Source organism: Ralstonia sp. TCR112 (assembly GCF_007997035.1).
Classification (GTDB): Bacteria; Pseudomonadota; Gammaproteobacteria; order Burkholderiales; family Burkholderiaceae; genus Ralstonia; species Ralstonia edaphi.
The window spans coordinates 1-52,073 of the sequence record NZ_VOSS01000100.1; the positions used below are offsets into that span (position 1 = coordinate 1).

A 52,073-nucleotide genomic window follows, 5' to 3' on the forward strand; every position below is an offset into this window, starting at 1 on the left:
AAGGCGCCATCTAGGGCAGGTAAGTCAAAGGCCACACCGGCGGCGTGCAAAGGGTGTTGCCAGTTTTGCGTCTTGCCGGTGTTCATTACGCCGCTTCCGCTTCGCAGAGCGCGCGGCCAAACAACAGGCGCTGGCGGATCGACGTGATGGGCACCTCGCGTTGGATCAGGTCGAAGTACCACGGGCCGTCGGCAACATCGCCGTACAGGACTGCGCCGACGATGCGGTCTTCCTTCAGCACCAGGCGCTTGTAGACGCCGCGGCGCGGGTCGCGCAGCACGATGTCTTCGGTGCCGTCGCCGCCGATGAAATCGCCTGCCGAATACAAGTCCACGCCGGTGACCTTCAGCTTGGTGGCCGTGGCCTGCTGGACATAGCGGCGGTGCCCGGCGCCGGCCAGGTGCGCGGCACACACGCGGGCCTGGTCCCAGATGGGAGCAACGAGGCCGAACGTGGCGCTGCGGTGCTGCACGCATTCGCCCACGGCGTAGATGCGCGGATCGTAGGTCTGCAGCGTGTCGTCGACGATGATGGCGCGTTCGCAATGCAGGCCGGCCGCCTTGGCAAGCTCGATGTTCGGGCGTACGCCGGCCGTCATGACGACGAGGTCGGCGGGGATCTCGGTGCCATCCTTGAAGCGCACGGCGGTCACGCGGTCGGTGCCCAGCAGCTCCGCCGTGTGCGCCCCCAGCAGGAAGCGCAGGCCCTTGGCTTCCAGCGCCTTCTGCAGCAGTTGTGCGGCGGGCTTGTCCAGCTGACGCTCCATCAGCGTGTCGGGCAGGTGCACGACCGTCACGTCCATGCCTTGGCGCATCAGCCCGTTGGCCGCTTCGAGCCCGAGCAGGCCGCCGCCGATGACGACCGCATGCCGATGGTTGCGCGCGGCTTCGAGCATCGTCTCCACGTCCTGGATGTCGCGGAAGGCAATCACGCCGGGCAGCAGATGCCCCGGCACCGGCAGGATGAACGGCCGCGAACCGGTGGCGATCAACAGGCGGTCGTAGCGCACCTCCACGCCGTCGCGCGAGCGCAGCGTGCGGCGCGGTCGGTCGATAGCCACCACCGGGTCGCCTGCATGCAGCGTGATGTGGTTCTGTTCGTACCACTCACGCGTGTTGAGCATGATGTCGTCAACCTGCTTTTCGCCCGCCAGCACAGGCGAGAGCAGGATGCGGTTGTAGTTGCCGTGCGGCTCTTCGCCAAACACGGTGATGTCGTACAGGTCCGGCGCGAGCTTGAGCAATTCTTCGACCGTGCGCATGCCGGCCATGCCGTTGCCGATGACGACCAGCTTGGGGCGTACGGTCTTGGCGTTCATGCTGCCCTCTCCTGAAGGTTGTCGGTCATTGGATTCACTCAGTGCCGGCGGCCATGGCCCCGGCTTCACTGCTTACGGCTTGCGGCTCATGCCGCTACCCACACCTTGCCGTCTTCCACCTTGGTCGCGTACGCGTGCACGGAGTTGGCCGGCGCTTCGAGGCACTCACCCGTGGTCAGGTCGAAGTGCTGCTTGTAGATCGGCGACGCCACGACGATGCGTTCGCCCAGGTTGCCGACCAGCCCGCGCGAGAGCACAGCGGCATCGGAGTTCGGATCGTAGTTGCCGATGGCGTACACGCCTTGCGACGTGCTGCCGGCCACACGGAACACGGCAACCTGGTCTCCGTCCACCAGCGCGCACACGCCGGTGTTGGGAACGATGTCGTCCAGGGCACAGACCGGAGTCCAACGGGATGCTTGCATGGGGTCCTCCTCTTCCTCTATCAGGCTCAAGCGGCTTCAGCAACAACGGGAATGCGCACGGGCCGTGTCTTGGCGCGCTCTTCCACCGTAGCCGGGCGAATCTGGCCGCGCTCCTCGACGAAGACGACATTCGCATCCTTCGCCTCGCTGTTGACGAAGTGGCGGAAGCGCTTGCGCACGTCGGGGTTGGTCACGGCCGTCTTCCATTCGTCCTGGTAGGTGTCGACCACATGCTGCATCTCGGCTTCGAGTTCGGCCACGATGCCCAGCTTGTCGTGGATGACCACGTCCTTCAGGTAGTCGAGGCCGCCCTCCAGGTTGTCGCGCCATGTGCTGGTGCGTTGCAGGCGATCGGCCGTGCGCACGTAGAACATCAGGAAGCGGTCGACATACTTGATGAGCGTTTCCTGGTCGAGGTCGGCCGCCAGCAGTTCGGCATGGCGGGGCTTCATGCCGCCGTTGCCGCACACGTACAGGTTCCAGCCCTTCTCGGTAGCGATGATGCCGACGTCCTTGCCTTGCGCCTCGGCGCATTCACGCGTGCAGCCCGACACGCCAAACTTCAGCTTGTGCGGCGAGCGCAGGCCCTTGTAGCGGTTCTCCAGCGCAATCGCAAAACCGACCGAATCGCCCACGCCATAGCGGCACCATGTGGAACCCACGCACGACTTCACCGTGCGCAGCGATTTGCCATACGCGTGGCCCGACTCGAAGCCTGCCGCGATCAACTCTTCCCAGATCAGCGGCAGTTGCTCCAGGCGCGCGCCGAACAGGTCGACACGCTGGCCGCCGGTGATCTTGGTGTACAGGCCGTATTTCTTGGCGACCTGGCCCACGGCGATCAGGCCGTCTGCCGTGACCTCGCCGCCGGGCATGCGCGGCACCACGGAGTACGTACCGTCCTTCTGGATGTTGGCGAGGAAGTAGTCGTTGGAATCCTGCAGGCTGGCGTGCTCCTTCTTGAGCACGAAGTCGTTCCAGCACGAAGCGAGGATGCTCGCCACAGCCGGCTTGCAGATGTCGCAGCCCATGCCGCTGCCGTGCGCTTCCAGCAGCGCTTCGAACGACTGGATGCGGCCCACGCGCACCAGGTGATACAGCTCCTGACGCGAATACGGAAAGTGCTCGCAGATGTGGTTGTTGACGGCCAGGCCCTGCTTCTTCATCTCGGCCTTCATCACCTGCGTCATGAGCGGCACGCAGCCGCCGCACGAGGTACCGGCCTTGGTCGCGTCCTTGAGCGCGCCTACCGACGTGGCGCCGGCACACACCGCTTGGCACAGCGCGCCCTTCGACACGTCGTTGCACGAGCAGATCTGCGCGCTGTCGGGCAGCGCGTCCACACCCAGCGCCGGCCGCGCATTGCCATCGGCCTGCGGCAGGATCAGGAATTCCGGTGCTTCGGGCAATTCGATGCGGTTGAGCATCATCTGAAGCAGCGTGCCGTATTCGGCCGCATCCCCCACCAGCACGCCGCCCAGCAGGTACTTGCCGTCTTCGGACAGCACCAGCTTTTTGTAGATCTGCTTGCGCTCATCTGTGAACAGCACGCTGCGGCTGCCCGGCGTCACACCCTGCGCATCGCCCAGGCTGGCGACGTCCACGCCCATCAGCTTGAGCTTGGTGCTCATGTCGGCGCCGCTGAACTCCGACGCGTCGTCCGCCGCCAGGATCTGCTTGGCGGTGATGCGGGCCATCTCGTAGCCGGGCGCAACCAGCCCGTAGACCTTGCCGCCCCACAGCGCGCATTCGCCAATCGCGTACACATCGGGCGCGGAGGTGCGGCACTCGGAGTCGATCACGATGCCGCCGCGCTCGCCCACTTCCAGCCCGCAGGCGCGCGCCAGTTCATCGCGCGGGCGGATGCCGGCCGAGAAGACGACCATGTCGGCCTCCAGGTGCGTGCCATCGGCAAAGTTCAGGCGGTGCGTCGCCGTTTCGCCGTCGACGATTTCCGACGTGTTCTTCTGCGTGTGGACGGTCACGCCCAGGTCTTCGATCTTCCGGCGCAGCATGCGGCCGCCGCCGTCGTCCACCTGCATCGCCATCAGGCGGCCGGCAAACTCGACCACGTGCGTTTGCAGGTTCATGTCGCGCAGCGCCTTGGCGCATTCCAGCCCCAGCAGGCCGCCGCCGATGACGACGCCGGTCTTGGCCCGTTGGCCGCACTCGGCCATCGCTTCGAGGTCTTCGATGGTGCGATAGACGAAGCAGTCCTTGCGATCGCGGCCCGGCACCGGCGGCACAAACGGCGAAGAGCCCGACGCGATGACGAGCTTGTCGTACGGCAGCACCTCGCCGGTGGAGGCCGTCACCGTTTTGGCGCTGGTGTCGATGGCCGTGGCGCGGGCGTTGAGCTTGAGCACCACGTCATCGCGGTCAAAGAAGCCCGGCGCCACGAGCGAGAGATCTTCCGCCGTCTTGCCCGTGAAGAATTCCGACAGGTGCACGCGGTCGTAGGCGGGGCGCGGCTCTTCGCACAGCACCGTCACCTCAAGGTGATGGCCCGGTGCATGCAGCAGGCTTTCCAGAAACTTGTGGCCCACCATTCCGTGGCCAATGACGACGATCTTCATGGTCATGGTGATGTCCTCTTTCAGGCGTTGCCGGCAGCGGCCAGCGTGTTGTCGTAGAGCGCTTGTTCACGCGCCTTGTGTTCCGGCGAAAAGCGCACGGCAATCGCACAGATGGCAGACAGCCCGACCAGCACGCCCAGCACCGACAGCGTGGCCTGCGTATCCGCCATGCCCTTGAGCAGGAAGCCCGCAGCCACCGCGCCGGCGTTGCCGCCCGCGCCGATGATGCCGGCCACACCGCCCAGCGCACGGCGATCGATAAACGGCACCAGCGCATACGTCGCGCCGCATGCCATGTGCGTGAACAGGCCGAAGCCGAGCATCGCCAGGATGGCGATCGGCACGCTGCCCGCATGGGCAAATCCGAACAGGCCCAGGCCCTCGCCCACCATCAGCACGCACAGCAGTTGGGTCCGTGCATCCAGGCCGCGCTTGGCGGCCACGCGATCCGAAACGATGCCGCCCAGTGCGCGGGCAAACAGCGCCAGCAGGCCGAAGCTCGCGGCAGCCATGCCCGCGGCCGACAGCGACAGGCCGAAGTGGTCGACGTAGTAGGTAGCGGCGATGTTGTGGATGAAGATCTCCACGCCAAAGCACGCGCCGTAGGTGATGAACAGCAGCCACACACGGTAGTTGCCGGCAGCGGACACAAAGCTGCCCCAGCCGCCCTTCTTGCCGCCGTCGATGGTCTTGCCGGCGGCGCGCAGCGCGCTGAAGTTGCCCTCCGGGCAGTCCTGCGTATAGCGCCAGTACAGCGCCGCGACGATCAGCATCGCCACGCCCGGCACCACCATGGCGAGGCGCCACCCCAGGCTCTGCGTCACGCCCATCATCACGATGGCGGTCAGCAGCAGCGGCATCGTGCCTTGCGCCACACCGCCGCCTGCGTTGCCCCAGCCTGCAGCCGCCGCGTTGGCCGTGCCGACCACGTTGGGCGCGAACATGACCGACGTGTGGTACTGCGTGATGACGAAGCTCGCGCCGATCGCGCCGATCGCCAGGCGGAAGAACAGGAAGGCCTCGTAGCTTTGCGCCAGCGCCACGCCCAGCACGGGGACGGCGCCGAGCAGCAGCAAGCCGGTATAGGTCTTGCGCGGGCCGAAGCGGTCGCACAGCGGGCCGACAATCAGCCGCACCAGGATCGTCACCGCCACGGCCGCGATGTTGATGTTGGCGATCTGGCCCGGCGTGAGGTGGAACTCGCCCTTGAGCACCGGCATGAGCGGCGCGCAGGCAAACCACGCGTAGAAACACACGAAGAACGCGAGCCACGTCAGATGGAAGGCGCGCATCTGCGGCGTGCGCAGGCTGAACAGGTCGATTCGGGTCGCTTTGCCGGTCATGTTGAATCCCATCAATCAGGGGCCAAAAAAAAGAAAGGCGTCCGAGAGCCCGGCTGCAGTAGCCGGGGTCTGGGACGCCGTTGTCCAAGTAGCCCTGAGCACCAGGGCCTTCACCACGAAGAGCACGAATCGCCTTTGACCCGCGCAATGGTGCTATGCAACAGGTATGCCAGGCGGGCAAAGCCTTGAGCTATCGCGGTTTGCGGGAGATTGACGAGAAATCGCCGCCCGCGCGTGCCTCATGCGGGAGCACCGCGCCGCACGGTTTCGGTGCAGATGCGGTTCGGGATGGTGCGGCACAGCAAATGCGTGGGCCGCCGCCAATGGCGACCGGCACATCACCTGCATGACGTGTGGAAGGAGAAGCTGCCGGATCCGTAACCGACGTCAGTAGCCGTGCGTCACGATCGACAGCACAGACAGATCCGGATGCGTGCCGTCGACGATGCTGCGCGCCACGTGCACGGCTTCTTCCATGGCTTCTTCGGGGCTGCGGAAGGTCTCGTCGCCATCGGCATGAAACGCCACGACGTGACCGGGCAACTGCGGATCGGCGCCGGGGTGGCACACGTAGCCGGTGTAGGTGTAGCGCGTGGAGTTTGCCCGAGTCGGGCTTGGCACAACGTGAATCTCGAACCCTTCGTAGAGTTCTTGCGGTGCGGTGGTGAGCTGGTCAGACATGGTGGCCTCGCCGGGTTAGCGTGTACCGGCCGCGCAGGCGCTTGTGGCGCGGCGCGGCTGCCCTTGGTTCAACCAGTCTAGGTGATGCGGTGCATGTTGAAATCCGGCGGTTGGATGACATCCGCATCCACCGCCGTTCTTGGGATTGGTGCTGCCTTGCGCTATGCGCGCTTGATCAGCCGGATGATGAACAGCAGGATCACCGCGCCGATGACCGCCGTGACGATCGAGCCGATCCACCCGCCGCCCAGCGAGATGCCCAGCACCCCCGCCAGCCATCCGCCGATGAACGCGCCGACGATGCCGACCACGATGTCGACGAAGATGCCGAAACCACCGCCCTTGACCAGGATGCCGGCCAGCCAACCCGCTACCGCGCCGATGATCAACCAGGCAATCAAACCGTGTGAGGCCATGTTCGCGCTCCAATGAATGTGCGTTTTGAGGGACGTTACCGCACAGGCATAGTAGGCGAAGACCGCACAATCGCGATGCGGCGCTCACACGGTTTTTGCAATTGCGTCGTGTTCAACGGAACACGTTCACCGCCTCCACCAAGCGTGTCGCCTGGATGCGCAGGCCCTCGGCCGCCGCCGCGCTCTGGCCGACCAGCGTGGCGTTCTCCTGCGTGACCTGATCCAGATGGTTGACCGCCTGGCTGACCTGCGTGATGCCTTCGGTCTGCTGCGCCGTCGCCAGGCTGATGTCGGCGATCATGGCCGAGACCTTCTTGACCTGCTCGACGATGTCGTCCATGGTCTTGCCGGCGTCGTCCACCAGCCGCGAGCCGGATTCCACCTTGTCGACACTGGTGCCGATCAGCTCCTTGATCTCCTTGGCTGCACCGGCGCTGCGCTGCGCAAGCGCACGCACCTCGCCCGCGACGACAGCAAAACCACGCCCCTGCTCGCCGGCACGCGCGGCTTCCACGGCCGCATTGAGCGCCAGGATGTTGGTCTGGAACGCGATGCTGTCGATCACGCCGATGATGTCGGCAATCTGCTTGGCGCTCTGCGTGATGGCGCTCATGGTGGAGACCACCTGTTCCATGGCACGGCCGCCGTTGACCGCCGCCTGCGTGGCCGCGCTCGACAACGTGTTGGCCTGCCCGGCCGTCTCGGCATTGCTGGCCACCGTGGCGGTCATCTGCGTCATCGAGCTGGAGGTTTCTTCCAGGCTGGCAGCGGCCTGCTCCGTGCGGATGTTGATGTCGCCGTTGCCCTTGGCGATCTCCTGGCTGGCCGATTGCACGTTGACGACCTGCTCGGCCACGTCGTCGATCAACCAGCGAAACATCAGCCCGAGCTGACTGATCGTGCGCAGCGTCATGCCGATCTCGTCCACGCGGTCTGCGATGGCGACTTTCCGGCTCTCACCCGAGGCCACGCTCAGTGCGAGCTCCTGCAGCTTTTCAAGCGGCGTGGCGATCTGCACCTTCAATGACCACGACGCCAGCGCCAGCGCCACGAGCAACGCGCCGGCAAAACCGCCGAGCGCCGCGCCGGAGAGCCCAAACGCCCACGCCACCGCCACCAGCGCGGGCAGCAATGTGAGAAACGTGAGCCGGATGCGCCAGCGCACCGGCATCACCTGAAACACCGAACGCCAGGCCATCAACCCGGTTCGCACGATCAGACCCTTGTGAAACTTCCGGCTGCCGGCTTGGCCGGTGCGGAAATCCTTGTAGAGCGCCTCGGCTGCAGCGATCTCCTCGCGCGTGGGCTTGGTGCGCACTGACATATAGCCGCTGGTCCGGCCGTTACGCACCACGGGCGTTGCATTGGCACGCACCCAATAATGGTCGCCATTCTTGCGGCGGTTCTTGACCAGCGCCGTCCATGGTTGCCCCGCCTTGAGCGTGGCCCACATGTCGGCAAATGCCTCGGTTGGCATATCCGGGTGACGCACGATGTTATGTGGCTGCCCTTCGATCTCTTCGCGGGAAAAACCGCTCACCTCCACAAACGCTGCGTTCGCATACGCGATGTAGCTCTGGGTATCGGTGGTCGACATGAGCGTGGCGTTGTCCGGGAACTCGTATTCGCGCTGGGTAACAGGTTCGTTGACACGCATGGGGAATCTCCTTTGATGATTTGCTTCGCAACGGATTATCGGCACATAACCGGATTTATTAAGGCCGGATAACCCCGCTTTGGCGCTCACCAAACGCGACTCATTCCCTTGCCCGAGCAGATAAACGCATTATGAAAAATGATTCGCATCTACCTTATCCGGAGCAGATTTCTCGGCTCGCGCGACGAGCGCATCGGATTACCGCCGCCAAGCACGTTCGTTAATACCCCATCTGCGTTAATTCTTGGCGCCTGAACTTGAGATAAAACATAAAAACGGTGCGCCACATGCGCCGTTGTGAGTAAACCTCACATATTGCGACGCGATAGCTCCCGAACCACAGCACACCCCCCCCGCGACAGCGCGCCACATTGCGAGGCCGGCCAAGACAGCTAAACTTTCACAAATTCCTAAAAATTGAGAAAGATCAAAACAATGCAACTCTCCCCCTTGAAACAGCGCTTCGTCCTGCATTTCGGCGAGATGGGCAGCCGCTGGGGCATCAACCGCACCGTCGGGCAGATCTACGCGCTGCTCTACGCCGCGCGCGAGCCGATCAACGCGGACGAGATCGCCGAGGCGCTGGGCTTCTCCCGCTCCAACGTGAGCATCGGGCTGAAAGAGCTGGAGTCGTGGAAGCTGGTCCGGCTCTCGCACAAGCCGGGCGACCGGCGCGAATATTTTTCCGCCCCCGACGACATCTGGACCATCTTCCGCACGCTGGCCGAAGAGCGCCGCAAGCGCGAGATCGACCCCACGCTTTCGCTGCTGCGCGACGTGATGCTCGAATCTCCCAACGATCCGGATGACCGCCACGCCCAGGCGCGCATGAAGGAGATGTACCAGCTCATCACGCTCATGACGAACTGGTTCGACGACGTGCAGAAGCTCGACGCCGAATCGCTGCAGCAGCTCATGAAGATGGGCGCCAAGGTGCACAAGCTGCTGGAAATGAAGAACAAGCTTGCCGTTGTCGTTGGCGGCAAATCGAAGTAGCCCGTATCAAGAAAAAACCATGTCGCTCGATCCCGTTGTCCTGGCGCGCATCCAGTTTGGCGCCAACATCACCTTCCACATCCTCTTTCCCACCATCAGCATCGCGCTTGCGTGGGTGCTGCTGTTCTTCAAGCTGCGCTATCGCAAGACCGGTGACGAAGCCTGGATGTCCGCCTATCGCCTTTGGGTGAAGGTCTTTGCACTGACGTTCGCGCTGGGCGTGGTGTCCGGCGTGACGATGAGCTTCCAGTTCGGCACGAACTGGCCGGGCTATATGAATACCGTCGGCAACATCGCCGGGCCGCTGCTGGCGTATGAAGTGCTGACGGCGTTCTTTCTGGAAGCCAGCTTTCTGGGGATCATGCTGTTCGGCACGGGCCGCGTAAGCCCGCGCATCCACACATTCGCGACGTTCCTGGTTGCCCTGGGCACGACCATCTCGGTGTTCTGGATCATCGCGCTCAACTCGTGGATGCAGACCCCCGCCGGCTACGTGATGATCGACGGCCGCGCGCATCCGCAAAGCTGGCTGGCGATCATCTTCAACCCGTCGTTCCCCTACCGGTTCACGCATATGCTGCTGGCCTCGGGGCTGACGGTGTCGTTCCTGCTGGCGGGGGTATCGGCCTACCGCTGGCTGCGCAACGACCGCGGCGGCGATGTGCGTGCGGCGCTCAAGACCGGCGTGGTGCTCGCAGCCATGCTGATCCCGCTGCAGATTGCCGCCGGCGATGCGCACGGCCTCAACACGCTGGAGCATCAACCGGCCAAGCTGGCCGCGATGGAAGGCATCTGGCAAACCGAACGCGGCGTGCCCGCCGTGCTGTTCGGCATTCCCGATGCGGCTTCGCACAGCAACCGCTACGAGATCGCGGTGCCGAAGCTGGCATCGCTGTATCTCACGCATTCGCTCGACGGCGAGGTACGCGGGCTCGATCAGTTTGACGAGCATCCGCCGGTACTGCCCGTGTTCTTCGCCTTCCGCTTGATGGTGGGCGTGGGGCTGCTGATGCTGGCGGTGTCGTGGACAAGCGCCTGGCGCCTTCGCCGCAACGGCAAGCTGCCGCGCTGGCTGGCGCGTGCCCTCGTCGCCATGACGTTCTCCGGCTGGGTCGCTGTGGTGGCCGGCTGGTACGTCACCGAGATCGGCCGTCAGCCGTGGCTCGTCTACGGCGTGCTGACCACCGCGCAGGCAGCGTCGTCCGTGCCCGCGCGCATGATTGGCAGCACGCTGGCGATGTATCTCGCGCTGTACGCGTTCCTCATCGCCTCGTATATCGGCGTGGTGTTCTATCTGGCCCGCAAGGCCGGTGGCGTGATCGACCCCACCGACCCCGATGCCACCGGCACACCCATCATCGAAACACCCAACCCGGTCTTCGCCCAACCCGCCCGGAGCCAAGCATGAGCACCATCCCCGACCTGACCCAACCCGCCGGCTGGCTGCCGGTGGTCTTCATGGCCCTGATGGGGATCTCCGTGCTGGCCTATGTCGTCCTCGACGGCTACGACCTCGGCGTCGGCATCCTGCTGCGCCGCGCCGACGACGCTGAGAAGGACACCATGATCGCCTCCATCGGCCCGTTCTGGGACGCCAACGAAACCTGGCTCGTGCTCGGTGTCGGGCTGTTGCTGGTGGCGTTTCCGGCCGCGCATGGCGAGATCCTGGGCGCCCTCTATTTGCCCGTGGCGCTGATGCTGTTCGGCCTCATCCTGCGCGGGGTTGCATTCGACTTTCGGGTCAAGGCACGCGCGCACCACAAGCCGTGGTGGAACCGCGCGTTCTATGCAGGCTCCGTCATCGCCACCGCTGCGCAGGGCCTGATGCTCGGGCTATACATCACCGGCTTTCAGTACGACGCGGCCAACGTCGTCTTTGCGATCTGCACGGCGGGCGGCCTGATTGCCGGCTACCTGCTGCTGGGCGCCACGTGGCTCATCATGAAGACGGAAGGTGCGCTGCAGCTGCGCGCGGTGCAGTGGGCACGCGGCAGCCTGTGGTTCACCGCGCTGGGCGTGGGTGCCGTGTCGCTGGCCACGCCATGGGTCAGCACACGCGTGTTCGACAAGTGGTTTGCGCTGCCGAACATCATCCTGCTGGCGCCCGTGCCGCTGGTGACCATCGTGCTGTTCCTGCTGATCGACTGGGTCCTGCGCCGCCTGCCGCAGCAGATTGCCAAGGGCGATGAACATCTGATCTGGGCGCCGTTCGTCGGTACCGGGGCCATCTTCCTGCTCGCCTTCAATGGCCTCGCCTACAGCCTCTTCCCGTATCTGGTGGTGGATCGGCTCGACATCTGGCAGGCCGCAAGCGCACCGGAATCGCTTGAATTCATGCTGGTGGGCGTGGCGATTGTGCTGCCGACCATCGTCGGCTACACGATCTACTCGTACAAGGTGTTCCACGGCAAGGCGACGGAGTTGCGCTACTACTGAGCACGCCGCCCGCATACGGCATTGACCGGACCGCGGGCGGACGTTTAGGCTGGTGCGCTTCCGACCTCACCACACGCGCCATGATCACCTGCTACCTCCGCTACATCATCAACCCGGCACGGCTTACCGAATTCGAAGCCTACGGAAAGATGTGGATTCCCCTGGTCGAAAAATTCGGCGGCCAGCACCACGGCTACTTTCTCCCATCGGAAGGGGCGAACAACGTCGCGCTGGCCTTGTTCTCGTTCCCGAGTCTGGCGACCTACGAGGTCTATCGCGAGCGCGCCAAGACCGACCCCGATTGCATGGCGGCCTTCCAGTACGCCGAAGACACCGGCTGCATCGTCAGCTACGAACGCAGCTTCTTCCGTCCGGTATTTTCCTGACAGCCGTCTAGCGTTGCGGCCTGCGCTGGGACAGCACCCACAGCATTGCGCCCACGGCCTCCGCCTGCGATCGCGTGCACGTCTTTTCAAAGATTGCCCGCAGCTGCGAACGCACGGTCGACATGGCGACGTTGGCGTTGGCCGCGTATTCGTCAGGCGTCTTGCCGGCGATCAGCGCTTCACCCACCGCCGCCTCCGCCGCTGACAAACCAAACGCCTGGCGCAGTTGCACGGCCGTCACCGGTGCGGCATCGCCCTTGCGGCGCGCCGTGACCAGCATGGCGGCATCGCCGAACGCGGCATGGGCGGCGTTGGCCGGCAATTGCGAAATACCGAGGAAGACTTCGTGCGGCGCCCCGAGTGCCGGCCGCACGGCAAGGCTCTCGCCCTTGCGTGACTTCGCCACCCGCGCCAGCGCGGCTTGCAGGCCATCGTTGTCGGCGGCAAACGCGGCAGCCAGCCGGCCGTGCTCCAGCCGCAGGCAAGTCGATGCGCGCAGCAACGCTTCGGCCTGCGCGTTGGCAAACAGCACACGCTGATCCCGCCCGAGTGCGAACACGGCCAGGCCAAGCTGCTCCATCAATTCTGCCCCGACGGCTGCATCGCGATGCAGCACGCGCGTGTCCTGCCAGAGATTGATGGTGCGCTGCAGGTGGCCCGTCATGCCGGCAGCCGTGGCGCGTTCCTCGTCGGAAAACGGAGCGCGGCCGTTCGCGCGCAGCATGCCCAGCAGGATGTCGCTGCCGCCGGGACGCGCCAGCCGCACGCCCATCAGGTAGCGAAATCCCGACGGAAGCTGAAAGTCCTGGTAGAACTCGCTGCGCTCGACGTAGGCATCGGACACGTAGTCCTGGCAGAAAGCAAACTCGCCCTGCGCGGCACGCTCGACATGTGCGCGCCGCGGATCAAGCGCGCCGTAGTACTGGTCGTAGCGGGCAATGGCATCGTCCCACCCCCTTCCTGGGGAGTAAGTCGAAAGATGGGGCGCGTTCCGAACGGGGTCCCAACTGAACATGTGGAACACGTTGGCGCCCAGCGCTTCCGTGACGTCGTGAAACACGTCCAGGAAACCGTCCTGCGTCACCGCAGCTTCGTACAGATCACCAATGAGCTGATCTTTAAGCACACTCCCCTCCCCCGAAGGATGGCTGTCTGGCCATGGCGCCCGCCGTGCTCACCCGGTGTAAACAAAGTGGCAGCGGACATGTTATGCGCGCAAACGTAGCACGCGCGTGCGCCAATCAACATCGTTCATTTGGCGACGCTTTCCTCCAAATGAATGATGCGCATGCCTGGGGCGTGCTTCGAGAATCTCCGTGCCGAATAACGGCGTCGCATGTACGGCGCACCCACGATCCAGGGAGGACTCCATGAAACTCACCCCCATTGCAATCGCTCTGGCCACGCTTGCCCTGTCGGCCTGCGGCGGTGGCGATTCCGGCAGCAACGCCAGCACGGCGCCAGGCACCAACGTTCCGGCAGCACAGACCGTCAGCGGGGTCGCTGCCACGGGTGCAGCCATGCAAGGCGCCACGGTCACGCTGATGGATGCGAGCGGCAAGTCGGTCGACTGCCCCGCTAACGCCACGACGGGCGCCTTCCAGTGCACGGTCACGGGTCTTACCGCGCCGTTCGTGCTGTCGGCAGCCGGCAACGTTGCCGATTCGCAGGCCACGCTGATTGCGCTGTCTGCCAGCGCCGGCACGCAGACGATCAACATCACGCCCATCACCAACGCCATTGCAGCCACCATCGTGGGCGACAACCCGAGCAAGCTCCTGGGCAACACGGGCCTGCTGCAGAGCAAGGTGACCGCGCAGACCGTCTCCAGCACCGTCGCCGCCTATGCCGCCGCGCTGGCCGACCTGCTGGCCGCCACCGGCAACACCGGGGTAGATCTGATCTCGGGCCCATTGACGGCCGGCGCCCCGGGGCTCGATCGTCTGCTCGATCAGGTGAAGGTGAACGTGCTGCCGGACGGCAGCGTGCAGATCAGCTCCGTGGCAGGCGCGTCGAGCGATACGCCTGCGCAGTTGCAGCTCTCGCCCGGCGTAGCGCCCCAGCCCAGCGACAAGGCCAGCCTGCCAAGCGTAGCGACCATCAATGGCAACCCCGTCTCGAACCTGCCGACCGCGTCCGATCTGGTGGCGCTGCAAACGGCGCTCAATCAGTGCTTTGCGGGTTCCACGGGCGCGGCGCGCACGGGCGGCAGCGTGCCCGTCTGCGGTCAGATCTTCGTGGACGACGTGGCCAGCGGCGCGCTCATCAACGGCGTGCCGTCGGCCTACCTGAACAACGGCCTGACTGCCGACAAGGAATTCGGCCCCGCATTGGGCGGCGGCGCGCCTGGCCTGTTTGCCGATGACGCGATGAACAACGCCAGCTTCAGCCTGCCGGAGATCATCCGCGTGACATCCAGCAGCGGTGACACGCTGTGGGTCAAGCTCGCCTGGACCCGCGCCGACGGCCTTCGCGACGGCATGCAGCAGCACGTGCAAGTGGCGGTGCAGCCCGCCGCCCGCGCCAGCGGCGACAACGGCTGGCGCATCGTCGGCAACCAACGCGCCGTGTTCACCAAGGTCAACGCCAACGCGCAGAAGTGGGACTGGTTGAACAGCGCCACCGCAATGACGGGCACCAATGCGTTTGTCGATTCGATCAACATGCAGGTCGGCATCGTCGACGCCGCCGGCACGCCGGTCGATTTCGCGATCGTGACCGGCCCGGGCCTGCGCAACGGCGTGTTCCTGCAACCGTCTTCCGGCACGTGCGACACGCTGAACATCCGCGCCCAGATTGGCGCAAGCCAAACCCCGGCGCAGCTTGCCGGGCTGACCAGGCAAAGCGCCTGCCGCAACAACTTCCGCCTGGCAGGCGTGGCGCAAGACCCGGCCAACCAGGGCAGCTTCACGTGGCCGGGCGATGCGCCGCGCAACAACACGGCCTGGGCCAAGCCGCAACTGACGGCAGCGGAGCTGGCGACCATCACGCCGTTCAGCGCCTACACGATCGCCATCTATCAGGGGGGCGTGACGAGCCAGCCGTCGAAGACGTACACGGTGCGCCTGCGCACGCCATCGCCTTCGCCCGATGCGCTGCGCCAGTACACGTGGCAGGACGTCTCACAGGCCACGCGCGACATCCTCACCCCGGGCACGGCATCGACGTTTGCGGGCGGCCCCACCCTGCCGGTCACGTGGACGACCAAGGCCGGCGTGCCGTTCGTGAAGCGCGTCAATGTGCAAATCCGTTCCACGATGTCGGGCCAGCCGACGGTGTTCGTCAACGGCGTGGGCCGCGCCTCACCGGCTGCGCCCGGGACCACGCTCACGCTGAACGTGGCGGGTGACCAGGGGACGGCCTTCCCGGCGGTGACGGGGTGGACGGGCACGCAGGACATGTCGTTCACCAACATGTCGTGGGCCGATCCGATGGATCTGAACTTCACGACGTCGGTCGAATACGACCGCTGATACACCGCTGACAAGCAGGGCACACGGGGAAGTGCGGTGATCGGGCCCGCAAGGTTTTGGCCGCCTTGCGGGCACCGATCAACCCACCGTCGCTTCGAACACGCGCCGGTAGTTGCCGCCCAGGATCTGGCCAACTTCCACTGCCGTGAATCCCGCCTTCAGCAATGCCGTGGCCAGCGCCGGCAACTGCGTATAGCTGGTGAACACCGGCGGCCGGATGAAACCCAACATGTCAGTACCCAGCCCCACGTGTGCCACGCCGACCACATCGGCCATGCGCTTGATGCCCAACGCCATGGCATCGAGGCTGGGAAAATCCGCCGCATTGGGCCACACGCCAATCACGCCGCCGGTGTCCGCCACCGCGCGTGCATGGTCGGCGGAAATCAACCGGCTGCGCGGCCTGGGCGACCCTGACAGCGCCGTATGCGACAGCACCAGCGGTTTGGTCGTCGTCGCCGCTGCACGCTTGACGAGGTCATACGTGCCGTGCGCTACGTCCACCACAATGCCCAGCGCATTGCAGCGGCGCACCACATCGGCGCCGAAATCCGTCAGGCCGCCATGCACGGGCGGCTCGGTCTGGATATCGCCCAGTTCATTCACGCGGTAATGCGTCAGCTGCAGGTGCCGCAGACGGTGCTGCGTGTAGGCCTCGTCCACGCGTTCGACGCGGCCCTCCAGAAAGTCCGCACCTTCCGACGCGATGATGACGCTCGGCCCCTGCGTGCCCATGGCGGCCAGCGATGCGGCGTCGGTCACCACATGCAGTTGCTCACGCTCGATCAGCCGCTGGGCACGCGCAAACTCTGTCATGCCGAGCTGGTACAGCTCCCCGGGCTCGGGCGTGCGGAACGCCTCGAAACGGTTGCCGCCAGCGCCCACGTGCACGGCCGTGGTGTCGGTCACGATGGCCAGGCAGATGACCTGCATGCCGCCGGCGCGCATCGGCTCCGCCACCGGCAAGAAGGGGCGGTTGGCGCCGATCTTGGGGTCGCGGGAGATGATGACGCGCCCGGCATGGGAATGCATGTCGATGGTGAGCGCACCGGGTGGAGGCGTCCACCGAATATCGCCGTCAGACGGGCCATCGGTGTAGTTGGCAAAGCGGCCCGGTGCACACGCCGCCAAGCCCATCGCGGCACCTGCGGCCAGGAACACGCGACGACTGACGCGCGGTGATCCGGCCACAGCGTGCCCGCGCGCAAGCGACGCATCCACCAATTGATAACGCCAGCCTGCGGGGTCGTCCTGCAAGCGCACCAGCCGGCCCCGCACGCGCGTCATGTCACCCACCGGAAGGGGCTGCACCGCAAGGACTTCGATGCTGGTGGCCGGGTTGCGCGACACGCAACCGCCGCAGCACGGCGTTTCGGCGCTCAGCAGGAAATAGTCGGCGGACTGGGCCGCGGCGTCCAGCGGCATCGCCCAGCCTTCCAGGTCGACGACCGTGTCGTGCAGCGCGTCAGCCTCGCGCGTGGCGATGAGGGACCAATCGATGAGCATGCTCACTCCGCAAAATTGAGCTGCGGTATTGTGCGCGCGATGGGCTCATCGCTCTATCGGCGTTGGTTACACGGTCCTACACCGCGAGACGCTCGCCGCAGCCGAAACGCGGGGCCCACCGGCGCCATTTGCGCTACGCTTACGGCCTTTCGCCCGACCGGGCCTTCATCGCCTCTTGCGTCACCTCATGCCCGCCCTGCAACACGTCGACCTCCGCACGGATCCCGCCGCCCGCCCCTTCGTCAAGGACGAGACTGTCCACGTCGACTTTGCCGCCGAAGCCGGCGAGCTGATGAGCCTGGAAGGCCCGAACCGCTACGCCCCCGGCGATGCGCTGATCACCGGCTCGACCGGAGACCGCTGGGTGGTCTCGCGCGAGCGCTTCGATGCGAAATACGCTCCCGCCGATGCATCGCTCGCGCATGGTCAGGCTGGCGCCTACCGCAACCGACCGAGCGTGGTGCTGGCCAAGCAGATGCGTGAAGCGTTCTCGATGGCGCGCTCCGAGGCCGGCGACGTGCTGCACGGCCAGGCCGGCGACTGGGTGCTCCAATACGCCCCCGGCGACTACGGCGTCGTGCAGGCGCAGCGCTTTGCCAAGGTCTACCGCCCGGCCTGAAGCGCTACTGCGCCGTCTGCTGGCGCTCGATTTCGTGGTGCTTCATCTGCAGGTAATCCTGCCGTTCCACTTCATGCAGCTGGCGCGGGTACTGCTCGGTGGCGTTGAACCACGTGTTCAGCCGCTGCTGCACGCGCTTGTCCGGCGGCGCAGACAGCGACTTCAGATAGGCGTCGATCGCGAGGTAGTAGCGCATCGTGTTGCGCTCGAGCAGGCCCCGCACGCCGCCCACATATTCGGGCTCCCCGCCCGATGAGGATTCCGCCGTCTTGGTAAAACCGACCTTGCCGCTGCCCACGGTGGCGAGGTACGTGCGCATCGCCAGTCGACCGGCCGTTCCATAGCCGTACGCGTAGGTCAGGTGCAGGAAAGTGTGGTTGCCGGCGCCAGGGGCGGGAATGGCCTCCAGCATGATGTGGTAGTCCCGGGTGCTGAGCGGGCCGGAAGCCGCGCTGAGTTCCACGCGGAAGTAATCCGCATTGCTGACGACAGGGTGGTAGCCGAACTCGAGGCGGTAGCTGCTGGAAAGCGAGTCCTCCACCTTGCGGCCCAAATTCACGTTCAACACGCTGCTCTCGGTGCCCTGCGTGGCATGGCAGTACTTGATGTTCAGATGCAGGATCAGCACGTCGCACCAGTTGGCAGCGCCGCGCTCGGGGTCGCCCAATGCGCTCCTGACGGTGGCGAACGGGTAGTCGAGCACGCTATAGATGTCGCTCTTGAGCCGTTCGGGCGCTTCGGTGGATTCCAGGACCAGCGGGCGGTGGAACGCGTTGTCAGCCAACTGCGGCGCCACGGTCTGGTATTTGTCGCGCAGCGCTTGCGCGTTGTCCGCCGCACGCGCGGGGACGCTGAGGCACAGGCCTGCCATCAAAGCACTCAGGGCAAGCAAACCTGACCAGGCGGAATGTCGATGGGGGGGTCATAGGCGTGGCGTTCTTGTGGAATCGTTCTTCATTCTAGGAGGCGCGGATGCACATGCCGTCGCAACAAATGGTCCTGCGCCGGCACATCGTCCATGCGGCGTTCTGTCATCACGGCTGCCAAGGCATGCGCCGATGCGGCTCGGTAAAATGAGTGCTTCTTCGCCTCGTGCTTCCCGGCACCTTCGGCACCATGCCCTCGCCACTCGACGCCATTCGCGAACGCATCGCCAATCAGGTCCGCGGCCTGACGCGCGCCACCGGCAGCCTCACCCTCGATATTGCCTCGCCGCCCGGCGACCCGGGTCTGTTCGGCCCCGACGCGGTCTGCTGGAAAGTGCACGCCGATTTCCCGGCGATGATGGCCGGCGGCATCAGCGCATTGTTGTTGCAGGCGCTGCACCCACGAGCGCTGGCCGGCGTGTGGGATCACTCCAACTTTCGTGAAGACCTGCAGGGGCGCCTGGGCCGCACCGCGCAGTTCGTGGCCGGCACCACGTATGGCAGCCGGCAAGATGCGCTGGCGCTCATCGAGCGGGTGAAGACCATCCACGACCGCGTGCAGGGCATCGCGCCCGATGGCCGGCCGTATTCCGCCAACGACCCCGACCTGCTCACCTGGGTGCACGTGGCCGAGATGTCGAGCTTCCTGGCGGGCTATCTGCGCTACGTGGATGGCAGCCTGAGCGGCGCGCAGCAGGATCGTTACTTTGAAGAGACCGCGCTGGTGGCCGAGATGCTCGGCGCGCGCGACGTGCCGAAATCGCGGGCGGCGGTCCAGACCTATCTGAATGCGATGCGTGCCGAGCTGGTGGCCAGCGATCGCACGCGCACGGTGGTGGAAGTCTTGATGACGTGGCAGGCGCCGCGCCCGGGGTTGCGCCCGGCGGTACGCCTCTTCCTGGATGCGGGCATCCAGTTGCTGCCGCCGTGGGCAATACAGACGCTCGATCTCAAGCGGCCGCCGCTGCAGGCGGCCTTTGCATCGGCGGCCATGCGCACCGTGGCGCCGACGCTGCGCTGGGCGTTGCATGACGGCAGCGTGGCGCGCCGCGCTCGAAGGCGGGCGCTGGCGCCTGCCGCCAGCTAGCGCGCCCTGCTTTTACTCGATGGCTTCGGCAAGCGACACCTTGCCGCGCAGCGCCTTCTCTTCCAGCCGCACGATCAGCAGCGGCGAAATCACCGACACCGCAGCGGCAAAGAAGAACAGATGCCGGAACGCGCTCTCGCCTGCGCGTTGCAACGCCTGGGCGTCGGCACCGCTGCTGGCAAGTGCCGCGTGGAAAAGGTCCATCAGCACGTCGCCGCCGGCGGCCACCTGTGCTTCGGGCGCAGCCTGACGCAGCAGCGCAATCAGCACGGACGTCAGCACCGCTACACCCACAGCGCCACCGAGCAGGCGCGAGAACGCCGTCAGCGCCGTGGCCAGGCCCACCGTCTGCGGCGGCACCGCGTTTTGCGTGGCGACCAGGCCGGTCGGGAATTGCACGCCAATCGCCAGGCCCAGCACGATCATCGCCAAGGTCAGCGCCAACACGCTGTGCGGGTCCAGCAAACCCAGCGATGCCACAGCAAACGGCACCACGCATGCGCCGCCCACCATCAGCGGCTTATAGCGGCCGCTGTGCGTCATCCACTTGCCGGCGATGAAGGCACCAAGCGGAATCGACAGCGTCAGCGGCACGAGGCGCAGCGCCGCGGCGTCGGGGCTGGCACCGGCCACCATCTGGAAACGCAGCGGCATCAGCACCGACGTGGCGATCAACTGGAAGAAGCACAGGAACAGCGCCAGGCAGCAGATCGTGACCGTGCGCACCCGGAACATCGACAGCGGAATGATGGGTTCGACGGCGCGGTTTTCCTGCCAGACGAACGCGCCCAGCAACACCACCGCGCCCGCCAGCAGGCCGAGGTTGTCGGGCTGCGTGAGCGGCGTGCCCTGCCCCACGCGGGTAATCATCAACAACAACGCGGTCAGGCCCGCGGCAAACAGGACCACGCCCGGCACGTCGATCGGGCGACGCTGATGCGCCACCGGCAGATGTCGCAGCGTGCGGCGCACGACGAGCAGCGCGACGATGCCCAACGGCAGGTTGATCCAGAAGATCCAGCGCCACGACAGGTAATGGGTGAGATAGCCGCCGATCACCGGCCCGGCGAGGCTAGCCATGGCCCACATGCCGCTCACGTAGCCCTGGTAGCGGCCGCGCTCGCGCAGCGGCACCACATCGGCGATCGTCGCCTGCGACACCGAGATCAGACCCCCGCCGCCCAGGCCCTGCAGCACGCGCGCAAACAGCAGCATCGGCATGCTGGTCGCCAGCGCACACGCCACCGATGCCAGCACAAACAGCACGATGGCCGTCGTCAGCATGGCGCGGCGGCCGTAGAGGTCGCTCAACTTGCCGTAGATGGGCGTGACGACGGTAGACGCCACCAGATACGCCGACACCAGCCACGCCATCAGCGCAAAGCCGTTGAATTCGCCGGCGATCACGGGCAGCGCCACCGCAACGATGGTCTGCTCCAGCGCGCCCAGCAAAATGGCGAGCATCAGCCCGCCCATCACCGCCATCACGGGAATGTCGGCCACCGGTAGCGCGTCCAGCGGGCTGGGTGCCGACGCGATGGGCGCAGTGGGCGTGTCTGGCTTGGGCGGTTCAATGCTGGGGCGGGAGGACATGGGAATGTGCGCGAATGCCGCTCGGAGCACGCGCGCCGATGGGAGGAGCGAAGCCGTTGATGATACTGCCGATTCGCATTCGTTGCAGAGTCAACGATCGGGTTGGCGGACGATGTCCTCGTAGCACCGGCTGACGTTTGCCGTCATGCCCGGTAGCTCCTCAGCCAGGAATTCGATGAACGCGCGCACGGCCGGCACCAGCCCGCGGCGTGACGGAAACACCGCGTGAAACTGGTGCACCGGCAAGCGGTATTCCGGCAGCAGCACGACGAGCCGGCCATCGCGCACCGGCTCCGCGCACAGGTTGAACGGAAGTTGTGCAACGCCAATGCCAGCCAGTGCCGTCTGCCCCATCAGGTAGAGGTCGTCCGTCACCAGCGCGGGGGTGTATTCGATATCGATCGCGCCGCCTTCAGGCGCGGTCAGGCGCCAGCGCGTCCGCTCTCCGGCCGCGCCGTCGACGCCCACGCCCACGCCCATCACGCCGCGCATCGATTCGGGTGTCTCGAACGGGCCATGCTCGGCGACAAACGACGGGCTGGCCACCAGCACCTGGTCGCTCACGCCAAAGCTGCGCACGACGAGGTTGGAATCGTCCAGGGTCGAGCGCACGCGCAGCGCCACGTCGTAGCCGTCGCCGATCACGTCGACACGGCGGTTCGTCACGTCCAGCTCCAGCCTCACATCGGGCTGCGCGCGCAGGAATTTGGACAGCACCGGCGCGATGAACACATGCGCCACGCCCACCGGGCAACTTACGCGCAGCCGGCCCGAAGGCTTTTCGCTAGCGTGCTCGGCCACTTCGAAGGCGGCACGCGCGGCATGCGTCATCGATTCGCAATGCGTGAAGAACGCCGAGCCCACGTCCGTGACATGCACCGCCCGCGTTGATCGCTGCAGCAGCCGCACCCCCAGGCGCGTTTCCAGATCGGCCACACGCCGGCTCACGCGCGATTTGGGAATCCCGAGCGCCCGGGCGCGCCGGAAAAACTGCCGTGTGTCACCACGCTGGCAAACAGGACGAGGTCGTTCAGGTCTTCCATGGCCGTTCTCCAAAGCACCGGCGCATTGTCTCACCCATAGAACGATGTGTGTCGATTCAACCCACTACTGGAACTCGCTGCATCGCACTATCTTTGCAGCAACCCACCTTTTTCTTGGAGAGACACCATGCAAGTCCTTCACATCGATTCGAGCATCCTCGGTGACGCCTCGGCTTCGCGCCTCCTGAGCGCCGCCATTGTTGACGAACTACGTCGCGAAAACCCCAGCGCCACCGTCGTCCACCGCGACCTGTCGGTCGAAGCCATTCCTCACCTGGACGGCGCCATTGCCGCCGGCTTCCGCGCCACGGGCGCCGCCGATTTTGACGACGCAACCCGCGCCGAGCATGCCCGCTCCGAAGCGCTCGTGAATGAACTGCTCGCCAGCGACGTGATCGTGGTCGGCGCGCCGATGTACAACTTCTCGGTGCCGAGCCAGCTCAAGGCCTGGATCGACCGCGTGGCGCAAGCCGGCCGTACGTTCAAGTACACCGAAAACGGCCCGGTTGGCCTGGCCGGTGGCAAGAAGGTGATCGTTGCATCGACGCGCGGCGGCATGTACTCCGCCGGCCCGGCCGCCGCCATGGATTTCCAGGAGGCGTATCTCAAGACCGTGTTCGGCTTCTTCGGCATCACAGATGTGCAATTCGTGCGCGCCGAACGCCTGGCGATGGGCCCGGACGCCCGCGCACAGGCCCTCGAAGCCGCTCACGCCGCCATGCGCGACGTTGTCAGCCAGGCCGTGGCAGCCTGAGCGAACACGGTTGCGGCGCAACGGAACGCGCCGCACTTTGCCTCGCAGAATGCCAAACGGGCGCCCACAGCAGTGCGGCGCCCGTTTTCGTTTTCAATCAGTGCGAGAAGCAGATGGGATCGGCGCAGCGGGCCGATCGGCTGATCACTCTTCGCGGTGTTCGCGCGCTTCGTGCATCGCTTCGAGCACACGGCGCGTGCGCAGCTTGCCCCACATGACCGGCACGACGATCGCGGTGGCGATCAGGCACGGTGCAGCCCAGGCGATGGTGGATTCCAGAATGTTGGCCATGATGCGTCCCCCCGATGTGTGTTGCCGACGCGCACGGTTGGGCGGTGCGCATCGCATGGTCCCCGCGGGGCTTTGCTGTCCCGGCTCGACCGAGACGCCCCGACATCTATATGAACGGCTATCGGCGCTGAGCGTTCAAACTTGAAGCCCAACGTTTGCCGTTTGTTGTATTTCCCGCCTATCTCGACGATCTGTCAATAGTGTGGCGATAAGTTCGTGGAACATTGTGGCGCTGTGCTGACAGTCGCTGAACAGGCCCGGGCCGCTCCACAGTCTGATCGCAAAGGTAACGGCAAATTACGGCCGCCCTGGCAGGAGCAATGTCAGCCCGAGACGGGCCGCCATTTACCGGCCTGGGCGCCACAGTTTTACTTACAAACGGTAAAGCGCGGTTGCGAAGCGTTTCCATACAGTGAGGCCAAGTCCAACGATCACCACGGAGCCTCATCATGAAACGCACCCTTGCCCTGCTCATCCTTGCCGCTGCCGCCACGTCTGCGCTGAGTGCGTGCGTGGTGGTGCCGGCAGGCGGCTATTACGACCGCCCGCATTACTACCACCCGTATTACCGCGGGTATTGATCCGCAAACCGGGCTCAGGCCTTGCGCGCTTGCAGCATGCGGATGCGCGCGACGGCCTGGTGGTCGGTCGTGGCGGCGTCGTATAAGCGCGCCAGGTCGGCCTTCAATGCCGTGCGCGAGCCGGCGTCCAGGTACACCATGTGCCCCGACGGATAGAACCCCGCCGAGAGGTTCTTGCGCACGCCCGCATCCAGCAACGGCATCGCCTTCAGGTCCAGCATGGTCTGGTAGAACGGCGTGACGAAGTCGTAATAGCCGTTGGCGGAAAACACCTTCAGATCCACGTTCAGGCTCATCGTCGCGGCGAGGTCGCCGGCGGTGTAAAGCGCGACGTTGCCGTTGGCATCGAGCCCCTTCTGCGCGCCGGTCGGGTCGGTATGGCGGAAGTCCCAATGACGGAAGGCTTGGTCGTTCAGATCCGTGAAGGCGGAGTTGGAGGTGAATTTCAGGTCGTCGTTCAGGTAGGTATTCCACATGGCCGTGTAGACGCCGGACACCGCCGTCATGGTCGGATCGTTGCCGCCGGAGTTCGGATCGACACTCGCTGCAATGCCGGTGTGGATGCCCGTGACGCGGCCGTCGTACGCTCCAAGCGACAAGCCCTTGTCGGCGAGCAGCGTGGTCAGGAACAGCGACGTGCCCGCCCCGTCATACGCGGCCACATCCAGCCGCCAGCCCTGCAGCGTTGCCGCATCGATGCCGGTATAGGCAGACAACGTTTTGAGCACCGCCGGATCGGCATGCGTGGGTTTAGCGAGCGCTTTTTCGTAATCGGTGCTCGCAAAGACGGCGGCGGCTTCGGCAAAGTCGCCCACGTCTGCGGGCAGCGAGCCGCCTTTGGGCGCAGTTGCTCGCTTGTGAAACCACGCGTCCGCCGCGCACGTCGGCAAGAGCCCCACGGGGTTGCCCGCCTGCGTGTAGTCGAGGATGGACGACTGCAGCGTGATGCCGTTCAGGTCGACCCCGTCTTCGTGCAGCACATACGACAGCACGCAGGAACGCGCCGTGCCGTAAGACTCGCCAAACAGAAACTTGGGCGAATTCCATCGATCATTGGCCGTCAGCCAGCGCTTGATGAACTGCGCGATGCTGCGCGCGTCCTGGTCCACGCCCCAGAAATCGAGGTTGCGCTTGGGCGCGATGGCCGTCGAATAGCCGGTGCCGACCGGGTTGATGAAGACAAGGTCGGAGCGATCGAGCAGGCTGTCGGGATTGTCTTCCATGCGATACGGCGCGGGCGGCGTGAAGGACGGCATCGCCGTCACGATGCGGCGCGGCGCAAACGACCCGAGCAGCACAAACACCGCCGAAGACCCCGGCCCGCCGTTATAGAAAAACGTTACGGGCCGCGCCTGCGCGCCGCCTTCCGGAGCATCGGCCACAAAGGCCACATGGAACATCTTGGCCACCGGCTGCGAACTGCTCGGGTCGACCGTGACGAGGTGGCCGGCGTGCGCGGTGTAGGCAATGTCGCGTCCGCCGATGCGCACGGTGTGGTGCGTGATCGCCATGCCCTCGCTGGTGTCGGTCACGCTGTCGTCGGGGCCGTTGCCGTAGGCGGTGGGGTCGAAGAACGGCTGGTCGGTGGTGGTCATGCGTGCCTCGCTGCTAGAAAAGGTTCGCGATCGCGTCGCCCTTGGGGCTGCCCAGGCCGGTGCAGGCGTCCCAACCGGGCGCGGCGGCAAAGGTGCCGTTGTTGCCCTGCTTGATGTCGTTGAACGCGCCGGGGTTTTGATACAGCCGCGCGTGCAGATACCCCGCCGGGCGGCGCTTGATGGCGTTGATGCGCGCGATGAGCGCAGCCCACAGCGGCGCCGCAGCGCTGGTGCCGCCCACGACGCCGGTCTCGCCATCCACGCGGACGACGTAGCCCGTCAGCGGGTCGGCATCGGCCGATACATCGGGCACGCCGCGCCGCGCCAGTGGCACACTCGCGCCCCGCGTCTGCTGGGCCGCCAAGCCTTGCTGCCAGCTGGGCAGCGCAAAGACGGCGCTCACCCCGCCGCCGCCCGCACCGCCCTGCGCGCCGTCGTTCCACACCGTTTCCTCGGCGATGCGGTTTCCGTTGGCGCGCACGCTGGTGCCGCCGCATGCGAGCGCGTACGGGCTGGAGGCAGGAAAGTCGACGTGGTCCGCGCGATCGGGCTGGCCGTCGCTGGAGCCGCTGTCGCCCGAGGCCACACACACCGTCACGCCCATCGTCGCGGCACTCTGCAGCGCGGCGTTCACGGCTTGCATGGCTTGCGGCGTCCAGGCGCTTTCGGGTGCGCCCCAACTGATTGACACCACCGATGGCCGCAGCTTGGTGTCATGGATGGCAGCATTGATGGCCTGCACGAAACCGGCATCGGTATTGACGGTGAAGTACACGGCCAGCGTGGCGCCCGGTGCCGCAGCGCCTGCCACCTCAAGATCGAGCATGACTTCGCCATCGGGACCGCTCGGGTCGCCCGTTGGCCGATTGGCGCCTTGCCCGACGGGCACGGCTGTCACCGTCGGCATCGGCACGCCCAGCTCCTGGAAGTACGCCCGCAGATCGTCTTCCCGATAGCCGCCGCCGAGTTCGATCAACGCAATGCACTGGCCCGCGCCGTCGCCCTCCGGAAAACCATAGAGCTGCGCGAGCTGCACCGGCGTGTACGACGCCGTAGGTGCTGCACGCGCGGGCCGGATGCCTCCGGGCTCGGTCGACCCGGTGGGCAGCGGCACGAAGCGGAAATGCGGCTCCGTCTGCGGGCGTGAGTCGAGCCCCAACACGGCAACGACCACGTCCTGCAAAGACTCCGGCAACCGCAGCGGGCCGGAACGCCCGCGGTATTCGCAATCGCCATGCGCGACCCGATGCAGATGCGTATCGAAGGCCTTGCAGAACTGTTCGACGGAGCCTTCGAGCGTGACGGTGGCGGCGGCCACATTCACCTCAGCCACCTGCAGTCCGTGTTCGCGGGCAAAGGCGCGGACGGCGTCGATGTCGTCCGTGGTTGCGCCAAACTGGGCGGCCCATTCTTCGCGGGTCAGCGGTGTGGGCGGCGGCGTCCCGGCAGCATGCGCGTGGGCAAATCCGGACAGGCGCGTATCCAGATCCGCCTCATTCGGGCGGCGCAATTGCACGAGCGCGTGGATCTGCTCCGCAGGGTGCGCATCGCCGAGGATGCGTGCGTCTTCAGGAATGGTGCGCTCGCTGCCGCGCAGGGGGTGCCGGACCATGGGCCATCTCCACGTAGGTAGGTGGCCCGTGCGTCGCAACCGGCGTGCCGAGGGTGCCCAGCGTGCCGACAGGGAGCGGCGCCACCTCCAACCACGTTAGGCGATGGCTTGCCCGCTTGATTTACAGGGCTCGTCAGTCGGCGAAATCCGCGCCGCCGGCCCCTTCTGCGGAATGCTGCGGCTTGCCTTCGGCAAAGGCACGGCGGATCAGTGCGCCGCATGCCGCGCTGCGCACATAGGCGCGGGGGCCCAGCGTCTCGCGTACGAGCATGCCGTAGTGCTGCTTGTCAGCCGTGATCCACGGATAGAAGCCAAAGGCGCCGGCCGAACTGAACGCGCCATCGCCGCCGGGCTGATCCTCGATCCAGTAGTTGAGCGCGTAATGCCACGGCAATGCGGCCGGCGTGCTGACGGCCGTGGGGCATGTCCCGGGCTCGGTGCAAACGGCATGCTGGCCGAGCATCTTGCCGAGCTTGTATTCGCCCCGGATGAGGCGGCGCAGGAACTGGCCGTAAGCCGCCGGCGTGGCGATCATTCCGCCGGCGGGTTCGGGGGCGAGATAGCGGATGCCGAGCGGCTGGCCAGCGTCGCGCAGACCCGGCGCGTTGGCGAGTTGGCGGTCGAGATCGTTGTTGAGCGCCTCGGCATCGGCGCGGCCCAGGCCAAGATCGATCAGCAGCTTCTGGTCATGGCCGCCGTTGTAGCTGAAACGCCCGACGTGCCCCGGCGTGAAGGTGGCGTTGCGACCGCGCTCGAAGCAGCTTTGCACGGTGTCATTGCGATTGCACAGCAGCGGATTGAGCCCGTCGTAGCCGGAGCGCATGGTGAGTGCGTCGATTTCTGCCGGTGTGGGCTTGCCGCGCGCCCGTTCGATCACGTAGGCGCCAAAGACCCATTTGGATGCCGACGCCAACCGGACCGTCTTGTTTGCGCCGATGCGTTGGCCCTGTTGCCCATGCATCAGCTCGCCGTGGGCATCGCCGATTTCCCAGTAGTAGTCGCCCAGACGCTGACAACTGGCGGCATGCGCCAAGGTGGATTCCACAGCGGCACGGCGTGTAGCCAGACTCGGTGGGGCGGCCTGCGCGGCGGCCGTTGCCACCAACGCCGCCCATACCGCCAAAGCGGCACGCCGCCCTTGCCCGAACCCCGCGAACGCCCTGTTCTTCCGGGCGCGTCTTGCTTGCGTCATGTCGATGTCCTGCTCTTTCTCTGATGCATTGCCAACCCGGCGGCACTGTACCGCAGCACGCGTGGCATTTCGCTGTTTTACGCTCGGGCGCCTCTTGCCGTGCAGTCTTGCAACACGTCGCCCCCGAACGCGCATGACTGTATCGGCCGCACCTTGCAGGCAGGTTGCGAGGGTGCCACGACATGCGTTTCAAACGTAAGCGTTTGCGTATCGATTAATCGTCTTGGAAAGTGATGAATATCACTTCATATTCGCACCCCCAATATGTCCTAAACCTCCCGTTTATGAGCCAAATGGACGATAAGAATCATGCCAAGGGGCGCTAGCGGTCTGCATAGCGTGTCCTAGAATGCAACCGAAGAATAGTAGATTTAAATAAAACTAAATACGCGGCAGCGGCGAGCTTTCGGGAGCGGCCATGGGAACAATCAAACGGGGAACAGCGAGCTTGACTGCTCGCCTGGGGTGGGAACGCCACCCTGCTAATTGGCAGGTGATTCCTACGCGTCGGCGCCTTTTTCAAACGCGGCTTCCGGCGACGCGCACTTCCACCGTCTTGCTGTGGCTGCTGGCCGTCTCGATTACCGTAGGTGTCGGACTGCTGCACCGGTTGTGGTAACCAAAAAAAGACATAACGGAATTTTGTACGGGGAAGGTCGCAGCGCGAGAGCGAACCCGCAGTCAACTACCGAATTGACAGACCGTATAACGGCACCGAGGGATAGTCCGACCCGCTTCACTGGGTCAAACGCATCCGGATGGATTCAACATCTGGAGCATCGTCATCCCTCCATTCGGCAACCACGCTCCTGCATGTGATCACTGCGCCGCGAAAGCGGCATGTGGGGCACGCCGCTCAATCGGCGCGTCTGATCAATGGGGGGAGCATCATGAACATTTCATTCACCGGCAAGACCTTCAGGTCCGTAGGCGACCTGTTCTTCCAAGCCATCGTCGACGGCAAGGTCGTGAGCTGTTTCGTCACGTCCGAAGCGCTGTCGCTCTGCGATTGCGCACATCAGAAGATCACGGCCGAAGAGGTCTATCGCAATTACCGCGACTGGATCGAACTGGCTGCATCGGACCTGATCCGCGCAGGCTCGCTCGCCCCGGTCATCGTGCGCGGCCGCGACCTGGCCGCCTCACGTGCCTCGCTGCCGCACGGCGGCGTGCCGGCCTACGATCTGGATCGCGCGCGTCAATTGCGCCTGGTCCCGCGCTCGTCGCGCTGATATCAGTCAGCGCTGGCGCAGCGGAACGTGCGGTCGGGGGGCCGCACGTTCCGTGGGTGCCAAAGCCCGACGCACGCATCAATCGGTCGGGAAATCCTCTTCCCAATATTCCAGCAGGTTGCGTACGCCAGCGGTGTTCTCGCTGCGCGCGGCTTCTCGCATGCGCAGTTCGACGCGCCGGATCTTGCCCGAGATGGTTTTGGGCAGATCGGCAAATTCGATCCGGCGCACGCGCTTGTAGGAAGCCAATCGGCTGCGGCAAAAGCGGAGGATGTCGCGCGCCAGTTCCGGCCCGGCTTCGTGCCCCGCGCGTAGCACCAGGAAAGCTTTCGGCACGGCCAGGCGCAGCGGGTCGGGGCTCGGCACAACGGCGGCTTCGGCGATGGCCGGGTGCTCGATCAGCACGCTCTCCAGCTCGAACGGGCTGACTCGGTAATCCGATGCCTTGAATACGTCGTCGGCGCGACCGACGTACGTCAGGTAGCCGCTGCCATCGCGCGCCGCAATGTCGGAGGTGTGATACACGCCGCCGCGCATCGCTTCGGCGGTTTTGTCGGCGTTGCCGGCGTAGCCTTCCATCAGGCCGGTCGGCCGTGCATTCAATTCGATGCAGATCTCTCCCTCTTCCGCCTCGTGGCCGTCAGGGTCGCGCAGCGTGATGCGGTAGCCCGGCAGCGGCCGCCCCATCGAGCCCGCCTTGACAGGCTGCCCCGGGCTGTTGCCGATCTGGCAGGTGGTTTCGGTCTGGCCATAGCCGTCGCGGATGGTGATGCCCCACGCGGCGCGCACCCGTTCGATCACCTCCGGGTTGAGCGGCTCGCCTGCGCCCACGAGTTCGCGCAGCGCCGGCTTCCACGCGGCCAGATCTTCCTGGATCAACATGCGCCATACCGTGGGCGGTGCGCACAGTGTCGTCACCTTGGCGCGGCAGAGGACGTCGAGCGCCGCCTTGGGTTCAAAACGCGCGTAGTTGTAGATGAAGACGGTGGCGCCGGCATTCCACGGCGCGAAGAAGCAGCTCCACGCGTGCTTGGCCCAGCCGGGCGAGCTGATATTCCAGTGCACATCACCGGGGCGCAGGCCGATCCAGTACAGCGTGGATAGATGCCCGACCGGATAGCTCGCATGCGTATGCATCACGAGTTTGGGTTTGGACGTGGTGCCGGACGTGAAATACAGCAGCAACGGATCGCTGGCCTGCGTGGGCGCATCCGGCGTGAATTCGGCGGAGGCATCGTAGGCGTCTTCAAAGCGGTGCCAGCCGGCGGGCGCCTTGTCCGTACCGACCGCGATGCGCGTGAAGGTGCCCGACACGGCGTCGAGCTTGGCGCAATCCGCCGCACCCACCACCACGTGGCTCACCTCGCCCATGGCGATGCGTTCGCGCAGGTCTTCGGCGGTGAGCAGCGTCGTGGCCGGGATGATGACCGCGCCGATCTTGATGCTGGCGAGCATCACATCCCAAAGCCCCGGCACGTTGCCGAGCATGAGCAGGATGCGGTCACCACGCTGCACACCCAGTGCCCGCAAATGGTTGGCGACGCGCGCCGAGCGCTCGGCCATCTGCGCGAACGACAGCCGCGTCTCGTTGCCCTGATCGTCGACGACCCAGAGGGCGATCGCGTCGTTGCCGCGCGCCATGGTGTCGAAATAATCGAGCGCCCAATTGAAGCGGTCCAACGTGGGCCACGCAAAATCGCGCACGGCGGTGTCGTAATCCTCACGGTGCGCGAGCAGAAAGTCGCGGCACCGCAGGAAGGCATCCAGCGATGTCATGCCTGTCTCCTGAGGTTCGGAGCGTGTGATGCACGCTCCAACAGCACGCCTCGTCCGGGCGCTACAGTCCGGGCGCTACAGAAACGCACCTGCAACCGACATCGCCACTTATAGGAGGAATTCCTTCGCCAGACCAGCCCGGATTGTCCCGAGCCATGCGCTCATTGCGAGCGCGGCGGAAAGCGCAACGAACGGCCACCGCCCAGGCTCAGCCACGCCCAGGCCGTCGCTGCCATCACCACGCCCAGCACGACGATCCATTGCGCGCTGACGAGCATCAGCTCGATCGTGCCGGCCATGTCCGGCAAAATCTGCGGCCACGCGGGGGCAAGCCAGCCGTCCGCGTCGAACCATGCGCCGCGTCCGGCACCCGTGGCGAGTTCCACCGCCAGCAGCGCCGCGTTGATGGCCGCGAATGCCATGCCGCTGTGTGCGAGCAATCGGCTGAACACCGGCAACTCATACAGCGGCTTCATATATTGGATGTGCCGCGTGAGCGACCACGCGCACACGATCAGCAGCGCCACGCTGATGGCCACCATGGGCGCCGGGCTACGCAGGCACACGCCCAGCGCGATCCACGCCAGCGCATTGATCTCGTGGCGCCGATAGATGCGCAGCGCACGCGCCGCGTGCAGCAGGCCGATCGGCGGAACACCTGGGGGAACACCGGCAGACGCCATGATGTGCTCCATGAGCGGAGGGTTGGTGCGGCGCCGCACGTTTGTAGCTGGGCAAACCGCAACTGCTTGCAGTGTACCGACGCGTTTTCAGCCGCGCGAGTTCAAACAGCATCTCTCCGCCAAATGACGGACGCGCACCCCGCTCAGGCCTCGCGCAAATGCTCGATCAACTGCCGTGCGAAGACGGGCAAGTCGTCGAAATGGCGCACGCAGATCCGCAGAAGGCGCGTCGCCCAGGCGTCGGTCAGGCGCACCCGGCGGATGCCCATGGAGCGCTGCAGCCGGATCGCCGCATGCTCGGGAATCACCCCCACGCCCACGTTCCGTTCCACCATGCGGCAGACGGCGTCGAAGCTGCGCAACCGCACGCGGTATTTGAGCCGATGACCTGCGCGGGCGGCGTGCCCCGCCAGATAGGCCTGCAATGCGTTGTCGCCCGTCAGGCCGACAAAATCTTCCTGCAAGGTTTCAACGAAGGCCAGCTCGCGGCGCTCGGCCAGCGGGTGGTCGCGCGCGGTCACCAGCACGAGGCGGTCGTGGCGGAACGGAAAGGTCTCCAGCCCCGACAAGTCGACCGCGTCGTTGACGATACCGATGTCGGCGCGCCCCTGCGCAATCGCTTCGACAATCTCGTGGCTGACCAGCTCTTCCAGATCGACGTCGACTTCCGGATGGGCGGCCAGAAAAGCGCTGAGCGTTTCCGGCAAAAACTCGGTCATGGCGGCCGTGTTGGAAAGCAGCCGCACGTAGCCTTTGAGGCCACGCGCGTATTCCCCCAGCTCACCGCGCATGCGGTCCATCTGTTGCAGGACGACGCGGGCGTGGTGGACCAGGGTTCGGCCGGCCGCGGTGGTTTCCACGCCGCGACGATTGCGCGTGAGCAGCGGCACGCCCAGCGTGTCTTCCATGCCGCGGATGCGGGCGCTGGCCGACGCCAATGTCAGGTGTGCACGCTCGGCGCCTGCAGTGATGCTGCCCGCCTCGGCGGTGTGGAGAAAGAGTCGAAGGTCTGTGAGGTCGAAGCGCACAATGCGTCTCAAAATTGGCGTGAGCCTCAGTCCTGCGCTGAGGCTCGGTCAATGTATCGCACATTGTGGAGGGGCCGCCAGTGCCCGAGACTGAGGCACCTAAAAACAAAACATCCCAGACATCGCCCCCAATGGAATCCGCCACGCTGCTGCTTTTTGGCGCGGGCCTGCTCGCCGGCATGATGAACGCGCTGGCCGGCGGCGGCTCGTTTGTCACCCTGCCCGCGCTCATGTTCGCGGGTGTGCCGTCCGTATTTGCCAATGCGTCGAGCACGGTCGCGCTCCTGCCCGGCGCGGCCACGTCGGCCTGGGCGTATCGCGCGGACTATCGCGGCTTCGGGCAGGTCTCGATGCGCGCCATGGTCGCGATCAGCCTGGTGGGCGGGCTGCTCGGCGCGCTGCTGCTGATGAACACGTCGTCTCGTGCGTTCGATTTCATCGTGCCGTGGCTGCTGCTGGTCGGCTCGCTGGCGTTCACCTTCGGCAAGCAGGCCGGTGCGTGGTTGCGCCGGCGCGTGCAGATCGGGCGGACAACGCTGCTGGTCGCGCAAGGCGCGCTCGCCATCTATGGCGGCTACTTTGGCGGCGCGGTGGGAATCATGATGATGGCGGTCTGGGCACTGTTCGGCCACGACGACATCAAAGCATTGAACGCCTCACGCACGCTGCTGGTGGGCGCGACCAACCTTGTGGCGGTGGCCTGTTTTGCGCTGGCGAGGATGGTGTGGTGGCCTCAGACGCTGGTCATGCTGGTGGCCGCCGCGCTGGGCGGTTATCTCGGCGCGCATGTCGGCAAGCGCTTGCCGGTATCCGTTGTGCGGGCGTTGATTTCCACCTTCGGCTTTTCGATGACGGCGCTGCTGTTCTGGCGCGCTTGGTCGCACGTTTGGGCATGAGGAGAACCGCCATGTCGCACATGCAGCCTCATTCGACGCGTCGCACGGCCGTGCCACGCGCCCATCGCGATCCTCTGGCCCACCGGGCAGCGCGCAGTGCCTGGCACGCCCACATTGCCGAAACCGCCTCTGCCGAGCCGGAAATGGCGGGCGCGCAAGCGGTGTTCTACATCGCGCGTGGTGTCGCGGTCTTGCTGGCCGCCCTATCGGTGGGCCTGGGAGCCCCATCCAATGACGCAGAGCCACGTTCCACGGCATACCCCTCTTCTTCGCAGGCGACAGCGCGCTGAGCGCGCGCTATCATCCGCCCCCGCCGCAGCACAGATCCGGTAGCCGGCCGGACAAAGAAAAAGCCCGCGGGCCGGGGGGCGGGCGGGCTTAACATCTTCAGCCTTTGACGACGAAAGATGGTCGGGTGTGCTTTGTGAACGAGCAATGCGCCGGAATTCACAAAGCGAGGCCATTATAAAAAGTGCGCGCCCCCCGCCATACCCCAACAACGAGGGGGGTCCGTGTCGTTTTCTGATTAATCCCTGAGCGCTGCTTCCAATACTTCGGGCGTCAGCAAGCCGCTCGATGCGTGGCGCTTGCCGTCCGGACGCAGGATGATCGTGCGCGGCATCTCGCCCTGCCAGCCAGGGTCGAGCGCGGCGCGCAGGCGTTCCGGCATATCTTCGGCATTGGCGTATTGCGGCACGCGGGCAATGTCGATCTTGCTGTCGCGGGCCAGCGGCGCCAGCGCGCGGTTCAGCATCTCGGCCTGGTCGGGGCCGTCCATCGAGACCATCACCACATCGACGTTCTTCTTGGCCGTGCGCCGCCATTGCGCGATACGGGCGATGTTCTCGCGGCAGTAGCTGCATTCCAGTGACCAGATTTCGACGATGAGCGGGCGCGCCTGTGGTGTCTGCAGCAGTGCCGGCACATCGCGCGCATGCAGCGGCTGGAATTGCAGCGTGCCGGCGGCCTGCGCTGTAAAAGCGGCGGCGGCCAGCGCCACGCCCATCGCAAACGATTTCCATCGTCCCTTCATTTCGATGCCTCCGTTGATGGATTGGACGGACTGACATTGCCGATATCCATCAGCCGATAGCCCTCGGCCTGCGTGCGCCACGACAGATAGACATGGCCATCGCGTGCGAGCAGTTGCGGGTGGTCGCTGCCGCCATTGGTGCTTGTCACGCTGGCGGGCGCTGTCCAGTGCGCGCCGCCGTCCGTGGACTTGCGCAGCAGGATCTGCATGCGGTCGTCGGCAAACTGTTTCCAGACCAGCCACAGCGCGCCGTCCGCGGCGAGCAATGCGGGGTGCGATGCCTGCGCGCCGGCTTGTGGCGAACCGGCAAAACCCCAAGCCTCGCCGATCGGTTTGCCGCCGGCCGAGAGCCGGCTGTAGAACAGGCCGGGCTTGTCCTGCTGCACGGAGAACCACGCCATGTGCCGCACGCCATCGGCCGTGACGGCCAACGCGGGGCCATGGTGCGGACACGCATCAACGCGCCAGTCCGAGAACGTCGCGCGCGTGACGGCAAGCGGCGCATTATCAATCGGTAATGTTGCCAACGCGTGATCGCGAATCTGCCCGGCAAACACGTTGCGCCACAGGGCGAGCATGTGGCCGTCGGCATCGGGCGCGAGCGCAATGCGGCAGCATTCGCAGGTCTGGTCGATGATCTTGCGCTCGGGCGCAAAGGTGGCGCCGCGGTCGGTCGAAACGGTGTAGTACACCGCCGCGCCGTCGTACGGCTGTTTGGCTGCCTGCGCGCGCAGCAGATCGCGCTTGTCGATCCACGTAACGAAGATGCGGCCGGCGCTGTCGACCGCAATCGAATCGAAGCGGTGCGTGATCGGCTGGCGATCGTGGTGGACAGTGACCGGCGCGCTCCACGTCTTGCCGCCGTCGAGCGAGCGCGAGAAACGCACGAAACCCGTATACGGCGCATCGAGCGGGCGCGACCAGCTCACATACAGCGCACCGTCCGGGCTGGCGATGACTTTCGGGCGGTTCTCGCCGTCGGTATAGATCGGTTCCGGTTGCGGGTTCACGCGCTGCGGCACGGACAGCGTCTTGCCCAGATCGTCGGACGACGCGACCACCACGTGCTGCCCTTCCGCCCACGTCACCCACAGGCGCCCTGCCTTGTCGAACGCGGCCGTCGTGGCGAGCTGCGGTTTGGCGGCCGGCTTGGCTGCCATGGCGCCGTGGTCGTGGCCTTCATGCGCTGGCGCCACCGTGGCCGCCAAGGCCAGCAGCGCACCGGCAAGGAATCGAGGAATCGACTGCATTACAGACGCCATTTCAGTTGTCCATAGAAGGTGCGCGACGGATACGGGTGGTACACGAAATACCGCCGGTCGGTCAGGTTATCGACGCCCAGCGCCAGCGTGATGTGCTTGTCGATACGGTAGCTGGCCTTGAGGTCCACGGTGAAGAAGCTGCTGGTGCCGCCGTAGACGTTCGGCAGCACATCGGTGTTGTCGAGCGTGCCGTATTGGCGGCCGGAGTAACGCATGCCCGCGCCGACCGTCCAGTCCGGCGTGGCATGCCAACTCGCAAAGAGATTGGCGCGCACGCGCGGCATGCGCGGCCAGGTCTTGTCGACGTAGGTCGGGTTGGCGGCATCGGCCAGCGTCTTCGACTGCGTGAAGGCGACGTTGGCCTCGACGTCCACGCCACGCAGGCCTGCGCCCTGCAAGACGTCCTGCCCGGAGTACGCCAGTTCAATGCCGCGCGTGCGCACGCGACCGACGTTCTGCACGTTCGTCACGTTGGGCGTGACGGTGATGTTGGTCTGCGTGTAGATGCTGTCGCGCACGTCGCTCTGGAACAGGCTGGTACGCAGCACGCCGTACGGCACGGCCTGCTCGACGGTGAAGTCGAAATCATTGGCGCGTTCAGGCTTGAGATTCGGATCGTTGTTGACGATCGTGTTGCCGCTGATCGTGCCCTGGAACAGCTCCGCCACCGTCGGAAAGCGCACGGCGCGGCCGTACGACAGGCGCAGCAGCGTGTCTTGCGTGGCCTGCCACTGAATGGCCGCCTTGGGCGAAAACGCGTCTTCGGTGCGGCTGGCGTAGCCCAACGTACTCGTGCCGTTGCCCAGCTGGCCGTTGTAGGCGCGCCAGCTTTCGTAGCGCAGGCCCAGCGTGGCGAGCCAGCGCGGCGCAAACGCCCAGGCATCCTGCAGGAAGACGGCCTGCGTTTGCGTGTCGCCCTGGTAGCTGGATTTGAGCGTGGAGAGCGTTTCCGTCGACCAGTTCGTCGCGTTGAAGGTCTGGTTGCGCAGGTGGTATTGGTCGTAGTGGTAACCGGTCGTGAAGGTATGGCCGGACACCGTGGGCGACGTCGCCTTGATGTCGAAGTTGGACCAGCCGGTGCCGTCGCCGTAGAACACCGTGCCGGGCCCATTGCCGGCCGCCGTGTTCGACGCGCGAAGGATGTCGCGCGAAACGTTGTAGGCCGACGCGTTGGTGTCGATCTTCCAGCCACCGATCTTGCCCTTCACACCCAGGCCGTAGAGCCAGTTTTCCTGGTCGCCGTTTTGCGGGGCGAAGGTGTTCGGGGCGATCGTGTACGGCGTGCCGTTGATCAGCACATTGCCGCCCGTGACGGTGTTGCCGGCCGCATCGCGCAGGAAGCTGAGCGCCTGGTCGTTGAAATGGTTTTCCCAATGGCCCAGCGTGAGCGATGCTTCCAGGCTGTCGCTGAACACGTAGCCGAGTCGCAACGTCTCCTGCAGCTGCTGCGTGCGCTCGAGCATCTGCGGCCCGAGAATCACGCGGGGCTGGCCGTTGGGACCAAGATCCTGCCGCGCACCCGTGACCGGCACCGGCGTGCCGCCCGCGGTGAACCTCGAGTTGGGCGTGGCGTATTGCATCGGCTGGCTGTCGTTCTCCAGCCGGTCGACCGACAGCGCATACCAGAACTTGCCGATGCGGTCGCCCAGCGATGCGCTTTCGTGGTTTCCGGTGACGTTGCGCGAAAAGCCGTAAGCATCGTTGTAATGCTGGCTCATCACCTGCGTCTGCGCGGCGGCCTCGAATTTTTCGGGGCGGCGCAATGTCATCGCGATGGTCGTGCCCATCGAGTTGCCGGGCAGCAGCGCCGAGAACGGCCCATACAAAATATCGACGCGCGCCAGGTCATCCGGCCCGACCATCGACCAGCGCGGCGGGAAGCTGTAGCTGGAGCCCAGCAGGTTCGAAAGCAGGATGCCGTCGGCATACAGCAGGCCGCGTGCACTTTGAATCTCGTTGAAGTCGCGGCCGGCAAAGATGGAGTTGCGGTCGCCAATGAAGCGGCGGCGCACCATCACGTTGGGCTGGTATTTGACGGCGTCTTCGGTGGTGACGACGTTGCGGTCGGCCAGTTGATCGGCTGTGACGCTTTGCACGACGGCTGGCGTATTGCGCGCGAATGGCGCAGGGTTGGCGTTGGCCCGTACCACGGTGGGCGCAAGTTCCTGCATGACGGGCACGGGCGCAGATGCCGCGTCCTCGGCAGCAAAAGCGGACAGCGGTGCCGCCGCGCTCAGCGCGAGCGCTGCACGGCACACCAGCGTGCGCTTAGGGGCGGCGGCCCCGGCGCGCTTGTGGAATGACATCGGAAAGGTCTCCGGATTGCGATGGCGCTGGCCCCAACGAGGGCCGAACGCAAAGGCGCCACGGCATTACGTCCGCGGGCGCGTCAGATCGACAACGACGGAGACACAGGAGGCGCGCGCGACTCGGCCACGCGCAGCGCACTGCGCGCGTACACGGGCGCCGGGGTGGCCGGCTGCCGCACGCGATAGACAAAATGGGCGGAAGGAACATCCAGCGCCGGCAACGAGGCGAGCGCCAACCCGGCGGCAAACCCCGGGCAATACAGACAGTGCGCCACGCTGTGGTGGGCGGCCGAATCGTCGGCAGAGCCATCGCCAGGCACATCGATGGCGACCTGCACAGTGCTGCCATGCGGTGCCGTTGCGCTGCACAGCTCGACGGCCAGCGTGCCCGTGGCCGCCGCACGAGCGGAAGCGAGCACCGGCGACAGTACGTTCAGTACGATCGCAAGCCAGACGAGGAAGAGCCAACGGCGATGGAGCATGGATGGACAACGTCAGAATGTGTGGAGTATAGCGCTGCACACAGTTCCCCGAATTGCCTGCGGCACAGTGCCGCGCAAGGGAAGATCGCCGAAGAACGACTGGCAATTCGATGGGAATTAGCCTTAATTATTGGATCAACTATAATTTATACCGATTTCCATAATCAGGTCTAAAACAGGGCTTTCCATGGATTCCCGACTCGATTCCGGCGATACCAGCCGCTTCAACTTCCACCGCCAGGACCTGGCCAATACGCTGTGCGACAGCCTGGAAGGCAAGGGGCTGGCCGACGCGCGCTCCGGGCTCTTCCTCGCGGCGCCCCGGCGCACGGGCAAAAGCACGTTCCTGCGCGAAGACCTGGTGCCGGAGGTCGAGCGCCGCAAGTGGATCGCCATCTACGTCGATTTATGGGCCGACCGCGCCCGCGACCCCGGCCTGCTGATCGCCGACGCCATCAAATCGAAGCTGGCCCAGTTCGACGGCCCGATCGCGAAGCTCGCCAAGCAGGCCGGCATGGAGAAGGTCGACGTGTTGCGTACGTTCACGTTCAACCTCGGCAAGATCGGGCTGCCGCCGGGCATCACCCTGGCCGACGCGCTGGATGTGCTGTACAAGGCGGTGCAGCGGCCCGTCGTGCTGATCATCGACGAGGCGCAGCACGCGTTGTCCACCGAGGCCGGCACCAATGCCATGTTCGCGCTCAAGGCCGCGCGCGACCAGATGAACCAGGGGGTGGAAGAACCGCGCCTCTTCCTCGTCTTTACGGGGTCGAACCGCGACAAGCTCGCCAACCTGCTGCTCAATCGGACGCAGCCGTTTTTCGGCTCGCGCGTGACCAACTTCCCGCTGCTGGGGCGGCCGTATGTGTCGGCGTACACGGCGTGGGTCAACCAGCACCTGCGCCGAACAACCAGTTCAAGGAAGACGACATGTTTGCCGCCTTCCAACTCGTCGGGCACCGGCCGGAGATGCTCAAGGGCATCGTCAGCGAGATCGCCCTGGAGCTGGGCGAAGCCGCCAGCCTGGGAGAGCTGCTCAAGCGGGGCGCGCAGGGTTTTCGGGACCGCATCTGGGGCGAGATCGAAAGCGATTACAGCGCGCTGACGGAAATCCAGCGCGCCGTGCTGGCGGTGCTGATCGAGCGCGGGCAAGGCTATTCGCCGTTTTCGGAAGACTCGATGAAAGCGTACGCGGCCAAGCTCGGTCACAGTGAGTTTTCTACCGCCACGGTGCAGGCCGCGCTGGACGCGCTGCGCGACAAGAACCTGATCTGGAAGGAATCCCGCGGCGCCTACGCGCTGGAAGACGAAAGCCTGGCGCTGTGGTTTCGCGAGACGCGTGGCGCGCATGCCGTGCCGCCGAAGCTGAGCAAATAGCGCGTCTGGGGCGATCATCCCGCGGCACGCAATGGCTTGTGCCAGCTACACTGGACAGACGACACAACAATATTCGGGGAGCAGCCAAATGGCACGCAATCACACCACGTGGCGCGCGCTCGCGGCCGCGTTTTTTCTGCTGACGGGCGCGGGCGCCGCTGTCGCGCAAGACGCAACGCCCGCACAGGCACAGGCCGCGGCACCGAACTGTCCGCCCCCCGCCTCCAGCTTCATCCCGAAGGACGGCTGGGTCGCCGCCGCGCAACGCGCGACCGACCACGGCCTGCTCTGGCGCATCGAAAAGAACGGTCACACCTCGTGGCTCTACGGCACGATCCACGTGGCGCGGGCCGACTGGATGCTGCCCGGCCCCACCGTGCGCAGCGCGCTTCAGCAGGTCGACAGCATCGCGCTCGAACTCGACCTGCTCGACAAGGACGCCGACCGCAAGCCGCTGACCGCGCACAACAGCGCAGAAGACCGCCGGCTCCTGACCGGCCGTCGCGGCGAACGCTTCAACAAACTGCTCTCCGCGGCGTGCCTGCCCGACACGGCCCTCATACAGATCCGCAAGTTCCAGCCGACCATGCAGCTGGCCTCGCTGGCGGTGCTGGGGGTGCGCACGGACGGGCTCTATCCGGATTTCGGCATCGACCTGTTTCTCACCACCTACGCCAAAAGCGTGCACCTGCCGATCGTGCCGCTCGAAACGCTGGCGCAGCAGGTGCGCGTGCTCAACGAGATCGTGCCGAAGAACGAGGTTGCGCAGCAGTTCGATACCGTGCTCGACGCGATTGAATCCGGCGAGGCGCGCACGCAGACGCTCACGCTCGCCAATGCGTGGGCCGACAGCGATATCAGCACGCTCGAGCACTACCCGCAGTGGTGCGATTGCCTGAAGACGGCGTCGGACAAACGCGCCTTCCGGCGTCTGGTGACGAACCGCAACCGCGCCATGGCCGAAAACATCGCGCGCGTGCACAACAGCGGCCAGCGCGTGTTTGGCGCCGTGGGGGCGCTGCACATGATCGGACCCAAAGGGATTCCCGCGCTGCTGGCGGCACGCGGGTACAAGGTCACGCCGGTGTTGCCGGCACCCGAGCCGCGCTAGGCGGCGCGCGTTTTCGCTATTCGGTCAGCGCTATTCCGTTAGCGCTTTGCTGGCGGTGTCGATCCAACGGCCGCCGCCAGTTCGGCATGCGCGGCCAAATCCGCCCGGCGATGCTTGACCGTCGTACTGGCCGGATACTTGCCCAGGAAGTTGCCGTTCTTCCAATCCTTCGACGGGCGGATCGGCCGCGCCGTAAAGCCGCCGCCGCAGTTCGGGCAGACATTGCCGAACACGCCGTCCGCGCACGTCGCGCAGAACGTGCATTCGAATGAGCAGATGCGCGCGTGCGTCGTGTCGGGCGGCAGTGCGGTGTTGCAGTGTTCGCAGGTCGGGCGGAGTTCGAGCATCGTATCTTCGGTGTGGTGAATCAGTTAATGGCAGCCAGGATGCGCTGCGCGCAGGCTTCGTCGGTCACAAGACCGGTCAGCCAGCCGCCCCGCAAGGCCGCCCCGATCGCGCCCGCCTTGGCCATGCCGCCAGCAATGGCGATGACAGGGCGAGACGGCATCGGCTTGAGCGGCAAGCTGGTGATGCGGGTCTGCAAGGGCACCTCCAGCAAGCGGCCCTGGGCGTCGATCGGCCGGCCGATCAGCTCGCCCGCCGCGCCGTGGGCGAGCAGATCGTCCACATCCTTCTCGCTGATGAAACCATCGACCTGCAATGGGCAACCCGGCCCGATCGTGCCGACACCGATGAAGGTGACATCCGCCTGCGCCGCCAGATCGGCCACCACGCCGTAGAGCCGGTGGTGGCACCACTGCCGCGTGTCTTCGGCGCTGTCGGCAACGAGCGGCGCGGGCAGCAGGTAGTAGCGGCTGCGGGTTTTCTCCGCCGCGGCGAGCGCAACGTCGTAGCGGTTGGAGGACCCATCCGCCGCAATCGCCCCGACCATCGAGACGATGCGGTGTTGCGGCCGGTCAAGGTCGGGCAGTTGGTCGATCGCGGCGCGCAGCGTGCGGCCCGAGCCGACGTTCACCACGCGCGGCGCGTCGGCCAGCAGGTGGCGCTCCATGATTTCCGCGGCGGCCACGGCAATCATGCGCTGGGCGGCGTCGGCATTGTCGGCATTGGCCGGCACCACGTGGCAGGTTTCCAGCCGGAAACGGCTGCGCAGGCTCTCGGCGAGCTCCAGACACGCCGACACCGGGTGCGTCACCCGCACCTTCACCAGCCCATGCTCCACCGCATAGGCGACCAGCCGCTGGGCGATCTGGCGCGACACGCCCAACTGCTCGGCGATGTCATGTTGCGTGTGGTTGCCCACGTAATAGAGCCACGCCGCGCGGGCGGCCTGGTCTCGTTTCTCTTGCTGCTTGGACACGCAGCGCCTCCTCTAGTACCTCGGCGATATGGGATGCATCGTAGCGTGCTTTTGCCCTTTCAACGAGCATTTGCTTGACAAGCGCAACATCGCATCCGATTATTTGCTCACAACACGGACAATTGCTCAAACCTCGAAGCAAGTCCAGGCGGTGCGCCCGCATCGCCACATTCCAAGAAAGGAGACGACTGCATGTTCCGCACGCTTCTGCGCGGGATGGCCCGCCCATCCCGGCTACTCAAGCTGACCGCCTTCGCTGCCCTCCCGGCCTTCACCGCCATTTCCGCGCACGCCGCGCCCACCACGCTCACCATCGCCACGATCAACAACCCAGACATGATCGTGCTGCAGAAACTGTCGAGCCAGTTCGAGCAGGCGCATCCCGATATCAAACTGCGCTGGGTCACGCTGGAAGAAGGCGTGCTGCGTCAGCGCGTGACCACCGACATCGCCACCGGCAGCGGCCAGTTCGACCTGATGACGATCGGCGGCTACGAAGCGCCGCTGTGGGCCAAGAAGGGCTGGCTCACGCCGCTGGACATGCCCGCCAGCTACGACATGGCCGATCTGTTGCCGACGGTGCGCGATGGTCTGTCGCAGGGCGGCAAGCTCTTCGCCGTGCCCTTCTATGCCGAAAGCTCGATGACGTACTACCGGCGCGATCTGTTCAGCGCAGCGGGCCTGAAGATGCCCGAGCAACCGACGTATGACGACATCGCCAAGTTCGCCGCCAAGCTCCACGACCCGGCCAAAGGGGTGTACGGCATCTGCTTGCGCGGCCGTGCGGGCTGGGGCGAAAACATGGCGCTAGTGTCGACGATGGTCAACACGTTCGGCGGCCGCTGGTTCGACGAGAAATGGCAGCCGACCATCGATACGCCGCAGTGGAAACAGGCGGTCAACACATATGTCGACCTGCTGAAGAAATACGGCCCGCCCGGTGCAAGCAGCAACGGCTTCAACGAAAACCTCGTGCTGTTTTCGGGCGGCAAGTGCGGCATGTGGATCGACGCCACCGTCGCGGCCGGCATGGTCAGCAGCGCGAAGGATTCCAAGGTGGCCGACAAGGTGGGCTTTGCGAATGCGCCCGTCGCGAGCACACCGAAGGGCTCGCACTGGCTGTGGATCTGGGCGCTCGCGGTGCCGAAGTCGTCGAAATCGCCGGAGGCTGCCAAGACGTTCGCGGCCTGGGCGACATCGAAGGACTACATCCGCGCCGTGGCCAAGGCGCAGGGCTGGGGCGAGGTGCCGCCGGGCACGCGCGCATCGACGTATGACGACCCGGCCTACCAGAAAGCCGCGCCGTTCTCGGGCTTCGTGCGCCACGCCATCGAAACGGCCAACCCGAACGATCCGTCCGCACAGAAAGTGCCCTACACCGGCGTGCAGTTCGTGACGATTCCGGAGTTCCAGTCGCTGGGCACGGTGGTCGGCCAGGCAATCGCCGGCGCGCTCACGGGCAAGACGACCGTGGACGACGCGCTGCGTGTCTCGCAATCGCAGGCACAGCGTGCGATGCGCCAAGGCGGCTATCTGAAGTGATGCAGCCGCGGCTGCGCCCGGAGGTGTCATGGAACATGTATTGGAGTCGCGGGTGAACGGCATGGGCGGCACGCCGTCACCCGCCCAGCCCGTACAACCACAAAACGGCGCGCGGCGCTGGCTGCCGACGCTGCTGGTGTCGCCGTCGGTGCTGGTGCTGCTGTTGTGGATGACGGTGCCGCTGGCGATGACGCTGTATTTCTCCGTCAGCCGCTACAACCTGCTCAACCCCGATCAGACCGGCCTGGCGGGGCTCGACAACTACCGCTTCCTCATCGAAGACCCAGCCTTCTGGCCGGCCATCGGCAACACGCTGGTGCTGATCGGCTCGGTGCTGGTGATCAGCGTCGTGGCCGGCACGCTGCTGGCGGTGCTGTTCGACCAGCCGTTTGCGGGGCGCGGCGTGGCACGCATCCTTGTCATCAGCCCGTTCTTTGTCATGCCGACGGTGGCCGCGCTCATCTGGAAGAACATGATGCTGCACCCCGTGTACGGCCTGGCCGCCTGGGTGGCGCGGCTGTTCGGGGCCGAGCCGGTGGACTGGCTGGCGACGCATCCGATGCTTTCCGTGATCATCATCGTGGCGTGGCAGTGGACGCCGTTTGCCTTCCTGATCCTGCTGACGGCGCTGCAATCGCTCGACCCCGAGCAGAAGGAAGCCGCGCAGCTCGACGGCGCGAGCCCCGTGCGCATCTTCTGGCACATCGTCCTACCGCACCTGAAGCGCGCGATTGCCGTGGTGGTGATGATCGAAACCATCTTCCTGCTCTCGATCTTTGCCGAGATCCACACCACCACCGCGGGCGGCCCCGGCACAGCCACGACCAACCTCGCCTACTTCGTCTACAGCCTCGGCCTGCAGCAGTTCGACATCGGCATTGCGTCGGCCGGCGGCATCGTGGCCGTGGTGCTGGCAAACGTGGTGGCGTTCTTCCTCGTCCGCATGCTGGCCCGCAACCTGAAGGGAGTGCACGAGCAATGAGCACCCTCACCTCAACCTGGCGCACGCGGCTGGCCGGTGTGCTGGCGTGGGCGATTGCCCTGGCGCTGTTCTTCCCCATCGCCTGGGCGGCGGTGACCGCCTTCAAGACCGAGCAGGACGCCTATACGCCCACGCTCCTGTTCACGCCGACGCTCGACAGCTTCCGCGAGGTGCTGGAGCGCGCGCACTACCCGAGCTTCCTCGGCAACTCGCTGGCGGTATCGATCATCTCCACGTTGCTGGCCCTGGCGATTGCCATTCCGGCGGGCTATGCGATGGCGTTCTTCCCGAACAAGCGCACGCAGCAGGTGCTGCTGTGGATGCTGTCGACGAAGATGATGCCGGCCGTGGGCGTGCTGCTGCCGGTGTACCTGCTGGCAAAAACGGCGGGGCTGCTGGATTCCATCACCGCGCTCGTCATCGTCTACACGCTCGCCAACCTGCCGATTGCCGTGTGGATGGTCTTCACCTACTGCAACGACGTGCCGCGCGAGATTCTGGAGGCCGCGCGCATGGACGGCGCCAACCTCTGGCAGGAACTCGTCTACGTGCTGCTGCCGACGATGCTGCCGGGGCTCGCCTCTACCGCGCTGCTCCTGCTGATCCTGTCGTGGAACGAAGCCTTCTGGAGCCTGAACCTGACGAGCATCGATGCCGCGCCGCTCACCGTCTTCATCGCGTCGTACTCGAACCCCGAGGGGCTGTTCTGGGCGAAGCTGTCTGCGGCCTCGGTCCTGGCCATTGCGCCGATCCTCGTGCTGGGCTGGCTGGCACAACGGCAACTCGTGCGCGGCCTGACGTTCGGGGCCGTGAAATGACGCCACATGCCAACGAATATGCCAACGCGCGCCCGCCCGCCTACCTGATCTGCGATTGCGACGGCGTGCTGATCGACAGCGAATCGGTGGCGCTGCGCGCGCTGATCCGCACGCTCGGTCCGCACGTGCCGCATCTCTCATCCGCCGCGCTGGAAGAAGTGCTCGAGCCGCGCCTGGGCATGAACACGATGGCGCTGCTGACGGAGCTGCAGAGCAGCATAGGCTTTCATCTGTCCGACACGCAACTGGCCGGCGTGCTGGCCGATGTCGAACACGACTGCGCCACGCAATCGCAGCCCGTGCCCGGCATTGCCAACCTGCTTGCCACGCTGCCGCAGCCCAAGGCCGTCGCCAGCAACAGCAGCCGCCCGCGCATTGAAGCAAGCCTGCGCAGAGCAGGCCTGCTCGACGTATTTGGCCCCCACATCTATAGCGCCTACGAAACACCGCGGCCCAAGCCGGCACCGGATGTGTATCTCGCCGCCTGCGCGGGCCTGGGCGCCAGCCCCGCGCAATGCCTCGTCATTGAAGACAGCGACACCGGCGTGCGCGCCGCCCGAGCCGCCGGCCTGACCGTATTCGGCTTTGCCGGCGTGGCACATGTGCCGGCAGTTGCCACACAGCGCCTGCTCGCAGCGGGCGCGCGCCACGTATTTACCGACATGCGGGCACTGGCCGACGCGCTGACGTCGACCCTTGCCACGCCCGCCTGATCCGCACACAGAACACGCCCAAGGAGACCTCGCCATGGCCAGCCTGACCCTGCGCAATCTGCAGAAGCGTTACGAGCAGAACACCGTCCTGCACGACATCAACCTCGACATTGCCGATGGCGAATTCGTCGTCTTCGTCGGCCCATCGGGCTGCGGCAAGTCGACATTGCTGCGCACGATTGCAGGCCTGGAGGGCATCGATGGCGGCGATCTGCTGATCGGCGATACGCGCGTGAACGACGTGGTACCCGCCAAGCGCGGCATTGCAATGGTGTTCCAGTCGTACGCGCTATACCCGCACATGAGCGTGTACGACAACATGGCCTTCGGGCTGAAGCTCTCGGGCATGAAGCGCGAAGCCATCGACGCTGCCGTACGCCGCGCTGCCGAAGTGCTGCACATCGACGCGTTGCTCGATCGCAAGCCGCGCCAGCTCTCCGGCGGCCAACGCCAGCGCGTGGCCATCGGCCGTGCCATCACCCGCGAGCCCAAGGTCTTCCTGTTTGACGAGCCGCTCTCCAACCTCGATGCCGCGCTGCGCGTGAAGATGCGCCTGGAGTTTGCCCGCCTGCACGACGCACTGAAGACCACCATGATCTACGTCACGCACGATCAGGTGGAAGCCATGACGCTGGCCGACAAGATCGTCGTGCTGCGTGACGGACGCATCGAACAGGTCGGCTCTCCGCAGACGCTGTATCACCATCCGGCCAGCCAGTTTGTGGCCGGCTTCATCGGCTCGCCCAAGATGAACTTCCTGCGTGGCGTCGTCGATCGTGCCGATGCGTCGGGCGTCTCCGTGGCGCTCGGGGGCGGCCAACAGCCGGTGGCCGTGTCCCCGGGCGAGCTGCGCGCGGGGGATGCCGTCACGCTCGGCATCCGCCCGGAGCATCTGCATCTCGACGCGGCGGGCACCCTGCGGGGCACCGTCACGCATATCGAGTCCCTGGGCGACGTGGCTTATCTGCATGCCGACTGCGAAGCCGCACCCGACGGCCTTGTGCTGCGCGTGCCGGAATCGACCCGGCTCGCGCACGGCAGCGCCATCACGTTGTCTGCCGACGCCGCGCACTGCCATCTGTTCGACGCCGAAGGCCGCGCGCTGCCGCGCCTGCAAGCCCAACAGTCCCAACAGGCCGCCTGAGTTTCACACCGCAACGTTGCACGCCCCGACCATGCCTTCCCCCAACGCTTCTTCCACCTGGCTGCACCTGGGTGCCGGCTCTTTCCACCGCGCGCACCAGGCGTGGTATCTGCATCGCCTTCGCGAGACCGGCGACACATCGTGGCGCCTGGCGCTTGCCAATATCCGCGACGATGCCGGCACGCTGCTGCATGACCTCGCTGCCCAGCACGGCGCCTACACACTGGAGACGGTCGACACCGCCGGTCGTCGCCAATACACGCGCATCCAATCGATTGATGCGGTCGTGCCGTGGGATGCCGAACTTGCGGCACTGTGCGAGATCGGCGCGGCACCCGACACGCGCGTGATCTCGTTCACCGTGACGGAAGGCGGCTACTACCTCGACCAGCAGCACCAGCTCGACGCCACGCAGCCGGACATCGCGGCCGACCTGCGCGGCAGTGCCTGCACGCTCTACGGCGCACTGGCGCGCCTGCTGCGCCTGCGTTGGCAGCGCGGCGACGCTCCGCTCACGCTGCTCAATTGCGACAACCTGCGCCACAACGGCGAGCGCTTCCGAAGCGGCCTCCGCCAGTTCCTCACGCTGCGGGGCGAGCCCGGCGACAGCGACCTCATCGCATGGCTGGACGCGCACGCCAGCACGCCCAACACGATGGTCGACCGCATCACGCCGCGCCCCACCGACGCCTTGCGCCAACGCGTGGCCGCACAAACCGGCTGGCCAGACCGCTGCCCCGTGATGGCCGAAACCTTTGCGCAATGGGTGGTAGAAGACGACTTCCGCGCCGGGCGGCCCGCGCTCGAACGCGTGGGCGTGGACTTCGTCGCCTCGGTGCTGCCGTACGAGGAAGCGAAGATCCGCGTGCTCAACGCCAGCCATAGCTGCATCGCGTGGGCCGGCACGCTCCTCGGGCTGCACACCATCGATGAAAGCGTGGCCGTGCCGTCCATCCACCGCATGGCGAGCGCCTATGTGACCGACGATGTCATCCCGTGTCTCACGGCCAACCAGCCCTGCCCCATCGACCTGGCCGCCTACCGCGACACCGTGCTCGACCGTTTCGCCAATCCGCACATCCGTGACACCAACCAGCGCGTGGCGGCAGACGGCTTTTCGAAGATTCCCGGCTTCATCACGCCCACGTTAGCGGAGTCCTTTGCGCGCGGGCATGTGCCCCTTGCCACGGCGATGCTGCCGGCGCTGTTCTTCGTCTTCCTGGAGCGCTGGCAAGCGGGCACGCTGCCGTATGCCTACCAGGATGGCCAGTTCGATCCGGTTGCCGCGCACGCCATGCTGGAGGCCGACGACCCGGTTGCCGTGTACTGCCGGAACACTGCCCTGTGGGGCAGCCTTGCGGGCACGGAAGCGCTCACGGCGCTCGTCCGCAACGCCGTCGCGCGTGTGCGGGCGTGGCTGGCAGTCGAACAAGCCGCCACTGCCGGCTAGTCATCAGCAAACGCAACGGCGGATTCGCGCGACAATCCACGGTTCAAGCAACCGGACCCGGCGGCCTCATGTACCTCGGCATCGATCTCGGAACCTCGGGAGTCAAAGTGCTGTTGCTGGACGCGGCGGGCACCATCGTCGGCACGGCTGGCGAGCCGCTCACCGTATCGCGGCCGCATCCGGGTTGGGCCGAGCAAGAGCCCGAAGACTGGTGGCAGGCCACCAGCGCCGCCATCGGCAAACTGCGCGATGCGGCGCCCCAAGCCTTCGCCGCCACCCGCGCCATCGGCCTGTCGGGCCAGATGCACGGCGCGGTGCTGCTCGACGCGCGCAACCGCGTGCTGCGTCCTGCCATGCTGTGGAATGACACGCGCAGCACCGCTGAATGCCTTGAACTCACCCGCCGCGTGCCCGACCTGCACGCCGTTGCCGGCAACCTGGCGATGCCGGGTTTTACCGCGCCAAAGCTGCTGTGGAGCGCACGTCATGAACGCGACGTGTTCAACGCCATCGATTGCGTGCTGCTGCCCAAGGACTACCTGCGCCTGCGCCTGACAGGTGAACGCGCGTCCGACCCGTCGGATGCGGGCGGCACGCTGTGGCTCGACGTGGCACGACGCACCTGGTCTGACGAACTGCTCGCCGCGACGGGCCTGTCACGCAGCCAGATGCCGCGCCTGGTGGAAGGCAGCGCGCCCAGCGGCACCTTGCTGCCGAGGTGGCCGATGCATGGGGCCTGGCGCGCGGCGTCGTCGTCGCTGGCGGCGGTGGCGATGGCGCGGCCAGCGCCGTGGGCATCGGCGCGACCCAGCCGGGCGATGGCTTTCTGTCGCTCGGCACGTCGGGCGTGATCTTTGTCGTCAATGACCGCTTCCGCCCAAACCCAGCTCAAGCCGTGCACGCGTTCTGCCACGCGCTGCCGGGGCGCTGGCACCAGATGAGCGTGATGCTGTCCGCCGCGAGCTGCCTGCGTTGGTTCTGCCGGCTGACGAGCGTGCCGGAAGCCACGCTGCTGCCTGAAATTGCTGCGCTGGCTGAATCCGAACGCCAGTCAGCGCCGTTCTTCCTGCCCTACCTCAGCGGCGAGCGCACGCCGCACAACGATGCGTTTGCGCAAGGGCATTTTCACAACCTCACGCATGCCAGCGACCGCGCCGCGCTCGGTTACGCCGTGCTCGAAGGCGTCGCCTTTGGCATGGCGGATGGGCTGGACGCCTTGCGCGCAGCCGGCACGCAGGTGGCCTCGCTCTCGTTTGTGGGCGGCGGCTCGCGCAGCCCGTTCTGGGCGCAATTGCTGGCTGACACGCTCAACACCGAACTGACGACCCATGTCGGCAGCGAAGCCGGCGGCGCGCTCGGTGCCGCGCGCCTGGGCTGGATGGCCGATGGCGGCATCGAAGCGGCCGTCTGCGCCAAGCCGCCCGTGCAAGCCACGTATCGGCCCGATGCCGCACGCCACGCGCGCCTTGCCGAACGGCTGTCGACATTCCGTGCGCTGTATCGGCGCGCTTCGCCGCTGCCAGTCGCGCCTTCTGCCCAAACTTCCGATCTCCCCTTGCCTGCATGACCGACGCCCTGCCCTTGCCCCGCCTCGTCGTCTTTGGCGAAGCGTTGACCGATTTCCTGCACCAAGGCAACGGCCAATGGCTCGCCCGGCCAGGCGGCGCATGCTGGAACGTGGCGCGCGTGGCGGCGCGCTTGGGCGTGCCCACGGGTTACGCGGGCGCCATCAGCAACGACGTGTTCGGCGACGCGCTCTTCGCCGATTCCCAGGCCGCCGGGCTCGACCTGCGCTATCTGCAGCGCGTGGATCGCTCGCCCTTGCTGGCGATGGTCACGTCGACCCAGCCGCCGCACTATTTCTTCGTGGGCGATGACAGCGCCGACCTGCATTTCGATGCGCAAGCCCTGCCCGCCGGCTGGCAAACCGCCGTGGAGATCGCCCACTTCGGCTGCATCAGCCTGGCGCGCGAGCCGTTGGGCAGCCGCCTCGTGGCGCTGGCCGAAACGCTGGCCGCGCAAGGTACCCGCATCACCTTCGACCCGAACTGGCGCACGGCGATGGACGCACCGCACTACGCGCCACTGCTGCTGCGCATGGCCGCCATCGCATCGGTCATCAAGGTGTCGGATGAAGACTTGCGCCACCTGTTTCCCGGCGATGCCGATCCGCTGACCACGCTGCGCGCCCTCGCGCCGCAAGCCGACATCCTGCTCACGCTCGGGGCGGAGGGCATGGAATGGCTGGCAGCGGCGCACGGCGGGCAAGACGATGCGCGTATCGCGCAGCCGGCCTTTGCCGTGCCGGTGGCGGACACCGTCGGCTGCGGCGATGCCGCGATGGGCGCCTGGCTGGCGAGCCAGCTGCAGTCGCCCGAGGCGCCACCGCAGGCACATCTGCGCCAAGC

Annotated in this window: 44 protein-coding genes and 3 pseudogenes; 22 read left to right on the forward strand and 25 right to left on the reverse strand. The window is 65.9% G+C overall.

Annotation, left to right across the window (positions count from 1 at the left end; all coding sequences use genetic code 11):
• Positions 1 to 85 precede the first annotated feature (85 nt).
• The 7 genes from FUT88_RS21645 to FUT88_RS21675 all read right to left on the reverse strand — a co-directional run bounded on the left by FUT88_RS21645 (position 86) and on the right by FUT88_RS21675 (position 8,416).
• The gene (locus FUT88_RS21645) at positions 86 to 1,318 is read right to left on the reverse strand and encodes an NAD(P)/FAD-dependent oxidoreductase (RefSeq protein WP_147218264.1); all 1,233 of its coding nucleotides are present in this window, start codon (positions 1,316 to 1,318) and stop codon (positions 86 to 88) included.
• 86 nt (positions 1,319 to 1,404) lie between these two features.
• Positions 1,405 to 1,743: a nitrite reductase small subunit NirD gene (gene nirD / locus FUT88_RS21650; protein ID WP_147218266.1), complete on the reverse strand. Its 339-nt coding sequence runs from the start codon at positions 1,741 to 1,743 to the stop codon at positions 1,405 to 1,407.
• A gap of 26 nt (positions 1,744 to 1,769) precedes the next feature.
• The gene (gene nirB, locus FUT88_RS21655) at positions 1,770 to 4,325 is read right to left on the reverse strand and encodes a nitrite reductase large subunit NirB (RefSeq protein ID WP_147218268.1); all 2,556 of its coding nucleotides are present in this window, start codon (positions 4,323 to 4,325) and stop codon (positions 1,770 to 1,772) included.
• A 14-nt stretch (positions 4,326 to 4,339) separates the two neighbouring features.
• A complete protein-coding gene (locus FUT88_RS21660; protein ID WP_147218270.1) occupies positions 4,340 to 5,662 on the reverse strand; it encodes an MFS transporter in 1,323 nt (440 codons plus the stop codon).
• 387 nt (positions 5,663 to 6,049) lie between these two features.
• Positions 6,050 to 6,343: a hypothetical protein gene (locus tag FUT88_RS21665; protein ID WP_147218272.1), complete on the reverse strand. Its 294-nt coding sequence runs from the start codon at positions 6,341 to 6,343 to the stop codon at positions 6,050 to 6,052.
• 161 nt (positions 6,344 to 6,504) lie between these two features.
• Positions 6,505 to 6,759 (reverse strand): GlsB/YeaQ/YmgE family stress response membrane protein, encoded by a 255-nt coding sequence (locus tag FUT88_RS21670; protein WP_147218274.1) that lies wholly within the window; start codon positions 6,757 to 6,759, stop codon positions 6,505 to 6,507.
• Positions 6,760 to 6,871: 112 nt separating this feature from the next.
• Positions 6,872 to 8,416, reverse strand: coding sequence for a PAS domain-containing methyl-accepting chemotaxis protein (locus tag FUT88_RS21675; RefSeq protein WP_147218276.1), 1,545 nt, complete (start codon positions 8,414 to 8,416; stop codon positions 6,872 to 6,874).
• 435 nt (positions 8,417 to 8,851) lie between these two features.
• Here FUT88_RS21675 and FUT88_RS21680 point away from each other — a divergent pair, with 435 nt between their 5' ends.
• From FUT88_RS21680 to FUT88_RS21695, 4 genes are all read left to right on the forward strand, one after another.
• On the forward strand, positions 8,852 to 9,412 hold the full coding sequence (locus FUT88_RS21680) for a GbsR/MarR family transcriptional regulator (protein WP_147218278.1): 561 nt from the start codon (positions 8,852 to 8,854) through the stop codon (positions 9,410 to 9,412).
• Positions 9,413 to 9,431: 19 nt separating this feature from the next.
• Positions 9,432 to 10,820, forward strand: a complete 1,389-nt coding sequence (locus tag FUT88_RS21685; RefSeq protein WP_147218280.1) for a cytochrome ubiquinol oxidase subunit I — start codon at positions 9,432 to 9,434, stop codon at positions 10,818 to 10,820.
• Entirely contained in the window at positions 10,817 to 11,848 is a 1,032-nt protein-coding gene (locus FUT88_RS21690) for a cytochrome d ubiquinol oxidase subunit II (protein WP_147218282.1), read from the forward strand. The genes FUT88_RS21685 and FUT88_RS21690 overlap by 4 nt, the downstream gene beginning before the upstream one ends.
• Positions 11,849 to 11,928: 80 nt before the next feature.
• Positions 11,929 to 12,234, forward strand: coding sequence for an NIPSNAP family protein (locus FUT88_RS21695; protein WP_147218284.1), 306 nt, complete (start codon positions 11,929 to 11,931; stop codon positions 12,232 to 12,234).
• Between the two features lie 7 nt (positions 12,235 to 12,241).
• Here the strand turns inward: FUT88_RS21695 and FUT88_RS21700 are convergent, their stop codons facing one another.
• Positions 12,242 to 13,360 carry a helix-turn-helix transcriptional regulator gene (locus FUT88_RS21700; RefSeq protein ID WP_147218286.1) on the reverse strand — a complete coding sequence of 373 codons (1,119 nt, stop codon included), beginning with the start codon at positions 13,358 to 13,360 and terminating at the stop codon, positions 12,242 to 12,244.
• A 244-nt stretch (positions 13,361 to 13,604) separates the two neighbouring features.
• On the opposite strand from FUT88_RS21700, the gene FUT88_RS21705 reads away from it, so the two are divergent.
• Complete coding sequence (locus FUT88_RS21705) at positions 13,605 to 15,707, forward strand: hypothetical protein (RefSeq protein WP_102066186.1); 2,103 nt, start codon at positions 13,605 to 13,607, stop codon at positions 15,705 to 15,707.
• 78 nt (positions 15,708 to 15,785) lie between these two features.
• Here FUT88_RS21705 and FUT88_RS21710 read toward each other — a convergent pair whose 3' ends face one another.
• Positions 15,786 to 17,213: a dipeptidase gene (locus FUT88_RS21710; RefSeq protein ID WP_261797248.1), complete on the reverse strand. Its 1,428-nt coding sequence runs from the start codon at positions 17,211 to 17,213 to the stop codon at positions 15,786 to 15,788.
• Positions 17,214 to 17,400: 187 nt separating this feature from the next.
• Here FUT88_RS21710 and FUT88_RS21715 point away from each other — a divergent pair, with 187 nt between their 5' ends.
• On the forward strand, positions 17,401 to 17,832 hold the full coding sequence (locus FUT88_RS21715; RefSeq protein WP_147218288.1) for a PGDYG domain-containing protein: 432 nt from the start codon (positions 17,401 to 17,403) through the stop codon (positions 17,830 to 17,832).
• A gap of 4 nt (positions 17,833 to 17,836) precedes the next feature.
• On the opposite strand, the gene FUT88_RS21720 is transcribed toward FUT88_RS21715, so the two are convergent.
• A complete protein-coding gene (locus tag FUT88_RS21720) occupies positions 17,837 to 18,703 on the reverse strand; it encodes a hypothetical protein (RefSeq protein ID WP_147218290.1) in 867 nt (288 codons plus the stop codon).
• A gap of 245 nt (positions 18,704 to 18,948) precedes the next feature.
• Between FUT88_RS21720 and FUT88_RS21725 the strand changes: the two genes are divergently transcribed.
• Entirely contained in the window at positions 18,949 to 19,845 is an 897-nt protein-coding gene (locus tag FUT88_RS21725) for an oxygenase MpaB family protein (protein WP_147218292.1), read from the forward strand.
• Between the two features lie 12 nt (positions 19,846 to 19,857).
• On the opposite strand, the gene FUT88_RS21730 is transcribed toward FUT88_RS21725, so the two are convergent.
• Both FUT88_RS21730 and FUT88_RS21735 read right to left on the reverse strand, forming a co-directional pair.
• On the reverse strand, positions 19,858 to 21,438 hold the full coding sequence (locus tag FUT88_RS21730) for an MDR family MFS transporter (RefSeq protein ID WP_147218294.1): 1,581 nt from the start codon (positions 21,436 to 21,438) through the stop codon (positions 19,858 to 19,860).
• 90 nt (positions 21,439 to 21,528) lie between these two features.
• Positions 21,529 to 22,481 (reverse strand): annotated as a pseudogene (locus FUT88_RS21735) (LysR family transcriptional regulator).
• A 127-nt stretch (positions 22,482 to 22,608) separates the two neighbouring features.
• Here FUT88_RS21735 and FUT88_RS21740 point away from each other — a divergent pair.
• A complete protein-coding gene (locus tag FUT88_RS21740) occupies positions 22,609 to 23,235 on the forward strand; it encodes an FMN-dependent NADH-azoreductase (protein ID WP_147218296.1) in 627 nt (208 codons plus the stop codon).
• 144 nt (positions 23,236 to 23,379) lie between these two features.
• Here FUT88_RS21740 and FUT88_RS26285 read toward each other — a convergent pair whose 3' ends face one another.
• Entirely contained in the window at positions 23,380 to 23,526 is a 147-nt protein-coding gene (locus FUT88_RS26285) for a hypothetical protein (protein WP_186829360.1), read from the reverse strand.
• 449 nt (positions 23,527 to 23,975) lie between these two features.
• Here FUT88_RS26285 and FUT88_RS26910 point away from each other — a divergent pair, with 449 nt between their 5' ends.
• Positions 23,976 to 24,107 carry a hypothetical protein gene (locus FUT88_RS26910; protein WP_261797250.1) on the forward strand — a complete coding sequence of 44 codons (132 nt, stop codon included), beginning with the start codon at positions 23,976 to 23,978 and terminating at the stop codon, positions 24,105 to 24,107.
• A gap of 14 nt (positions 24,108 to 24,121) precedes the next feature.
• On the opposite strand, the gene FUT88_RS21745 is transcribed toward FUT88_RS26910, so the two are convergent.
• The 3 genes from FUT88_RS21745 to FUT88_RS21755 all read right to left on the reverse strand — a co-directional run bounded on the left by FUT88_RS21745 (position 24,122) and on the right by FUT88_RS21755 (position 28,506).
• The gene (locus FUT88_RS21745) at positions 24,122 to 25,792 is read right to left on the reverse strand and encodes a S10 family peptidase (protein WP_261797251.1); all 1,671 of its coding nucleotides are present in this window, start codon (positions 25,790 to 25,792) and stop codon (positions 24,122 to 24,124) included.
• Positions 25,716 to 27,314: a protease pro-enzyme activation domain-containing protein gene (locus tag FUT88_RS21750; RefSeq protein WP_261797252.1), complete on the reverse strand. Its 1,599-nt coding sequence runs from the start codon at positions 27,312 to 27,314 to the stop codon at positions 25,716 to 25,718. The genes FUT88_RS21745 and FUT88_RS21750 overlap by 77 nt, the downstream gene beginning before the upstream one ends.
• A 133-nt stretch (positions 27,315 to 27,447) precedes the next feature.
• Positions 27,448 to 28,506 carry a beta-lactamase family protein gene (locus tag FUT88_RS21755; protein WP_147218300.1) on the reverse strand — a complete coding sequence of 353 codons (1,059 nt, stop codon included), beginning with the start codon at positions 28,504 to 28,506 and terminating at the stop codon, positions 27,448 to 27,450.
• Between the two features lie 890 nt (positions 28,507 to 29,396).
• Here FUT88_RS21755 and FUT88_RS21765 point away from each other — a divergent pair.
• Positions 29,397 to 29,738 carry a DUF1488 family protein gene (locus FUT88_RS21765; RefSeq protein WP_004627574.1) on the forward strand — a complete coding sequence of 114 codons (342 nt, stop codon included), beginning with the start codon at positions 29,397 to 29,399 and terminating at the stop codon, positions 29,736 to 29,738.
• Between the two features lie 78 nt (positions 29,739 to 29,816).
• Here the strand turns inward: FUT88_RS21765 and FUT88_RS21770 are convergent, their stop codons facing one another.
• The 3 genes from FUT88_RS21770 to FUT88_RS21780 all read right to left on the reverse strand — a co-directional run bounded on the left by FUT88_RS21770 (position 29,817) and on the right by FUT88_RS21780 (position 33,225).
• Positions 29,817 to 31,514 (reverse strand): AMP-binding protein, encoded by a 1,698-nt coding sequence (locus tag FUT88_RS21770; RefSeq protein WP_147218304.1) that lies wholly within the window; start codon positions 31,512 to 31,514, stop codon positions 29,817 to 29,819.
• Between the two features lie 161 nt (positions 31,515 to 31,675).
• Entirely contained in the window at positions 31,676 to 32,197 is a 522-nt protein-coding gene (locus FUT88_RS21775; RefSeq protein ID WP_102066175.1) for a hypothetical protein, read from the reverse strand.
• Positions 32,198 to 32,340: 143 nt separating this feature from the next.
• Complete coding sequence (locus tag FUT88_RS21780; RefSeq protein WP_147218306.1) at positions 32,341 to 33,225, reverse strand: LysR substrate-binding domain-containing protein; 885 nt, start codon at positions 33,223 to 33,225, stop codon at positions 32,341 to 32,343.
• Between the two features lie 131 nt (positions 33,226 to 33,356).
• On the opposite strand from FUT88_RS21780, the gene FUT88_RS21785 reads away from it, so the two are divergent.
• Positions 33,357 to 34,121, forward strand: coding sequence for a sulfite exporter TauE/SafE family protein (locus tag FUT88_RS21785; protein WP_147218308.1), 765 nt, complete (start codon positions 33,357 to 33,359; stop codon positions 34,119 to 34,121).
• A gap of 11 nt (positions 34,122 to 34,132) precedes the next feature.
• A complete protein-coding gene (locus tag FUT88_RS21790) occupies positions 34,133 to 34,411 on the forward strand; it encodes a hypothetical protein (protein WP_147218310.1) in 279 nt (92 codons plus the stop codon).
• A gap of 236 nt (positions 34,412 to 34,647) precedes the next feature.
• On the opposite strand, the gene FUT88_RS21795 is transcribed toward FUT88_RS21790, so the two are convergent.
• From FUT88_RS21795 to FUT88_RS21810, 4 genes are all read right to left on the reverse strand, one after another.
• Positions 34,648 to 35,154 (reverse strand): redoxin domain-containing protein, encoded by a 507-nt coding sequence (locus FUT88_RS21795; RefSeq protein WP_147218312.1) that lies wholly within the window; start codon positions 35,152 to 35,154, stop codon positions 34,648 to 34,650.
• Positions 35,151 to 36,404, reverse strand: coding sequence for a sialidase family protein (locus FUT88_RS21800; protein WP_147218337.1), 1,254 nt, complete (start codon positions 36,402 to 36,404; stop codon positions 35,151 to 35,153). The genes FUT88_RS21795 and FUT88_RS21800 overlap by 4 nt, the downstream gene beginning before the upstream one ends.
• Entirely contained in the window at positions 36,404 to 38,722 is a 2,319-nt protein-coding gene (locus tag FUT88_RS21805; RefSeq protein ID WP_147218314.1) for a TonB-dependent receptor, read from the reverse strand. The genes FUT88_RS21800 and FUT88_RS21805 overlap by 1 nt, the downstream gene beginning before the upstream one ends.
• A gap of 83 nt (positions 38,723 to 38,805) precedes the next feature.
• Positions 38,806 to 39,207, reverse strand: a complete 402-nt coding sequence (locus FUT88_RS21810) for a DUF2946 domain-containing protein (protein WP_147218316.1) — start codon at positions 39,205 to 39,207, stop codon at positions 38,806 to 38,808.
• 187 nt (positions 39,208 to 39,394) lie between these two features.
• Between FUT88_RS21810 and FUT88_RS21815 the strand changes: the two are divergent.
• Positions 39,395 to 40,584, forward strand: a pseudogene (locus FUT88_RS21815) (hypothetical protein).
• A gap of 88 nt (positions 40,585 to 40,672) precedes the next feature.
• Positions 40,673 to 41,695, forward strand: coding sequence for a TraB/GumN family protein (locus FUT88_RS21820; RefSeq protein ID WP_147218318.1), 1,023 nt, complete (start codon positions 40,673 to 40,675; stop codon positions 41,693 to 41,695).
• 38 nt (positions 41,696 to 41,733) lie between these two features.
• On the opposite strand, the gene FUT88_RS21825 is transcribed toward FUT88_RS21820, so the two are convergent.
• Both FUT88_RS21825 and FUT88_RS21830 read right to left on the reverse strand, forming a co-directional pair.
• A complete protein-coding gene (locus FUT88_RS21825) occupies positions 41,734 to 42,042 on the reverse strand; it encodes a DUF1272 domain-containing protein (protein WP_147218320.1) in 309 nt (102 codons plus the stop codon).
• Between the two features lie 20 nt (positions 42,043 to 42,062).
• Complete coding sequence (locus FUT88_RS21830; RefSeq protein ID WP_147218322.1) at positions 42,063 to 43,016, reverse strand: sugar-binding transcriptional regulator; 954 nt, start codon at positions 43,014 to 43,016, stop codon at positions 42,063 to 42,065.
• A 216-nt stretch (positions 43,017 to 43,232) separates the two neighbouring features.
• On the opposite strand from FUT88_RS21830, the gene FUT88_RS21835 reads away from it, so the two are divergent.
• From FUT88_RS21835 to FUT88_RS21870, 8 genes and pseudogenes are all read left to right on the forward strand, one after another.
• Complete coding sequence (locus tag FUT88_RS21835; protein ID WP_410003895.1) at positions 43,233 to 44,558, forward strand: ABC transporter substrate-binding protein; 1,326 nt, start codon at positions 43,233 to 43,235, stop codon at positions 44,556 to 44,558.
• A 28-nt stretch (positions 44,559 to 44,586) separates the two neighbouring features.
• Entirely contained in the window at positions 44,587 to 45,540 is a 954-nt protein-coding gene (locus tag FUT88_RS21840) for a carbohydrate ABC transporter permease (RefSeq protein ID WP_410003894.1), read from the forward strand.
• On the forward strand, positions 45,537 to 46,358 hold the full coding sequence (locus FUT88_RS21845) for a carbohydrate ABC transporter permease (protein WP_147218326.1): 822 nt from the start codon (positions 45,537 to 45,539) through the stop codon (positions 46,356 to 46,358). Before FUT88_RS21840 ends, FUT88_RS21845 begins: the two co-directional genes overlap by 4 nt.
• A complete protein-coding gene (locus FUT88_RS21850) occupies positions 46,355 to 47,071 on the forward strand; it encodes an HAD family hydrolase (protein WP_147218327.1) in 717 nt (238 codons plus the stop codon). The genes FUT88_RS21845 and FUT88_RS21850 overlap by 4 nt, the downstream gene beginning before the upstream one ends.
• Positions 47,072 to 47,105: 34 nt before the next feature.
• Positions 47,106 to 48,215, forward strand: coding sequence for an ABC transporter ATP-binding protein (locus FUT88_RS21855; RefSeq protein WP_147218329.1), 1,110 nt, complete (start codon positions 47,106 to 47,108; stop codon positions 48,213 to 48,215).
• A 31-nt stretch (positions 48,216 to 48,246) separates the two neighbouring features.
• Positions 48,247 to 49,665, forward strand: coding sequence for a D-arabinitol 4-dehydrogenase (dalD, locus tag FUT88_RS21860; protein ID WP_147218331.1), 1,419 nt, complete (start codon positions 48,247 to 48,249; stop codon positions 49,663 to 49,665).
• A gap of 68 nt (positions 49,666 to 49,733) precedes the next feature.
• Positions 49,734 to 51,232, forward strand: a pseudogene (gene xylB, locus FUT88_RS21865) (xylulokinase).
• Positions 51,229 to 52,073: carbohydrate kinase family protein (locus FUT88_RS21870; RefSeq protein ID WP_147218333.1), on the forward strand; the 845-nt coding region annotated here is incomplete at its 3' end. The pseudogene xylB and the gene FUT88_RS21870, both read left to right, overlap by 4 nt.

Coding starts and splice junctions, on each gene's coding strand:
- FUT88_RS21645 (WP_147218264.1), bottom strand. CDS start 1,318: ATGAACGCCAAGACCGTACGCCCCAAGCTGGTCGTCATCGGCAACGGC.
- nirD (WP_147218266.1), bottom strand. CDS start 1,743: ATGCAAGCATCCCGTTGGACTCCGGTCTGTGCCCTGGACGACATCGTT.
- nirB (WP_147218268.1), bottom strand. CDS start 4,325: ATGACCATGAAGATCGTCGTCATTGGCCACGGAATGGTGGGCCACAAG.
- FUT88_RS21660 (WP_147218270.1), bottom strand. CDS start 5,662: ATGACCGGCAAAGCGACCCGAATCGACCTGTTCAGCCTGCGCACGCCG.
- FUT88_RS21665 (WP_147218272.1), bottom strand. CDS start 6,343: ATGTCTGACCAGCTCACCACCGCACCGCAAGAACTCTACGAAGGGTTC.
- FUT88_RS21670 (WP_147218274.1), bottom strand. CDS start 6,759: ATGGCCTCACACGGTTTGATTGCCTGGTTGATCATCGGCGCGGTAGCG.
- FUT88_RS21675 (WP_147218276.1), bottom strand. CDS start 8,416: ATGCGTGTCAACGAACCTGTTACCCAGCGCGAATACGAGTTCCCGGAC.
- FUT88_RS21680 (WP_147218278.1), top strand. CDS start 8,852: ATGCAACTCTCCCCCTTGAAACAGCGCTTCGTCCTGCATTTCGGCGAG.
- FUT88_RS21685 (WP_147218280.1), top strand. CDS start 9,432: ATGTCGCTCGATCCCGTTGTCCTGGCGCGCATCCAGTTTGGCGCCAAC.
- FUT88_RS21690 (WP_147218282.1), top strand. CDS start 10,817: ATGAGCACCATCCCCGACCTGACCCAACCCGCCGGCTGGCTGCCGGTG.
- FUT88_RS21695 (WP_147218284.1), top strand. CDS start 11,929: ATGATCACCTGCTACCTCCGCTACATCATCAACCCGGCACGGCTTACC.
- FUT88_RS21705 (WP_102066186.1), top strand. CDS start 13,605: ATGAAACTCACCCCCATTGCAATCGCTCTGGCCACGCTTGCCCTGTCG.
- FUT88_RS21710 (WP_261797248.1), bottom strand. CDS start 17,213: ATGCTCATCGATTGGTCCCTCATCGCCACGCGCGAGGCTGACGCGCTG.
- FUT88_RS21715 (WP_147218288.1), top strand. CDS start 17,401: ATGCCCGCCCTGCAACACGTCGACCTCCGCACGGATCCCGCCGCCCGC.
- FUT88_RS21720 (WP_147218290.1), bottom strand. CDS start 18,703: ATGGCAGGCCTGTGCCTCAGCGTCCCCGCGCGTGCGGCGGACAACGCG.
- FUT88_RS21725 (WP_147218292.1), top strand. CDS start 18,949: ATGCCCTCGCCACTCGACGCCATTCGCGAACGCATCGCCAATCAGGTC.
- FUT88_RS21730 (WP_147218294.1), bottom strand. CDS start 21,438: ATGTCCTCCCGCCCCAGCATTGAACCGCCCAAGCCAGACACGCCCACT.
- FUT88_RS21740 (WP_147218296.1), top strand. CDS start 22,609: ATGCAAGTCCTTCACATCGATTCGAGCATCCTCGGTGACGCCTCGGCT.
- FUT88_RS26285 (WP_186829360.1), bottom strand. CDS start 23,526: ATGGCCAACATTCTGGAATCCACCATCGCCTGGGCTGCACCGTGCCTG.
- FUT88_RS26910 (WP_261797250.1), top strand. CDS start 23,976: ATGAAACGCACCCTTGCCCTGCTCATCCTTGCCGCTGCCGCCACGTCT.
- FUT88_RS21750 (WP_261797252.1), bottom strand. CDS start 27,314: ATGGTCCGGCACCCCCTGCGCGGCAGCGAGCGCACCATTCCTGAAGAC.
- FUT88_RS21755 (WP_147218300.1), bottom strand. CDS start 28,506: ATGACGCAAGCAAGACGCGCCCGGAAGAACAGGGCGTTCGCGGGGTTC.
- FUT88_RS21765 (WP_004627574.1), top strand. CDS start 29,397: ATGAACATTTCATTCACCGGCAAGACCTTCAGGTCCGTAGGCGACCTG.
- FUT88_RS21770 (WP_147218304.1), bottom strand. CDS start 31,514: ATGACATCGCTGGATGCCTTCCTGCGGTGCCGCGACTTTCTGCTCGCG.
- FUT88_RS21775 (WP_102066175.1), bottom strand. CDS start 32,197: ATGGCGTCTGCCGGTGTTCCCCCAGGTGTTCCGCCGATCGGCCTGCTG.
- FUT88_RS21785 (WP_147218308.1), top strand. CDS start 33,357: ATGGAATCCGCCACGCTGCTGCTTTTTGGCGCGGGCCTGCTCGCCGGC.
- FUT88_RS21790 (WP_147218310.1), top strand. CDS start 34,133: ATGTCGCACATGCAGCCTCATTCGACGCGTCGCACGGCCGTGCCACGC.
- FUT88_RS21795 (WP_147218312.1), bottom strand. CDS start 35,154: ATGAAGGGACGATGGAAATCGTTTGCGATGGGCGTGGCGCTGGCCGCC.
- FUT88_RS21800 (WP_147218337.1), bottom strand. CDS start 36,404: ATGCAGTCGATTCCTCGATTCCTTGCCGGTGCGCTGCTGGCCTTGGCG.
- FUT88_RS21805 (WP_147218314.1), bottom strand. CDS start 38,722: ATGTCATTCCACAAGCGCGCCGGGGCCGCCGCCCCTAAGCGCACGCTG.
- FUT88_RS21810 (WP_147218316.1), bottom strand. CDS start 39,207: ATGCTCCATCGCCGTTGGCTCTTCCTCGTCTGGCTTGCGATCGTACTG.
- FUT88_RS21820 (WP_147218318.1), top strand. CDS start 40,673: ATGGCACGCAATCACACCACGTGGCGCGCGCTCGCGGCCGCGTTTTTT.
- FUT88_RS21825 (WP_147218320.1), bottom strand. CDS start 42,042: ATGCTCGAACTCCGCCCGACCTGCGAACACTGCAACACCGCACTGCCG.
- FUT88_RS21835 (WP_410003895.1), top strand. CDS start 43,233: ATGGCCCGCCCATCCCGGCTACTCAAGCTGACCGCCTTCGCTGCCCTC.
- FUT88_RS21840 (WP_410003894.1), top strand. CDS start 44,587: ATGGAACATGTATTGGAGTCGCGGGTGAACGGCATGGGCGGCACGCCG.
- FUT88_RS21845 (WP_147218326.1), top strand. CDS start 45,537: ATGAGCACCCTCACCTCAACCTGGCGCACGCGGCTGGCCGGTGTGCTG.
- FUT88_RS21850 (WP_147218327.1), top strand. CDS start 46,355: ATGACGCCACATGCCAACGAATATGCCAACGCGCGCCCGCCCGCCTAC.
- FUT88_RS21855 (WP_147218329.1), top strand. CDS start 47,106: ATGGCCAGCCTGACCCTGCGCAATCTGCAGAAGCGTTACGAGCAGAAC.
- dalD (WP_147218331.1), top strand. CDS start 48,247: ATGCCTTCCCCCAACGCTTCTTCCACCTGGCTGCACCTGGGTGCCGGC.